52 protein-coding genes (1 of these 52 running past the window's edge) are annotated in these 57,671 nt (G+C 62.1%); 23 read left to right on the forward strand and 29 right to left on the reverse strand.

Annotation, left to right across the window (positions count from 1 at the left end):
- From C84B14_RS15285 to C84B14_RS15400, 24 genes are all read right to left on the reverse strand, one after another.
- Positions 1 to 274 (reverse strand): ketopantoate reductase family protein (locus C84B14_RS15285; protein WP_353225373.1); only part of this gene is annotated, 274 nt, incomplete at its 3' end.
- Positions 275 to 421: 147 nt separating this feature from the next.
- Positions 422 to 1,573 carry an acyl-CoA dehydrogenase family protein gene (locus tag C84B14_RS15290; RefSeq protein WP_353225375.1) on the reverse strand — a complete coding sequence of 384 codons (1,152 nt, stop codon included), beginning with the start codon at positions 1,571 to 1,573 and terminating at the stop codon, positions 422 to 424.
- 27 nt (positions 1,574 to 1,600) lie between these two features.
- Positions 1,601 to 2,788 carry an acyl-CoA dehydrogenase family protein gene (locus tag C84B14_RS15295; protein WP_348765208.1) on the reverse strand — a complete coding sequence of 396 codons (1,188 nt, stop codon included), beginning with the start codon at positions 2,786 to 2,788 and terminating at the stop codon, positions 1,601 to 1,603.
- Positions 2,789 to 2,811: 23 nt separating this feature from the next.
- Positions 2,812 to 4,899: a 3-hydroxyacyl-CoA dehydrogenase NAD-binding domain-containing protein gene (locus tag C84B14_RS15300; protein WP_353225377.1), complete on the reverse strand. Its 2,088-nt coding sequence runs from the start codon at positions 4,897 to 4,899 to the stop codon at positions 2,812 to 2,814.
- Positions 4,900 to 4,977: 78 nt separating this feature from the next.
- Positions 4,978 to 6,639, reverse strand: a complete 1,662-nt coding sequence (locus C84B14_RS15305) for a long-chain fatty acid--CoA ligase (RefSeq protein ID WP_353225379.1) — start codon at positions 6,637 to 6,639, stop codon at positions 4,978 to 4,980.
- Positions 6,640 to 6,821: 182 nt separating this feature from the next.
- Positions 6,822 to 7,646 (reverse strand): 5'/3'-nucleotidase SurE, encoded by an 825-nt coding sequence (gene surE / locus C84B14_RS15310; protein ID WP_353225381.1) that lies wholly within the window; start codon positions 7,644 to 7,646, stop codon positions 6,822 to 6,824.
- Between the two features lie 39 nt (positions 7,647 to 7,685).
- Positions 7,686 to 8,768: a phosphotransferase gene (locus C84B14_RS15315; RefSeq protein WP_353225383.1), complete on the reverse strand. Its 1,083-nt coding sequence runs from the start codon at positions 8,766 to 8,768 to the stop codon at positions 7,686 to 7,688.
- 2 nt (positions 8,769 to 8,770) lie between these two features.
- Positions 8,771 to 9,535 carry an SDR family NAD(P)-dependent oxidoreductase gene (locus C84B14_RS15320; RefSeq protein ID WP_353225384.1) on the reverse strand — a complete coding sequence of 255 codons (765 nt, stop codon included), beginning with the start codon at positions 9,533 to 9,535 and terminating at the stop codon, positions 8,771 to 8,773.
- A gap of 67 nt (positions 9,536 to 9,602) precedes the next feature.
- Positions 9,603 to 10,817 (reverse strand): acyl-CoA dehydrogenase family protein, encoded by a 1,215-nt coding sequence (locus C84B14_RS15325; protein ID WP_353225386.1) that lies wholly within the window; start codon positions 10,815 to 10,817, stop codon positions 9,603 to 9,605.
- Between the two features lie 574 nt (positions 10,818 to 11,391).
- Positions 11,392 to 11,856 carry a PaaI family thioesterase gene (locus C84B14_RS15330; protein ID WP_353225388.1) on the reverse strand — a complete coding sequence of 155 codons (465 nt, stop codon included), beginning with the start codon at positions 11,854 to 11,856 and terminating at the stop codon, positions 11,392 to 11,394.
- Between the two features lie 3 nt (positions 11,857 to 11,859).
- Positions 11,860 to 12,660, reverse strand: coding sequence for an IclR family transcriptional regulator (locus tag C84B14_RS15335; RefSeq protein ID WP_348765216.1), 801 nt, complete (start codon positions 12,658 to 12,660; stop codon positions 11,860 to 11,862).
- Positions 12,661 to 12,723: 63 nt separating this feature from the next.
- Positions 12,724 to 12,951, reverse strand: a complete 228-nt coding sequence (locus tag C84B14_RS15340; protein WP_353225390.1) for a hypothetical protein — start codon at positions 12,949 to 12,951, stop codon at positions 12,724 to 12,726.
- 116 nt (positions 12,952 to 13,067) lie between these two features.
- Positions 13,068 to 14,513, reverse strand: coding sequence for a DHA2 family efflux MFS transporter permease subunit (locus tag C84B14_RS15345; protein ID WP_353225392.1), 1,446 nt, complete (start codon positions 14,511 to 14,513; stop codon positions 13,068 to 13,070).
- Positions 14,513 to 15,541, reverse strand: a complete 1,029-nt coding sequence (gene curA / locus C84B14_RS15350; RefSeq protein WP_353225394.1) for an NADPH-dependent curcumin/dihydrocurcumin reductase — start codon at positions 15,539 to 15,541, stop codon at positions 14,513 to 14,515. Before curA ends, C84B14_RS15345 begins: the two co-directional genes overlap by 1 nt.
- Before the next feature lie 104 nt (positions 15,542 to 15,645).
- Positions 15,646 to 16,815, reverse strand: coding sequence for an ABC transporter substrate-binding protein (locus C84B14_RS15355; RefSeq protein WP_353225396.1), 1,170 nt, complete (start codon positions 16,813 to 16,815; stop codon positions 15,646 to 15,648).
- Between the two features lie 67 nt (positions 16,816 to 16,882).
- The gene (locus C84B14_RS15360) at positions 16,883 to 17,590 is read right to left on the reverse strand and encodes an ABC transporter ATP-binding protein (RefSeq protein WP_353225397.1); all 708 of its coding nucleotides are present in this window, start codon (positions 17,588 to 17,590) and stop codon (positions 16,883 to 16,885) included.
- Positions 17,577 to 18,341 (reverse strand): ABC transporter ATP-binding protein, encoded by a 765-nt coding sequence (locus C84B14_RS15365; protein WP_353225399.1) that lies wholly within the window; start codon positions 18,339 to 18,341, stop codon positions 17,577 to 17,579. The genes C84B14_RS15360 and C84B14_RS15365 overlap by 14 nt, the downstream gene beginning before the upstream one ends.
- Positions 18,334 to 19,377 (reverse strand): branched-chain amino acid ABC transporter permease, encoded by a 1,044-nt coding sequence (locus C84B14_RS15370; protein WP_348765221.1) that lies wholly within the window; start codon positions 19,375 to 19,377, stop codon positions 18,334 to 18,336. Before C84B14_RS15370 ends, C84B14_RS15365 begins: the two co-directional genes overlap by 8 nt.
- Positions 19,377 to 20,240, reverse strand: coding sequence for a branched-chain amino acid ABC transporter permease (locus C84B14_RS15375; protein ID WP_348765222.1), 864 nt, complete (start codon positions 20,238 to 20,240; stop codon positions 19,377 to 19,379). The genes C84B14_RS15370 and C84B14_RS15375 overlap by 1 nt, the downstream gene beginning before the upstream one ends.
- Before the next feature lie 680 nt (positions 20,241 to 20,920).
- The gene (locus C84B14_RS15380; RefSeq protein WP_353225464.1) at positions 20,921 to 21,616 is read right to left on the reverse strand and encodes an ABC transporter ATP-binding protein; all 696 of its coding nucleotides are present in this window, start codon (positions 21,614 to 21,616) and stop codon (positions 20,921 to 20,923) included.
- Positions 21,617 to 21,630: 14 nt separating this feature from the next.
- Positions 21,631 to 22,377, reverse strand: coding sequence for an ABC transporter ATP-binding protein (locus C84B14_RS15385; protein WP_353225401.1), 747 nt, complete (start codon positions 22,375 to 22,377; stop codon positions 21,631 to 21,633).
- Complete coding sequence (locus C84B14_RS15390; RefSeq protein ID WP_353225403.1) at positions 22,374 to 23,654, reverse strand: branched-chain amino acid ABC transporter permease; 1,281 nt, start codon at positions 23,652 to 23,654, stop codon at positions 22,374 to 22,376. The genes C84B14_RS15385 and C84B14_RS15390 overlap by 4 nt, the downstream gene beginning before the upstream one ends.
- The gene (locus C84B14_RS15395; protein WP_353225405.1) at positions 23,651 to 24,601 is read right to left on the reverse strand and encodes a branched-chain amino acid ABC transporter permease; all 951 of its coding nucleotides are present in this window, start codon (positions 24,599 to 24,601) and stop codon (positions 23,651 to 23,653) included. The genes C84B14_RS15390 and C84B14_RS15395 overlap by 4 nt, the downstream gene beginning before the upstream one ends.
- A gap of 136 nt (positions 24,602 to 24,737) precedes the next feature.
- Complete coding sequence (locus C84B14_RS15400) at positions 24,738 to 26,006, reverse strand: branched-chain amino acid ABC transporter substrate-binding protein (RefSeq protein WP_348765226.1); 1,269 nt, start codon at positions 26,004 to 26,006, stop codon at positions 24,738 to 24,740.
- Between the two features lie 266 nt (positions 26,007 to 26,272).
- Between C84B14_RS15400 and C84B14_RS15405 the strand changes: the two genes are divergently transcribed.
- From C84B14_RS15405 to C84B14_RS15460, 12 genes are all read left to right on the forward strand, one after another.
- Positions 26,273 to 27,058, forward strand: coding sequence for an SDR family NAD(P)-dependent oxidoreductase (locus C84B14_RS15405; RefSeq protein ID WP_491731165.1), 786 nt, complete (start codon positions 26,273 to 26,275; stop codon positions 27,056 to 27,058).
- A 188-nt stretch (positions 27,059 to 27,246) separates the two neighbouring features.
- A complete protein-coding gene (locus C84B14_RS15410; RefSeq protein WP_353225408.1) occupies positions 27,247 to 28,896 on the forward strand; it encodes an electron transfer flavoprotein-ubiquinone oxidoreductase in 1,650 nt (549 codons plus the stop codon).
- 82 nt (positions 28,897 to 28,978) lie between these two features.
- Positions 28,979 to 29,725, forward strand: a complete 747-nt coding sequence (locus C84B14_RS15415) for an electron transfer flavoprotein subunit beta/FixA family protein (RefSeq protein WP_293628002.1) — start codon at positions 28,979 to 28,981, stop codon at positions 29,723 to 29,725.
- Positions 29,722 to 30,672, forward strand: coding sequence for an electron transfer flavoprotein subunit alpha/FixB family protein (locus C84B14_RS15420; protein ID WP_348765229.1), 951 nt, complete (start codon positions 29,722 to 29,724; stop codon positions 30,670 to 30,672). Before C84B14_RS15415 ends, C84B14_RS15420 begins: the two co-directional genes overlap by 4 nt.
- 105 nt (positions 30,673 to 30,777) lie before the next feature.
- The gene (locus C84B14_RS15425; RefSeq protein WP_353225409.1) at positions 30,778 to 31,236 is read left to right on the forward strand and encodes a MaoC family dehydratase; all 459 of its coding nucleotides are present in this window, start codon (positions 30,778 to 30,780) and stop codon (positions 31,234 to 31,236) included.
- Between the two features lie 18 nt (positions 31,237 to 31,254).
- Positions 31,255 to 32,037: an enoyl-CoA hydratase-related protein gene (locus C84B14_RS15430; RefSeq protein WP_348765231.1), complete on the forward strand. Its 783-nt coding sequence runs from the start codon at positions 31,255 to 31,257 to the stop codon at positions 32,035 to 32,037.
- Between the two features lie 177 nt (positions 32,038 to 32,214).
- Positions 32,215 to 35,076 (forward strand): type VI secretion system Vgr family protein, encoded by a 2,862-nt coding sequence (locus C84B14_RS15435; protein WP_353225411.1) that lies wholly within the window; start codon positions 32,215 to 32,217, stop codon positions 35,074 to 35,076.
- Positions 35,073 to 35,876, forward strand: a complete 804-nt coding sequence (locus C84B14_RS15440) for a DUF4123 domain-containing protein (RefSeq protein WP_353225413.1) — start codon at positions 35,073 to 35,075, stop codon at positions 35,874 to 35,876. The genes C84B14_RS15435 and C84B14_RS15440 overlap by 4 nt, the downstream gene beginning before the upstream one ends.
- A gap of 123 nt (positions 35,877 to 35,999) precedes the next feature.
- Positions 36,000 to 36,527, forward strand: coding sequence for a DUF3304 domain-containing protein (locus C84B14_RS15445; protein WP_353225415.1), 528 nt, complete (start codon positions 36,000 to 36,002; stop codon positions 36,525 to 36,527).
- Between the two features lie 22 nt (positions 36,528 to 36,549).
- Complete coding sequence (locus C84B14_RS15450; protein ID WP_353225417.1) at positions 36,550 to 38,310, forward strand: T6SS phospholipase effector Tle1-like catalytic domain-containing protein; 1,761 nt, start codon at positions 36,550 to 36,552, stop codon at positions 38,308 to 38,310.
- Between the two features lie 33 nt (positions 38,311 to 38,343).
- Positions 38,344 to 38,655, forward strand: a complete 312-nt coding sequence (locus C84B14_RS15455) for a hypothetical protein (RefSeq protein ID WP_353225419.1) — start codon at positions 38,344 to 38,346, stop codon at positions 38,653 to 38,655.
- A 136-nt stretch (positions 38,656 to 38,791) separates the two neighbouring features.
- Complete coding sequence (locus C84B14_RS15460; RefSeq protein ID WP_353225421.1) at positions 38,792 to 39,439, forward strand: DUF3304 domain-containing protein; 648 nt, start codon at positions 38,792 to 38,794, stop codon at positions 39,437 to 39,439.
- A 366-nt stretch (positions 39,440 to 39,805) separates the two neighbouring features.
- On the opposite strand, the gene C84B14_RS15465 is transcribed toward C84B14_RS15460, so the two are convergent.
- Both C84B14_RS15465 and C84B14_RS15470 read right to left on the reverse strand, forming a co-directional pair.
- A complete protein-coding gene (locus C84B14_RS15465; RefSeq protein ID WP_348765237.1) occupies positions 39,806 to 40,207 on the reverse strand; it encodes a four-helix bundle copper-binding protein in 402 nt (133 codons plus the stop codon).
- A 311-nt stretch (positions 40,208 to 40,518) separates the two neighbouring features.
- A complete protein-coding gene (locus tag C84B14_RS15470; protein WP_348765238.1) occupies positions 40,519 to 41,475 on the reverse strand; it encodes an NAD(P)H-dependent flavin oxidoreductase in 957 nt (318 codons plus the stop codon).
- Positions 41,476 to 42,145: 670 nt separating this feature from the next.
- On the opposite strand from C84B14_RS15470, the gene C84B14_RS15475 reads away from it, so the two are divergent.
- From C84B14_RS15475 to C84B14_RS15500, 6 genes are all read left to right on the forward strand, one after another.
- Complete coding sequence (locus C84B14_RS15475) at positions 42,146 to 42,874, forward strand: LuxR C-terminal-related transcriptional regulator (protein WP_353225423.1); 729 nt, start codon at positions 42,146 to 42,148, stop codon at positions 42,872 to 42,874.
- 423 nt (positions 42,875 to 43,297) lie between these two features.
- Complete coding sequence (locus tag C84B14_RS15480) at positions 43,298 to 43,822, forward strand: CsgE family curli-type amyloid fiber assembly protein (protein WP_348765240.1); 525 nt, start codon at positions 43,298 to 43,300, stop codon at positions 43,820 to 43,822.
- A gap of 11 nt (positions 43,823 to 43,833) precedes the next feature.
- A complete protein-coding gene (locus C84B14_RS15485; protein WP_348765241.1) occupies positions 43,834 to 44,238 on the forward strand; it encodes a curli assembly protein CsgF in 405 nt (134 codons plus the stop codon).
- 40 nt (positions 44,239 to 44,278) lie between these two features.
- The gene (locus tag C84B14_RS15490; RefSeq protein WP_353225425.1) at positions 44,279 to 45,109 is read left to right on the forward strand and encodes a CsgG/HfaB family protein; all 831 of its coding nucleotides are present in this window, start codon (positions 44,279 to 44,281) and stop codon (positions 45,107 to 45,109) included.
- A gap of 948 nt (positions 45,110 to 46,057) precedes the next feature.
- Entirely contained in the window at positions 46,058 to 46,630 is a 573-nt protein-coding gene (locus C84B14_RS15495; protein WP_353225427.1) for a hypothetical protein, read from the forward strand.
- Positions 46,631 to 46,691: 61 nt separating this feature from the next.
- Entirely contained in the window at positions 46,692 to 47,735 is a 1,044-nt protein-coding gene (locus C84B14_RS15500) for a hypothetical protein (protein ID WP_353225429.1), read from the forward strand.
- A gap of 350 nt (positions 47,736 to 48,085) precedes the next feature.
- On the opposite strand, the gene C84B14_RS15505 is transcribed toward C84B14_RS15500, so the two are convergent.
- Positions 48,086 to 48,463: a hypothetical protein gene (locus C84B14_RS15505; RefSeq protein ID WP_353225431.1), complete on the reverse strand. Its 378-nt coding sequence runs from the start codon at positions 48,461 to 48,463 to the stop codon at positions 48,086 to 48,088.
- 509 nt (positions 48,464 to 48,972) lie between these two features.
- Between C84B14_RS15505 and C84B14_RS15510 the strand changes: the two genes are divergently transcribed.
- Complete coding sequence (locus tag C84B14_RS15510; RefSeq protein ID WP_353225433.1) at positions 48,973 to 50,175, forward strand: acetyl-CoA C-acyltransferase; 1,203 nt, start codon at positions 48,973 to 48,975, stop codon at positions 50,173 to 50,175.
- Between the two features lie 297 nt (positions 50,176 to 50,472).
- Entirely contained in the window at positions 50,473 to 51,612 is a 1,140-nt protein-coding gene (locus tag C84B14_RS15515) for a glycosyltransferase (protein WP_353225435.1), read from the forward strand.
- Here C84B14_RS15515 and C84B14_RS15520 read toward each other — a convergent pair.
- The gene (locus C84B14_RS15520) at positions 51,609 to 52,484 is read right to left on the reverse strand and encodes a glycosyltransferase family 2 protein (RefSeq protein ID WP_353225437.1); all 876 of its coding nucleotides are present in this window, start codon (positions 52,482 to 52,484) and stop codon (positions 51,609 to 51,611) included. The two genes, C84B14_RS15515 and C84B14_RS15520, sit on opposite strands and share 4 nt — an antisense overlap.
- Positions 52,481 to 54,568, reverse strand: coding sequence for an HAD-IIB family hydrolase (locus C84B14_RS15525; protein ID WP_353225439.1), 2,088 nt, complete (start codon positions 54,566 to 54,568; stop codon positions 52,481 to 52,483). Before C84B14_RS15525 ends, C84B14_RS15520 begins: the two co-directional genes overlap by 4 nt.
- A 45-nt stretch (positions 54,569 to 54,613) precedes the next feature.
- Here C84B14_RS15525 and C84B14_RS15530 point away from each other — a divergent pair, with 45 nt between their 5' ends.
- From C84B14_RS15530 to C84B14_RS15540, 3 genes are all read left to right on the forward strand, one after another.
- Positions 54,614 to 55,678, forward strand: a complete 1,065-nt coding sequence (locus C84B14_RS15530) for a glycosyltransferase family 4 protein (RefSeq protein WP_353225441.1) — start codon at positions 54,614 to 54,616, stop codon at positions 55,676 to 55,678.
- Between the two features lie 172 nt (positions 55,679 to 55,850).
- A complete protein-coding gene (locus tag C84B14_RS15535; RefSeq protein WP_353225443.1) occupies positions 55,851 to 56,900 on the forward strand; it encodes a glycosyltransferase family 2 protein in 1,050 nt (349 codons plus the stop codon).
- Positions 56,885 to 57,671, forward strand: partial view of an acyl-CoA dehydrogenase family protein gene (locus C84B14_RS15540; protein ID WP_353225445.1) — the 5' portion only. Its footprint extends 257 nt past the window's final position; 787 of the gene's 1,044 nt are visible here — the first part of the coding sequence; its start codon is at positions 56,885 to 56,887; its stop codon lies off the right edge, out of view. The genes C84B14_RS15535 and C84B14_RS15540 overlap by 16 nt, the downstream gene beginning before the upstream one ends.

Raw genomic sequence — 57,671 nt, forward strand, 5'->3', positions numbered from 1 at the left:
GCAGCGCACCGCGATCGATCGATGGCAGCACCTTCACACAGCAGATCACGTAGTCGGCTTCCCCCTCGGGCGTATCGCCGTCGCGATAGACCGCGTCGGGGCGATACGACAGCTCGCCCAGCGGGCTGTCGATCTGAAAGCCGTCGGCCTTGACCGCCTCGTATTCCGAACGCAGGACCACGCTCACATGACAGCCGGCGCGCTTGAGAATCGCGCCATAGAAACTGCCGATCGCCCCGGCCCCGACCACCACCACCCGTGTGCTCTGACTCATAGCAAATTCCTTGTTCAATAACGCCCGGCCAGATACCGGGCATCGGCCCTGACCGTCGGCTTACCCGTTCGACCCGGCCGAAAATCTAAAAAAAACGGGCTGCCAGCGCCAGCCGACAGCCCGTATTGAGCTAACCCGGCATCCGGATCACGCGGCCGCGTTCTCCTCGACCAGCAGGTCGATGAGACGGTCGGTGTGATAGTTGCCGTCGCCCAGGTAGTGGTCGATGAGCACGATCCGCTTGGCGTAATGGGAGATGGAGGATTCGTCCATCATGCCCATGCCGCCGAACAGCTGAATCGCCTCTTCGGCCACGTGGCGGCCGGCCTTGCTGACCATGGCCTTGGCCGCGGCCAGACGCTGGCGACGCTCGGCGTCGGGCGCATCCAGCGAGCAGGCCGCCCACAGGGCCAGCGAACGTACCTTCTCGAGCGAGATACGCATATCGACCATGCGGTGCTGCAGGGCCTGGAAGCTGCCGATCGGCACGCCGAACTGCTTGCGTTCCTTGATGTAGTCCAGGGTCAGATCGCAGGCCACTTCCATAGCGCCGGCGGCTTCCGCGCACAGGGCGATGATGCCGCGATCCAGCGCATACTGCAGCGGTACGGCCGCGCCGCCCTCTTCGCCCACCAGGGCATCGGCGCCGACCTTGACGTTATCGAGCACGATTTCGGCGGCGCGATGGCCGTCGAAGGTGGTGTAACCGTCGCGCGACACGCCGTCGGCGTTGCCGTCGACCAGGAACGCGCTCAGGCCGTTCTTGCCCGGGTTGTCGCCGCTGCTGCGGGCGATCACAAGCAGGCGATCGGCGCTGTCGCCGCCGAGCACCACGGCCTTCTTGCCGGACAGCACGTAGCTGTCGCCGTCCTTCTGGGCCGTGGTTTCGATCCAGAACGGATCGTAGCGGCCGTTCGGCTCGTAGCAGGCCAGCGCATACTTCTGCTCGCCAGAGATGATCGGCTCCAGGGCCTCGGCCTTGGCATCGTCACCGAGGGCGGCGTCCAGGAAGGTGCCAGCAAGTACTACCGTGGACAGATAAGGCTCGACCACCAGACCGCGGCCAAAGCCTTCGGCCACCACCATCAGCTCCGCGCCACCGCCGTTGAAGCCGCCCGCGGCTTCCGAGAACGGCACCGCCAGCAGGCCCAGTTCGGCGAACTGCGACCACACCTCGGGGGAGTAGCCGGTGTCGGATTTGATGATCTTTTCGCGCTGCTCGAAGCTGTACTGATCGGCCACCACGCGGTCGACCATGTCCTTGAGCATGCGCTGCTCGTCGCTATAGGAAAAATCCATTGTCTATTCCTTTTCCTGCGTACCGGACTACAGTCCGAGGATCGCCTTGGAAATGATGTTCTTCTGAATCTCGTTGGAGCCGCCGAAGATCGACAGCTTGCGCAGATTGAAGTACGTGGAGGAAGCCGAGGCCGAGAACTCGGGGCCGAAGGCGTCTTCGCCCACGTCGAGATCGGGGAACGGCAGCGCATAGGGGCCGGCCAGCTCGCGATAGAGATCCGAGATCTTCTGGCGCACTTCCGTGCCCATGACCTTCAGAAACGAGCTTTCCGCACCCGGCACGCCGCCGGCTTCGGCGGCCGACACCACGCGCAGGTTGGTCATTTCGACCGCCATCAGTTCGAGCTCGAGCTCGACCAGACGCTCGGCCACGCGCGGATGCTCGATCAGCGGCTTGCCTTCGGCCTGCTCGTTGCGTGCAATCTGCTTGAGGTGTTCGAGCGCAGCCTTGGAAATACCCACGCCGGCAATGCCGGTACGTTCGAAGGTGAGCAGGTACTTGGCACAGGTCCAGCCCTTGTTCTCTTCACCGACGAGGTTCTCGACCGGCACCTTGACGTTGTCGAAGAACACTTCGTTGACTTCGTGCGCGCCGTCGAGGGTGATCAGCGGGCGCACGGTCACGCCGGGCGTGTTTTCCATGTCCACCAGCAAAAAGGAAATACCTTCCTGCTTCTTGACCGTGGTGTCGGTACGTACCAGCACGAAAATCATGTTCGCGTGCTGGCCGAGCGTGGTCCAGGTCTTCTGGCCGTTGACGATGTAGTGATCGCCATCCCGCTCGGCACGGCATTTCAGGCTGGCCAGGTCGGAGCCGGCGCCCGGCTCGGAGTAACCCTGGGCCCACCAGTCCTCGCTTTTGAGGATACGCGGCAGGTAGTAGTCCTTTTGTTCCTGGGTGCCGAACTTGATGATCACCGGCGCGACCATGTTCAGACCGAACGGCAGGATCCGCGGCGCACCGGCTTCGGCGGTTTCTTCCTCGAAGATGTGCTTCTGGATCGGGCTCCAGCCCGGGCCGCCATGCTCTTCGGGCCAGTTGATCGCCAGCCAGCCCTTTTCATACAGCGCGCGCTGCCAGGTGATCATGTCCTCGGGCGAGACGTGCTCGGAGGACTTCACCTTGTCGGAAATTTCCTTCGGCAGCTTCTCTGCCACGAAGGCCCGGACCTCGTCGCGGAATGCGAGTTCGGCTTCGTTATATTGAATATCCATTATTTACTCCGTAATACCCAGCGTTACAGGTCGCCGAACTTGCGGCCTTCGCTGGCCAGCTTTTCCAGCAGGGCCGACGGCTGCCAGACCGGGTCGCCCGATTCGTCGTAGAACTGTTTTACCTTGGCATGGATGGTGTCCAGACCTACCTGATCGGCCCAGAACATCAGACCGCCCCGATAGACCGGGAAACCGTAGCCATAAATCCATACGATATCCACGTCCAGCGGACGCATGGCGATGCCTTCCTCGAGAATCTTGGCACCCTCGTTGACCATCACGTACAGGCAGCGCTCCAGGATTTCCTGATCGCTGACTTCGCGGGTCTCGATGCCCTTCTCGGCGCGGTACTTCTCGATTTCGGCCATCGCCGTTTCGGACGGACGCGGGGTACGATCGCCTTCGGCATAATCGAACACGCCGCCGCCGGTCTTCTGGCCCCAGCGTTCCTGCTCGGCCAGCGCGTCCATCCAGTCGCGCTCGGGCGCGTTTTCCGGATCGTCCTCACGCAGGCCTTCACGGATACGCCAGCCCACGTCCAGGCCGGCCAGATCGGCCATGGCGAACGGGCCCATCGGCAGACCGAAATCGAACAGCACCTTGTCGACCTGCGACGGCGTTGCGCCTTCATTGACCAGCTTGACGGCCTGGGCCTGGCGCTTGTGCAGGATGCGGTTGCCCACAAAGCCGTTGCACACACCGACCAGCACGCCGACCTTGCCGATACGCTTGGACAGGTCCATCACCGTGGCGATGACTTCATCCGACGTGGCTTCGCCGCGCACGTTCTCGAGCAGCTTCATGACGTTGGCCGGCGAGAAGAAATGCATGCCGATGACGTCTTCGGGGCGCTTGGTCGACTGCGCGATTTCGTCGACGTCGAGCGTGGAGGTGTTGGTGGCCAGAATCGCGCCGTCCTTGCAGACCCGATCCAGCTCGCCGAACACCTGCTTTTTGACCTTCATGTTTTCGAACACGGCCTCGATGACCAGGTCCACGTCGGACAGGTCGTCATAGGACAGCGAGGTGCTGATCAGCGACATGCATTTTTCGACCTGCTCTTCGGTCATGCGGCCTTTCTTGGCGGTCGCTTCGTAGTTCTTGCGAATCAGGGCCACGCCCTTGTCGAGCGCTTCCTGCTTCATTTCGAGCATCTTCACGGGGATGCCGGCGGACAGGAAGTTCATGGCGATGCCGCCGCCCATGGTGCCGGCACCGATGATGCCGACCTGCTTGATGTCACGCTTGGGCGTTTCCTTCGAAATGCCGGGCACCTTGCCCACTTCGCGCTCGGCAAAGAACACGTGGCGCTGGGCCGCGGATTCCGGCGAATTCAGCAGTTCGGTGAACAGCTCGCGCTCGCGCTTCATGCCGGCTGCGAAATCCAGCTCGGTCGCGGCCTGAACGGCCTTGATGCAGTGGAAAGGCGCCAGGAAGCCGCGCTTCTTGCGCGCAATCGACTGTTCGAATTCAGAGAAGACGTTGTCGCTTTCCTTTTCGACCGACAGCTCGCTGACCTTGCGCCGCGGGGCGCCGTCTGCCACCAGCTTCTCGGCATAGGCAATGGCTTCGGCCTTGAGATCGCCGGAAACGACTTCGTCGACCACGCCCATGTCCTTGAGCTTGGCCGCCTTCATCGGCTTGCCTTCGACAATCGCCTGCATGGCGGCCTTGGCGCCGATCAGGCGCGGCAGGCGCTGGGTACCGCCCGCGCCCGGCAGCAGGCCCAGGTTGACCTCCGGCAGGCCCATCTTGGCCGAATCCAAGGCCACGCGATAATCGCAGCCGAGGGTGATTTCCATACCGCCGCCGAGTGCGGTGCCATGCACGGCCGCGATCAGCAGCTTGTCGCTGTTTTCCAGCGTCTGCACCACGTCGGGCAGGCTCGGTTCCTGCGGCGGCTTGCCGAATTCACGGATGTCTGCACCGGCCGGGAAGGTCCGGCCACCACCGATGATCATCAGCGCCTTGGCACCGTCATCGGCCAGGCCCTTGTCCAACGCATCGACGATGCCCTGGCGCACGGCATGCCCGAGGGCATTGACCGGCGGGTTGTCGACGGTGATCACGCCGATGTCGCCATCGCGTTCGTAGGAAACCACTTCACTCATAACTACTCCTTGTCCAATTCGTGGGCCGCGCGCTCGGGCGCGGCGTGTTTATTCGTTGTCGAACTCGCCGGCCTTGACCTAGCCGGTGGCCTGCGGCCACTCCTGTTCCTGTAGCGCGCGCCACATCAGCTTGCCGGTGGGCGAGCGCGGCAGGGTTTCGCAGATTTCGATCACACGCGGCACTTTATAGGCCGCCATGTTTTCCCGACACCATTCCCGAATGTCCTCGGCGCTGGCCGCGTCGGCACTGTTGAGTACCACGCAGGCCTTCACGCTTTCACCGCGGCGCGGATCGGGCGTGGAGATCACGCAGGCCTCGCGAATCGCCGGATGACGATACATCAGGCTTTCCACCTCCGCGGGCCATACCTTGTAGCCCGAGGCGTTGATCATGCGCTTGACCCGGTCGACGATGAAGAAATAGCCCTCGTCGTCGTAATAGCCGATATCGCCGGTACGAAAGAACGATTTGCCATCGAGGTCGATGAACGCGGCCTTGGTTTCCTCGGGCCGGCGCCAGTAGCCCGAAAACACCTGGGGCCCGTTGCTCACAATCTCGCCGACCTCGTTGGGCCCGAGTTCGGTCAGCGTTTCGGTATCGATGATGCGCGAATCCACATCGAACACCGGGATGCCCAGGCACTGGGCCTTGGGCGCGTCGAAGGGGTTGATATGGGTCGCCGCGATCGTCTCGGACAGCCCGTACCCTTCGATGTAGTGCAGGCCGGTAAGCTTGAACAGCTTGTCGGACACCGCCGCCGGCATCGCCGCACCGCCGCCGCCGATGTTCTCCAGGCTCGAAAGATCGTATTTCTCGATCTCGGGGTCGGAGAGCATGTCGATCGCCATGGTGACGATATTGGTCCAGCGGGTGATCTTGTACTGCTCGATGAGCTTCGCCGCCGTGCGCCGTTCCCAGCGCGTCATCAATACGACCGTGCTACCGATGAAGATAGGCGCGTTCATGCCGTTCTGCATGCCCGTGACATGAAAATACGGCAGCGTGGCCAGGGATTTGCCTTCCGAGGTGCTACGGCTCCAGTAGACGCTGTGTACCGCCGAGGCCATGACCGTGCGATGGGTATGCACACAGCCCTTGGGCGCGCCGGTGGTACCCGAACTATAGGGCAGCACGCACAGATCGTCGGGCCCGGCCTCGTGGGCGCTCGGCGTGTGGCCGGCGTTCAGGGCGTCGGCCCAGAGCACGGCGTTGTCGCGACCGGTAGCCTGGGTTTCGGCCTTCACTTCGGCCGGCAGATCGAGATCGGTGGGCGCGCTCGCATATTCGCCGTAGTTGGCCACAATCGCGTGGCCAAGCTTGCCGCTATCCAGCAGCGGCGCCACCGCTTCGTAGCGCTCCTGACCACAGATGCATACGGTAGCCTCGGTGTCCTCGACATAGTGTTCGAGTTCGACGCTGCGGTTCATGGGGTTGACCGGCACCACCGCCGCATCGGCACGCAGAATGGCGTAGTAGCCGATCACGAACTGCGGCGCGTTCTGCATGAACAAAATCACGCGATCGCCGCGCTTGACGCCCTGGGCCTGCAGATAGCCGGCCAGCGCACAGACCTGTTCATCGAGTTCGCGATAGCTCAGCGGCGTGTCGTAATAAACGATGGCCGGTCGCTCGGGATAGCGCCGCGCCGAGATTTCGAGGTTGGTGTAGAGGCTGGTCTGTGGCAGCCCCAGCGAATGGGGCAGGTTGGCAGGCCAGGCGGCATAATGCCGATCGAACATAGCAGTGGTCTCCTCGCTTTCCAGCGTTTGGCGCTGCCCCACTCTTGATCGGTGTTCGACAGGCCACGGTTTGCATTGCCGGTGCCGCAACGCCGCCTGCGTCACGAATGATCGGTCGCAGGCGAGGCAGCAGCGTGGCGTCTTTAACTTGAAATACTATTTCGTTTTTTGAAGCCGCTTTTTTACTCCGCGCGTTGACTGATGTCCAGTCGCCAAGCGTCGGTCAGCGCTTGCTGTTCAAGCAGGGCTTCGTCGCAGCGGCTGCCGTGCAACGGCGTGGCCGAGACATAGCCGTCACGCAGCGCCACCACATCCGACGCTGGATCAGCGACGGTGGTGATATCGCGTTCGAAACTCAGCCAGTGATAAGCCAGTCCGCGACCGTCCGCTCCCGCGATCAGTCGCGGGCCGACGATCGTGCCCGTGGACTGGCGGGTAAAGCGTAGCCCTTGGATCGACTCCGCGGCCTGCATGGGGAAATTCAGGTTCCAACAACAGCGGCCGACTTCATCGCGCGCGCTCCACAGGCGTCGTATCGTCTCCGCTGCATAGGCTTCGGTGGCCGAAAAGTCGAGCGCGCCGCGATCGTGAAAGACCTGGCTCAGGGCGATCGCCGGCAAGCCCAGATGATCAGCCGCCAATACCGCGCCCACCGTGCCGGAATACATGACCGAGTCGGACAGATTCGCGCCCCAGTTGACCCCGGACAGCACCAGGTCCGGCGGATCGTCGCGCAGCCAGTCGGCCATGGCGACCATCACGCAATCAGCGGGCGTGCCGGTCAAGGCGTAACGCTGGCTGCCGTATTCGGTCACCCGTAGTGGGTGGTGCATGGATATGCTCTGCCCCACGCCGCTCTGGTCGGCCATGGGGGCGACCACCCAGACGTCCTCGGCGACCGCGGCAGCGATGCGTTCGGCCACGGCCAGCCCCGGCGCCTCGACGCCGTCGTCGTTGGTCAGGAGAACTCGGCGGATCGGCTTCATGGCGTCGGGTCGTTGTGGCATATCAGACCCACCAGTCTCGCACGCGCCTGTAACGTTCGTTCAATCATGGGCACGCGCGACCGCCCAGCCACGTTCGGCGATCAGCCCGGCACGGCGGCCAACGTTCAAGGCATCGCTGTTGCTCGCATTACCCTGCAACGCCCGCGCATACACACCCTGCAGAATCGCCGCGGTACGAAACAGCGAGAACGCCACGAATACCGGCCAATCGTCGATCGGCGCGAGCCCGCGAGCCTGGCGGTAGCGCTCGAGCTGTTCGGCTTCGGTGGGAATACCGTGGGCGGCCAGATCGAGACCTTCGACCCCGCGCACACCGGCCACACCGTGCGGCAGGTGGTAGGGCATGCAGGCATAGGCCAGATCCGCGAGCGGATGACCGATGGTGGCCAGCTCCCAGTCGAGCACGGCGGCCACGTCGGTCGAGTCCGGCGCAATCAGCAGATTGCCGATACGGAAGTCGCCATGGGCTATCGCCGGGGTGGTGTCCGCGGGAATATGGTCGGTCAGCCACTGGCCGAGCGCATCCATATTCGGGTCGGTCTCGGTCGCCGAGGCCTCGTACTGGCCGCGCCAGCGCTTGATCTGGCGTTCGACATAGCCGTTCGGCCGTCCGAACTCGGACAATCCCACGGCATCGACGTCCACGTCGTGCAGTGCGGCCAGCGCATCGATGAGCCCGCGATAGATATCGCCGCGCTCTTGCGCCGCCAGTTCGGGCATGGCGGGATCACCGAACACCCGGCCCGGCACATAGTCCATGACGTAGAACGGCGTGCCGATAACGTCGGCATCCTCACAGTGCACATGCATACGCGGCACGGGCACGCCGGGCGCGTCGACCAAAGCCGACATCACCTTGTACTCGCGATCGATGCGATGCGCCGACGGCAGAATCTTGCCCGGCGGCTGCTTGCGCAACACGTAGTGGCGCGGCGCGTCGGCGCTGCCCGTGGTGAGGAAATAGGTCGGGTTCGACTGACCGCCCTGGAACTGGCGAACCTCGAGTCCGCCGTCGACCAGGCCATGGTCACGAAGATACTGTTCGAGCGCACCCTCATCGAAGCGGTGCGCCTCGCGCACCGCGACGATTTCCGGCGCGCCGGCCTGACTCTGATCCACCATGTTCAGCTGATCGTCTCGCCGCCGTCGGCGACGAGCGTCTGCCCGGTGACATAAGCACTGGCATCGGTGGCCAGGAACATCGCCACGCCGGCGATATCCACCGGCTCGCCGATACGGCGTACCGGCGTACGTTTTTCGGCCTGTTCGAGCCGTTTCGGATCTTCCACCAGCGCCTTGGCGAAATCGGTACGCACCAGCCCCGGGGCGATGGCATTGACGCGAATATTCTGCGGGCCCCACTCCACCGCCAGATTACGCACCAGCGCGGCTTCGGCCGCCTTGGATACGCCATAGGCGCCGATCACGGTGTTGCCGCGCAAACCGGCGATCGACGACAGCACGACGACGTTGCCGCCGCCTTGCTCGGCCATGCCGGGCAGCACCATGTTGCAAAGCCAGAACGTGCCGCGCACGTTGGTTTCCATGATCTTGTCCCAGGCCTCGTCGGACAGTTCCGCCGTGGTGCCATAGACCGGGTTGGTGGCGGCATTGCACACCAGCACGTCGATCTGGCCATAGGTTTGTTTCGTCTTGTCGACGAGATTCTGCAGATCTTCTTTCTTGCCCACGTGGCAGGCAATCGCGACGGCGTCGTGGCCGGCGTTGCGCAGTTCTTCGGCGACCGGCTCGCAGGCTTCGCTCTTGCGGCTGGAAATCACGACCTTGGCGCCGTGCTCGGCCATCTGCCAGGCAATCGCCTTGCCGATACCCCGGCTCGAGCCGGTGATCACGGCAACCTTGCCGCTCAAGTCAAACAGATTGGACATCAAATTCTCCTGACGTTAACGAACGCGTGCCGGCAGCCTGCGGGCCACCGGCACGGCGTGCATGAAGCTAGCCGCGGGCCGCGCGCTGACGGCGCAGCTCGAGCTTGGCGATGCTGTCCAAATGCACTTCGTCCGGACCGTCGGCCATGCGCAGCGTGCGCACGTTCGCCCAGGCCGAGGCCAGGAAGGTGTCCTGGCAGACGCCCATGGCACCGTGCGCCTGGATGGCGCGGTCGATGACGTTGAGGGCCATCTCGGGGGCAATCACCTTGATCATGGCGATTTCCTGACGGGCTTCCTTGTTGCCCACCTCATCCATCATCTTGGCGGCCTTGAGCGTAAGCAGACGCGCCTGCTCGATTTCGATACGCGAACGCGCGATATTCTTGCGGATGGAATCGAACTCGGAAATCTTGCGGCCGAAGGCCTCGCGATTTTCGACCCGCTCGCACATGGCTTCCAGCGCGCGCTCGGCGATGCCGATGGTGCGCATGCAGTGATGGATACGGCCCGGCCCAAGGCGGCCCTGGGCGATCTCGAAGCCACGGCCTTCGCCCAGAATCAGGTTCTCGGCCGGTACGCGCACGTTGTCGTAATGAATTTCGGCATGGCCCTTGGGGGCATGGTCGTAGCCGAACACATGCAGCGGCCGTTCGATGGTCACGCCCGGGGTGTCCAGGGGCACCAGAATCATCGACTGCTGACGATGCTTTTCTGCGTTGGGGTCGTTCTTGCCCATGACGATGGCGATCTTGCAGTTGCGCGCCATCGCACCGGAGGACCACCACTTGCGGCCGTTGACGATGTACTCGTCGCCGTCGCGCTTGATTTCGGTGGCGATGTTGGTGGCATCCGAAGAGGCCACGGCCGGCTCGGTCATGGAGAAGCAGGACTTGATCTTGCCTTCCAGAAGCGGCTCCAGCCACTCCTTCTTCTGCGCTTCGCTGCCGTAGCGTTCAAGCACTTCCATGTTGCCGGTATCCGGCGCGCTGCAGTTGAACACGATCGGCGCGATCGGCGAGCGGCCCATGATCTCGCACAGATGCGCATAGTCGTAGTTGGACAGCCCGGCGCCGTAATCGCTTTCCGGCAGAAACAGGTTCCACAGCCCTTCGGCCTTGGCCTTGGCCTTGAGCTCTTCCATGATCGGCGGCCAGGCCCAGCGATCCTCGGCCTCTTGATGCTGCTGTTCATAGACCGATTCGGACGGGTAGACGTGTGCGTCCATGAACGCGAGCAGCCGGGCGTGCAGATCCTCGGCCTGCTTGGATAGTGCAAGCATGATCTCTCCTCAATGTGGCGAATGTTGTGCTCGCACCCGCTTACCCCACGGCAAGCGAGCCCAAGCCTGTTCTTTTACCGAAGCGAAACTGACACAGCCGCAACCGACCGTCAATTTAATGAAACGCAGTTTCATACTCGGCATGAACGATCGTTCGTTTTTTACGCAAAGGTCGGCATGAGCGAGCCCTTTCCAGACCTTCCGCAATTGACCGAACGATCGTTCACCGAATTCGACCATACGCGCAGTCGCCACAAAAATCGACTCTTTATTGCGCACAAATAAGTGCGTGCACGCCTGCCTGCCGGCTCGTGCGTCGATCCCGGCGCGCCGCGCTTAAATCCTGCGCAACCGCGACGCGCAGCAGCGCGCACTGCCCGCGCCCGTTTCGTTATCAGCCCCGCCCCGAAAAACTGTTCAATAGAGGATTTTCGGGTTGCTAACGCACAGGTGCGAAAGCATGCGCGCCACGGCCAACGGCGGTGAAGCCATTGCAGGAAACGACGGACACCTGCCGGCGTTGCGCTCGATGGCGTTGAAAACAGCTGATGGGGCCGGCTGTTTTCGTGCCCGATCAATAATCGATGGGAACGCCTTCCGGGCCTTCACAGCCGCTGCGCAGCCGGTAGGTACCTTCGCCGATCGCGAGCAGGCGTTCGTCGGCATCGACGATATCGACCGTCGAATTGAAGATACGACGCCCGCCCGCGCGGCGCCGACCGATCGCGCGTACGACGCCCTGGCTGGCCTGACCGGTAAAGGTGGTGGTCATCGACAGGGTGATCGCCTTGCGGATACGCCCTGGGTAGGGGCAATAACTGCCGGCCGCCGCACCCGCGATATCGAGCAGCGTGGCGAGAATGCCGCCATGCAGCACGCCGGCGAGGTTGAGATGCCAATCCTGAATTTCGAGTTCGAGCGTGGCCCGATCCGGCACCCATTCGACGAACTCGAAGCCCAGATGCGCGGCGAAGCCGCGATCGTAGCGCGCGTTGGCGTCGGCCAGCGACAACCGATCGGCCTGGTTGCTATCGACCATCGATCAGTCGCCACCCACGACAAGCTGTCTGACCTGTTCCACTACCTGTTTGAGCCGCGGGCCGAGGTTTTCGACCAGCACATCGCGGGTCAGACGCTGTGCCGCGCCGCCGCAGTTGAACGACACCACCCGCTGACCGTTTTCCAGGATCAACGGCACCCCCACCCCGCTGATGTCGCGGCTCCAGGTCCGATCGGTCATACAGAAGCCGTAATTGGCATAGTCTTCGTAGGCGCGTTCAAGCAACGGCTCGATGTCGGACCACGGCATGGCGCTTTCAGCACGAATGCGCTCGTAATAGGGCTCTCGAGCGGCCGGCTCGTGGGCGGCGAGAAACGCCAGTCCCATCGACGACAACCCCATCGGCACCCGCGAGCCCACCTGCAGGCGCAGGATCAGCGGCCCCTTGCCCTGGCAGGCATGGGTATAGGTCAGGTGGGCGCCTTCGGGCACACCGAGTGCGACCATGCAGTCGGTGGCATCGGCGAGCTCCTGCATGAACGGCTGGGCGATATTGCCCACCCCCTCGCTGGCCAGATAGCGATAGCCCAGGTCGAGCACGCGCGGCCCGAGCCGGTACTTTTCCAGATGCGGCATGTAGAGCAGATAACCCAGCTGCGTGAGCGTGGCCGTCAGTCGCGACACGGTCGGCCGGGGAATGTCGGTTCGTTTGGCCAACTCGGCATTACCCAGATATTCGGCCGCATCGCCGAAGCAGCGCAGCAGCTCCAGCCCCCGCGCAAGCGCGGTGACATAGTTATGACCCTTGGTGTCCGGACTGTCCGGCGCCATCGTCTTTCGCATGATCTCAATTCCCAAGCCACAAATGTCTAGCGCCGCGTCGGCTGTGCAACGCAGCTATGTCCGTTATGTATTTTTCTGTTCACGCCGCCGCACCGCGCCGACGCCAAATAAAACGCGGGCTCGATCGACCGATAGAGCCGTTTTTAGAGAACACCCGCCCCCTGACTGGAACACAAGATAGTCATAACCGTAAGCAATCGCCATACCGAAAAAGTCGCATGGCAACAGCGTCATGACGCTGTCCTGCGCTCGGTCCGCCGAGATGGCGGCCCCGATATCCTGAATGGTCATTTTGAAAACGAACGAACGTTCGACAAATATTGCCTACCGCTGGTACAGAATCGTGAAATTAATCTTTTTTGATTTGGTCGGCAACGTCTATCGGTTGTCACCCTTCGCCTGCCGGTTCAATCGCTAGCGCGTGACATGGCGCGAGAAAGTCGATGCAAGGGCCAGAATGCAATGACGAACAATAGCGCCAGCGCCACGAAGGCATAATCGAAACCGGCTTCGAAGACCCGCTGGGCAGGCTCGGCCGGATGGCGCAGCCGGTAGAAGTCACTCGCATACTGCGCAAGTACCGCCGACAGGTTCACCCCCAGGGCACCGCCGATCTGGCGCCCGAAATTGATGATGCCGGAGCCCCGATCGAGTTGTTCTTCGGGCAACAACCCCAGGCTCGCGGTGGTGATCGGCGGCATCATCAGACCCACGCCGAGTCGGCCGAATACGGCCCAGATCACCAGCCATGCGGCCGTGGTAGGAATTTCGGCCGCCGCCAGCAGCACCATGCTGGCAACGAAGAAAAGCAGGCCCCAAGACACGATCCGGCCAATCGGCACGCGGTCGGTCAGATGACCCGCTACGGGAAAGACAAACGCCATGGCCAGGCCCGCCGGCACCAGCATCAAGCCGGAGGCCGAGGCGCTCATCCCCGCCGACTGCTGAAAATAAAGCGGCGCGAGATAGGTGCTGGCGAAAAGCCCCGCCCCCATGACCATCGACAGCACGAAACCGCTGGCAAAGCCGGGCCTGGCCAGCACGCTCAGTTCAAGCAGGGGTTCGCGCACGCGCCGCTCCCAGGCTACGAAGACGACGGCGAGCAACAGGCCGCCGATCAGGGCCAGATCCACCAGCGGATCGAACACGCCGCGCCGATGCAACGAGGCGATCGACCACAGCAGCGCCACCAGCGAAATGCTCAACAAGGCCATGCCCACCCAGTCGAGCGAGGCGCGGCGCGTGCCCCGACCCGGCAGAAAACGCCAAGCCAGCGCGGCCGCCAGCGCACAGGCCGGCAGGACCACGATAAAGGTGGCCCGCCACGAAAACCCGTCGACCAGCACACCGCCCAGCGCCGGCGCGATCGCCGGGCCCAAGATCACTCCCATGCCGTAAATGCCCATGGCCTGACCGCGCCGATGGACGGGAAAGACCTGAAAGATGGCCACCAGCGCATGCGGCTGGATCATGCCCGCGGTCAGACCCTGACCGACACGGGCTGCGACCAGGGTAGGAAAATCGCCGCTCACGCCCCCAACCACGGAAGCGACGATGAACCCGCCCATGGCGAGCACGAACGCGCCGCGCGAACCGAAACGCGCCGCAGCCCAGGCGTTGAGCAGCATGCCCACGGTCATCGCAGCGAGAAACCCGGTCGCCAGCCAGTGGACCTGATCCTGAGCGACGTTGAAGCGGGTCATGATCGCCGGCACCGCGACGTTGATGATGGTGGCCGCGAGCACCACCGAAAACGTGCCGAGCATGACCGTGGCCGAGACATACCACTTGTAGCGCGCGCCGAAGCGCTCGCCGAGTACGGCGTAGGTTCTTGGTGTCGGCGCGTCCTGCATCAACGCGTGGGGTCGGCTGCGACCTGTACCAGCAGTTTGCCGCGATTGCGCCCCTGCAACAGTCCCTGGAAGGCGTCGACCGCGTTGTCGAGCCCGGCAACGATGTCTTCCTGATACTTGACCTCGCCGCTACGCACCCAGGCACTCATATCGCGCTGGAAGTCGCCGTAGCGATGGCGATAGTCGAACTGGATGAAGCCTTGCACACGCAGGCGCTTGACCAGCACCTGACCCATGAACGCGACCAGACGATCGGGGCCGTCCGGCGCCTCGCTGTCGTTGTAATGGGCAATACGACCGCAGACCGGCATACGTGCAAAGTCGTTGAGCAGGCCCCGCACGGCGTCGAACACCTTGCCGCCCACGTTCTCGAAATAGACGTCGATACCATCCGGACAGGCCGCGGCGAGCTGCGCCTCGAAGTCGTCCTCTTTGTAATTCACGCAGGCATCGAAACCGTAGTGGTCGACAACGTGCGCGCATTTGTCGGCCGCGCCCGCAACGCCCACCACGCGACAGCCCTTGATCTTGGCAATCTGGCCGACGACCTGGCCCACCGCGCCGGCGGCGGCCGATACCACCACCGTTTCGCCTGGCTGGGGCTGGCCTATCTCGTCGAGCCCGACATAGGCGGTAAAGCCCGGCATACCGAGCACCCCCACCGCCGTGCTGATCGGCGCCTGTGCAGGGTCGAGCTTGCGCACGGTCTTGGCCGCCTGCACGGCATATTCCTGCCAGCCACCGTGCGCGAGCACGTAGTCGCCGACGGCGACGCTATCGTCGTTGGATTCGACCACCTCGCCGATGGTCGCACCTTCCATGACCGCACCTTCGGCCACGCTTGCCGCATAGGACTTGGCCGCGCTCATGCGACCGCGCATGTACGGGTCGAGCGACATGTATATCGTCTTGACGAGGACCTCGCCCTGGCCCGGTCGCGGTATGTCGCCCTGCTGCATCTGCAGATGCGTTTCGTCGGGCATGCCCTGCGGGCGTTGGGCAAGAATGATCTGGCGGTTGACGGTCATGGAGACACTCCTGGATTGCGCCAATTGTTTGCAAAAAGCTGCGACACAAATAAAACAGGGGCACCAAAGTGCCCCTGTTGCATGCGCGTTTTGTCGTCTGAAACTTACTCGGTATCGATATCGGACACGCGACGCAGTTCGACCTTGCCGTCGACCACTTCCGCGATCTCCACATCCACGGCCAGATTACCGCTATCGGTGATGCTCTGAACCTCATACGGGTTGTGGTTGGTCTCGACTTCTTTCAGCGCCTCGGGGATCGCCGCACGGATGGCCTTGGCATCCTCGACGGTGCCGGCCTTTTCCATGGCACGGGCGACCAGGAACATGGCGAAGTAGTTGTACGCCGTTTCCGAGGTGGGAACGCCTTCGTGGTCCTTCTTGTAGAGTTTCACGAATTCGGCGGCGCCGGGGTTGTCGGAATACACCAGCGGGGTCACACCCACCGCGCCTTCAACCGCTTCCAGACCGCCGGCCACGTTGGCCACTTCATCGATCTTGGCCTGATCCATGATCACGAAGCCGCCCTTGAAGCCCAGCTCACGCGCCTGACGCACCACCAGACCGGTCGGCTCCGATGCGCCGCCCACGAACAGCACGTCCGGGTTGGCTGCCAGCACCTTGCTTACGCCCGTATAGAAATCGGCGGACTTGTTGTAGTCCATCGGGTTACTGGCCACGACTTCACCGCCGGCAGCTTCCCAGGCCGGCACGAACGCCTTGGTCCAGTACTTGGCGTAGTCGTGGGTGGCGTTGGCCACGGCGAGCTTCTTGCCGTAGCGATCCATCGTGAGCTTGGTAAAGGGTTTCACGTAGTCGGTGAAGTTCGGCGGAATCTTCACCGTGAGTTCGTTACCCTTTTCGGTGACCGACGGAATCGAGGTGTAGGACATCACCAGAAAGCCGTCGCGCTCGTTGAACGCCTGCAGCGCGAACGTGCCGCCGGAATGCGGCGTGAACACCACGGGCGTGCTCGACTGCTGGACCAGACGCTTGCCGTTCACCGCCGCGCGGCTGGGCGAGTACATATCGTCCAGGCTGACGATATTGATTTCGTAGTTGGTGCCGTCGACGTCGATGCCGCCGTTGCCGTTGATCTCCTTGGCGGCCATGCGCAGGCCTTCCAGGGTGTTTTCACCGTAGAGCGCGGCGCCGCCCGACAGCGGCCCGGTGAAGCCGATATTGACCTTCTCTGCCGCATGCGCCGCGCCGGCCACGCCCATGGCCAGAGCTGTCGCCACGGCGACCCGGCGAACCGTTTTCTTGAATGTCATTCTCTATCTCCCCTCTTTTATTCGGGTTGGTTGCTAGCACTCGTGGAATCACGAGATTTTGGAATTCCTAGGCGCCGATATAGGCCTTGCGCACCGCTTCGTTGCCGAGCATTTCTTCGCGGTCGCCCTGCATGACGAGCTTGCCGTTCTCGATTACGTACGCACGGTTGGCGATCTTGAGCGCCGCATAGGCATTCTGCTCGGCCAGCAGCACGGTCGTGCCTTCGCCATTGATCGACTTCACGGTCTCGAAGACCTGCTTGACCACCAGCGGCGCAAGGCCCAGCGACGGCTCGTCGAGCATGAGCAGCTTGGGCCGCCCCATCAGCGCACGCCCGACCGCGACCATCTGCTGCTGGCCGCCGGACAGCGAACCCGCCGGCTGGTCCTTCTTTTCTTCAAGAATCGGGAACATCGCCAGAATATGCTCGAGCGTACGGTTCATGCCGGCACGATCGCGGCGATGCACATAGCCGCCAAGGCGCAGATTCTTGAGTACCGACATGCCGGGAAACAGCTTGCGTCCTTCCGGACACTGCACCACACCCGCCTGAACCAGCGCCGAGGGCTTGCGTCCGGTGACGTCCTTGCCGTCGATGGTGATCCGGCCGGCCGCCGGCTTCATCAGCCCGCTGATGGTGTTGAACAGCGTCGTCTTGCCGGCGCCGTTGGCGCCCAGCAATACGACCAGCTCGCCGGCGTCGATTTCCAGCGACACCCCGTCTAGGGCCTTGAAACTGTCGTACTTGGCGTCGACGCCCTCAAGCTTCAGCATCTTCTTTCCCCAGATACGCTTCGATAACGACCGGATCGTTCTTGACCTGTTCCGGCGTGCCTTCGGAAATCTTCTCGCCGTGATCGAGCACGATGATCTTGTCGGCGATACGCATGATCATGTCCATCTTGTGTTCGATCAGACAGACCGTGATGCCGTGATCGACCATCTTGTGAATGAGATCGACCAGCCCGTCGGTTTCTTCAGGATTGACGCCGCCGGCCGGCTCGTCGAGCAGCACCAGCTCCGGATCGGTCGCCAGCGCCAGGGCGAAGGCGATACGTTTGCGCTCTTCCTGACTGGTATCGGCGATATAGCGATGACCGATATGCGACAGCCCTACGAATTCCAGCGTTTCGGCGGCCTTGTCGCGGCAGCGTTTCTCGTCCGCCTTGAGGCGTTTGGAATTGACGATCACGTCCCATAGCCGCGATTCGGTGCGCAGCCGATGGCCGATGATGAGGTTGTCGAGCACGGTCGACTCTTCGAACAGCATGGTCGTCTGGAAGGTGCGTGCCACGCCCAATCGTGCGATCGAGTCCGGCGACTTGCCGGCCAGATCCTGCCCCTTGTACTCGATCACCCCTTCCGTGGGCGGCATCGCGCCCGCGATGAGGTTGAAGAAGGTGGTCTTGCCGGCGCCGTTGGGGCCGATGATGGCGTTGATCTGGTTGGCGCCGAATTCGACGCTTACGTCGTTGACCGCGGCCAGCCCGCCAAAGCGCTTGGTGAGATTGCGGATATTAAGCATTGTTGCGCGCCTCCGTAGCGTCGGCACTGTTCGGGTCGGACGTATCCACGCGGGATTCGCGCGTCTTGCGTGGTGCCTGACGCGCCATGCGCCGACCGCGCCAGCCCAGGAAGCTGCCGACGATGCCGCGCGGGAAGAAGATCACCAGCAGCACCAGCATCGGCCCGAACACGATCATTCGATACTCTTCGAGCGACTGCACCGCCTGGGTCAGCCAGGTCACCAGCAGCGTGCCCAGCAGCGGCCCCATGAGCGTGCCGATACCGCCGACCAGCAGGTAGGCGATCATGTCGAAGGTATGGATGAAGTTCGCTTCTTCCGGGCCGATGAAGCGCACCACGCCGGCGTACAGCCCACCGGCCGCCGCGGCATAGACGGTGGAAATCACGAAGGCCAGAATCTTGTTGCGCATCAGGTTGATGCCCAGCGACTGGGCCAGATCGTCACTGATACGAATAGCGCGAAAGGTTCGGCCGAGCAGCGATTCGGAAATACGGCGCGTCAGCCAGATCGCCAGCGCCAGGAAGGCCAGCACCAGATAGTAGAACGGGATCGTCTGGGTGAAATCGACCAGGCCGAAACCTTCCGGCGGGGCGATATTGATGATGCCCAGCGAGCCGTGGGTGAGTGCCTCCCACTTGTCGATCATCAGATAGATGATGTAGCCGACACACAGCGTGAAGATGGCGAAATAGTGCTCCTTGAGCCGCAGCGACACGATACCCACCACGAACCCGAACACCGCGCCGAACAGCCCGGCCGCGGCGAACGCCGGCCAGAACGGCCAGCCGTGATCGACGGTCAGAATGGCCACGACATAGGCGCCAATCGCAAAGAAGCCGCCGTGGGCCAGATTGAGCTGGCCGCAGTAGCCGGTGATGATGTTCATGCCGTAGACGGCGATCGCCCAGATGAAGGCCAGCGCCATCACATAGATGTGGTACTCGTTATCGGTGACCAGCGGAAAGACGACCGCCAAGGCCAGCAGCAGCCAGCGCATGGTCGAGCCGAGCAGAAAATCGATTGCACGGTTCATTAGCGCACCCCCTTGGTGAACAGGCCGGTCGGCTTGATCGACAGGATCACGACCAGAAGCACGAAGGCGATGACGTCCTTGTAGGTGCTCGACAGATAGAAGCCGCCAAGCGCTTCGGAAAAGCCGATGATCAGACCGCCGATGATCGCGCCCGGAATACTGCCCATGCCGCCCAGAATGATGATCACGAAGGCCTTGAGCAGCACCAGATGGCCCATGGCCGGATAGACCAGATTGATGGGCGCGAACAGCCCGGCGGCGACCGCGGCCAGCGCGCCGGCGATGGCGAAGGTCATCATCGCAACGCGGTTGGCATCGATACCCACCAGGAATGCGCCTTCACGATTCTGGGCCATGGCGACGATGGTCGCGCCGGTCATGGTCTTTTTGAGATACAGATGCAGCGCACCCATGAGCGAAAACGCACCGACGATGATCAGCAGCCGCTGCGCAGGCAGCGTCAGGCCGCCGATCTGCAGAATCTGGTTATAGGGCGATGCAATACGGCGGAAGTCCGCACCCCAGTACATCTGCACCACTGCCTCGAGAAACAGCAGGATGCCGATCGCCGCAATCTTGTCGTGGATCGGCGGCGCGTTGCGAAGCGGATGAAACACCAGCCTTTCGCAGATCACCGACATGGCGGCCACCACCACTGCGGCGGCGGCGATTGCGACCCAGTAGTTCAGGCCCAGGTCGGCCATGGTGAAATAACAGACGTAGGCGCCAACCATGTACAGCGCGCCGTGGGCGAAGTTGGGCACGTGCAGGATGCCGTAAACCAGCGTCAGCCCCAGGGCGACGAGCCCGTAGATGCTGCCGAGCGTCAGGCCGTTTAGAACCTGCTGAAGGAACAAATCCAAGACGGTCTCTCCCTATTGAGCGAACGAAGGGCAAAAGCCGTACACGGCGAACACGCCGGGCACGAAGAACAGAATCAAACCGGCGCTACGCACGACGGCCAGACCAAACCGGCAACAACAAAGGGAGGGTATACAGCGCAGCCTTGCCCCGGCACGAAGTTCGGCTGGGCTGGGCCATGCATTGCTGACCGACACAGGCGTATCGGCAACCGCGCATCGATCCGACGATCGCTCATGCGGTGATCTCCTCCGGTTGTATTTGCCGAATGTCCGGTAGCGTTTTTTTGTTTGCGATCTGGGTCGCGTGCCCCGGCGGCATTTTTCTTTTCTACGGCTCAAAGCTGCCACGCCCGCACAGCCCCGTCAACAGCTTAGTGAAACCCCGTTTCACTTGACTGATACAGCAATCGAATACGCCCAAACGTATGAAAGTGGCGATAAAAACCGCAAACGCTTTACGCGTGTGGCCTTGACGATCGAACGTTCGTCCGATGGCTGTTCGTACCGATCTTCAGGGTTAGGACGAAAGCAGCACAATCCCGACCACCGCATCGCTCGCCACAGCGCCTGCCGGGCCGATACCGCGCAATCGGCGCGCAACGAAGTCGATTGGCTGGCCCAGCGGGCATGCACTCACGGCCGCACGCACAGCGCAAGACGATACCCGTTACGCCCGGCGATCAAACCTCCAACCACTCCCGCCGCACGCTGTCGTCGGCCTCCAGGTCGGCCGGCGTGCCTTCGAACACGATCCGGCCGTGGCCCATCACATAGACCCGATGCGACACCCGCATGGCGATACTCAAACGCTGTTCGACCAGCAGCACGGAAATGCCCTTGTCGGCGATCGCGAGCAGAAAGTCGCCCACCTGGGAGACAATCTGCGGTGCCAGCCCCTCGGTGGGCTCGTCGATCATGATCAGCTTGGGGTCGCCCATCAGCGTGCGACACATGGTCAGCATCTGTTGCTCGCCGCCGGAGAGCAGATCCGCCTTCACATCGGCGCGCTCGGACAGGCGCGGGAACAGTTCGTAGGCATCCTGTAGCGACCAGCCGGTTTTCGCGCCCACCTTCTTGACCCCCATTTCGAGGTTTTCCTTGGTGGTGAGCCCGGAAAAGATCAGCCGATCTTCCGGCACGTAGCCGATACCGCGGCGCGCCACCTGGTGCGACTTGAGCCCGGCTACCGATTCACCATCGAACTCGATCGTGCCGTGCGGCGCGACCAGGCCCATGATTGCCTTGCAGGTGGTTGAGCGGCCCACGCCGTTCCGCCCGAGCAGGCTCACGATCTCGCCGCGGCCCACCTTGAAATCCACCCCCTGGAGGACGTGGCTCTTGCCGTAATAGGCATGCAAATCCTTGACTTCCAGCATATTCGCACTCATCACTAATGCGCCTCGCCCAGATAGGCTTCCTGAACCGCCGCGTTGGCGCGGATGGCTTCTGGCGTATCGCTGGCGATAATCTGCCCGTAAACGAGCACGCTGATGCGATCAGCCAGTTCGAATACCACCCCCATATCGTGCTCGACCATGAGCAGCGTCTTGTCCTGGGTGACTTCGCTGATCATCGCCATCGTATGGTCGCGCTCGGCCAGGCCCATGCCCGCCGTGGGTTCGTCCAGCAGAATCACGTCCGCGCCGCCGGCAATGGTGGTCCCGATTTCCAGGGTGCGTTGCTCGGCATAGGTCAGCAGCGAGGCCGGCACATCGCGGCGCGCCGACAGACCCAGCCGTTCCAGCCATTGTTCGGCGGCCTCGTTGAGTGCAGCCTGGCGGCCAACCAGATGCCAGAACGAGTACTTGTAGCCCTGGGCCCAGAGCAGCGAGCAGCGCAGGTTTTCGAACACGGTCATGTTCTGGAACAGGTTGGTGATCTGAAAACTGCGGCTGAGCCCGCGCCGGTTGATCTGATGCGGCGCCAACCCGCTGATGCGCTTGCCGTGCAGCGCGATCTCGCCTTCGCTCGGGGTATAGCGACCGCTGATCAGGTTGAACAAGGTGGACTTGCCGGCCCCGTTCGGTCCGATGATGGCATGCCGCTCCCCCGGGGCCACGGCCAGATCCACGCCGCGAATGATCGGCGTTTCGCCAAAACGCTTGTGCACGTTCGCCAGTTTGAGTGCATCGCTCATGTTTTCGCTCCCGTGGCCTGCATCGATCGGTTCACCCCGGCCCAGCGGGCACGCACTACGCGGGCCGTCGCGAGCACGCCGGCGATGCCCACCGCCAGGCCCAGCAGTGCCACCAGCCACGACCACAGGCTCGTGGCGTTGATCTGCATATAGAACAGCTCGATCGGGCTGGACGGGTCATAGGCCAGCGATAGCTGGTAGCCCATCTCGACCACCGCAACCAAACCGGCGATCGCCAGCAGTGCCGGCAGCAGAACCAGCAGATAGGACGGCAAGAGCCGCCAGAGCAAGCCCGCACGCCAGGGCGCGGCATGGGCATAGATCACGCCGGCAATCCCGCCCGGCGCATACATCACCATGAACACGAACATGAGCCCGAAATAAAGGATCCAGCCTTCCGAGAAACCACTCAGCGCGGTATGCATATAGGTCACCAGCACCGCGCCGATGATCGGCCCGAAGAACAGACCCACCCCGCCGATGAACGTCATCAGCAGCACAGCCCCCGACTGCACCAGCCCCACGTTGGGCGCGGTCATGATCTCGAACATGATCGCGAACAGACCGCCCGCGATACCGGCAAAGAAGCCCGACAGCGAGAACTGGATGAAGCGAGCGATAGTGGTGTTGTAACCCACGAACTGGGCACGCTCGGGGTTGTCGCGTACCGCGTTGGAGATACGGCCCAGCGGCGTCTTGGTCAACAGATACATCGCCACCGCAGCAATCACCGTCCATGCCCCGATCAGGTAATAGACCTCGATCGACGGCCCGTAGCTGAAGCCGAACAGGGTGACGTCGGTCACGCGATTGCCGGAGATGCCGCTTTCACCGCCAAAGAAGTCGGTGAACATGTTGGCGCTGGACTCGACCATGGAGCCGATGCCCAGCGTGATCATGGCGAACGTCACGCCGGCCCGGCGGGTCGAGATCGAGCCAAAGATGATGCCGAAGGCCAGCCCGCCAACGCCGCCAACCAGCGGCATCAGCTCCAGCGGAAACTGCCAGACCTCGTCATTGACCGCCCGGATCGCATGCAGGGTGAAGAACCCGCCCAGGCCGAAATACACCGCATGCCCGAAGGAGAGCATGCCCGCCTGGCCCAGGAGCATGTTGTAGGACAGCGCGAAGATGATGAACACGCCCATCTGGCTCATCATCGAAATCGAGCTGCTCGAGGTGAAGATATAGGGCAGTACGACGATGACCAGCGCAAACAGCGCCCAGACGCCGATATGCCATAAAAGCGCCGTGCGCGAAGATTGGGAATGACTCATGACTCGCGCGCCCCCATCAGCCCACGCGGGCGAAAGATCAGAATCAGCACCATCATCAGATAGGGCAGCATCTGGCCGATACGCGACAGATCGATATGGGCCAGCCCACCGGCGATGTTTGCACCGTCAAGCCCCAGCCCGACCGCAGCCAGCAGATCGGCAATGGAATAGTTCAGGCTTACGGCAAAGGTCGTCACCAGGCCGATGATCAGCGAGGCCGCAAGCGCGCCGCCGAGCGATCCCAGACCGCCGAATACGACCACCACGAACACGATCGGCCCCATGGAAAACGCCATGCCCGGTTCGGTGATGTAGTAGTTGCCGGCCATCACCCCGGCCAGCCCCGCCAGGCCGGTACCGAAGGCGAATACCAGCGTAAAGATACGCGGCACGTCGTGCCCGAGCGCGCCCACCATTTCGGGATGCGATAGCGCTGCACGAATGATCATGCCCACACGCGTACGCACCAGCAGCAGATAAATGGCCGCGAACATGGCGATGGCAACGAACAGGATGAACGCGCGATAAGCCGGGAAGCTGGTACCGAACAGCGTGAACAGGGTGAAATCGAGCGACGGCGGAATGGCGTAGTTGACCGGGATCTGGCCCCAGATCAGCACCACCAGCTCATCGATGACGTAGACCAGGCCAAAGGTCAGCAGCAGTTCAGCCACATGCCCATGCTTGTGCACGTTGCGCAGGCCGAAGCGCTCGGTAAGCGCGCCGAGAAACCCCACGAACAGGGGCGCGAGAATCAGCGCCACCCAGAAATTGGTATACGAGCTGATCGTATAGGCGCAGTAGGCGCCAAGCATGTAAAAGCTGGCATGGGCGAAGTTGAGCACGCCCATCATGCCGAAGATCAGCGTCAGGCCGCTGGCCAGCATGAACAGCAACATGCCGTAGAGCAGGCCGTTCAAGACCGAAAAAACAATGGATTCGAGCATCACCGGGGACCCCGCGACGGCGAAATGGGAGAGCGTCGGGCGCACGAGGCACCCGGCGCTTGCGCCGGGGCCCCGCCACCGTCATGCCGGCCGGCTGCAACCGCACCGGCCGGCGATCAAGCGTGATCGCAGTTGATCAGCTCGAGGGACGCTTCATTTCGCAGACGCTGTCGACCGCGGTACTGGCCGCATCGAGCTTGGCGTCCATGACCCAGCCCAGGCCGGTGCCTTCCGAGTCGTACTTGGGATAGTCTTCGGAGAAGGTCGAGATGAACAGCGGCTGGAGCAGCTGATGGTCCTGTTCGCGCATGGTCACCGTGCCGAACGGCGTTTCCATGGTCATGCCTTCCAGCGCACGGGCCACGGCCAGCGGCTCGGTACTGCCGGCCTTTTCCATGGCTTTTTGCAGCATGTCCATCTGCGTCTTGATACGCAGGTAGTAGAACTCGATACCGTCGTAGCGCTGCTCGAATTCCTCGAGAATTTCACGCAGTTCCGGCGCTTCGTAATCCTCGACCAGATTCTCCTGCCATTCGGTGAGCATCTTCACGTGCTCGGCACCCGCCTTGCCCAGGGCCGTGGGCGTGCCCAGACCGCCGGCATAGTAGGTGAACCAGTCCACATCCAGACCTGCCTGTGCACCGGCCTTGACCAGCAGCGACAGGTCGTTACCCCAGTTGCCGCTGATTACCGTATCCGCGCCGGAAGACTGAATCTGCGAGATATACGGCGAAAAGTCCTTCACCTTGCCGACCGGATGCAGCACATCGCCGACGATTTCGATATCCGGACGCTTCTCCTTGAGCATTTCCTTGGCGATACGCGAGATCGCCTGGCCATGCGAATAGTCCATGTTGATCAGGAAGACTTTCTTGATGTCGTCCTGCTCGGCCATGTAGTCGGTGATCGCCTGCAGCTTCATGGCGCTGTTGGCATCGAAACGAAAATGCCAGAACGAGCATTTCTCGCCGGTCAGGGCCGGGTCCACGGCCGCATAGTTCAAAAAGACCATGCGGTTGTCCGGGTTGCGGCGGTTATGCTTTTCCACGCCGTCCACCAGGGCCCCGCCCACGTGCGAGCCGTTGCCCTGGGTGATGTAGTGCACGCCTTCGTCCGCCGCCTCGCGCAGAATCTGCAGCGATTCCTGCGCGCTCGACTTGTTGTCGTAGCCGATGATCTCGACATCCTTGCCGAGAATGCCGCCGTCGGCGTTGATGCGCTCGGCCAGATACTTGAAGTGCTTTAGGCCGGCATCGCCCACGTTGGCGAACGGACCCGAGAGCGGATCGATATAGCCGATCTTGATGGTGTCGTCAGCTGCGCTGCCAAGCGTTGGCACAGCCAGCGCCGCTGCAACCCCTACTGCCGCCACGGCCCGTCGCACGAGCCCCTTGTAGTGCTTCATTGCGTCTCCTCCGGTTTGTTTTAGCGTGGCTTTTGCCACTTGTTATCGATGCCTGGCACATCGTGGAATTGAAACTAGCACCCTCTGATCGGCAACGCCAACAGTATGTGCTGCATACCGCTATCTGCCCGACAACCCAATGCTCGCAACTGCTTGAACGATCGTTCGCAATTTGCTGAAACACAGTTTCATCAACATTGACGCCCCCCGGGCCTTGTGTAGAATTCCACGCGCGATCAAAGGAGATAAAAATGACAACGGCCGCGATTAAACGATTCGACAACCGCACGGTGATCGTCACCGGTGCGGCCAGCGGCATCGGCCGCGCCAGCGCTATTCGCTTTGCCCAGGAGGGCGCCCGCGTGGTGCTTGTGGACCGCGAAGAAACCGCCCTGCAGGCGGTCATGAGCGAGCTTGCCGGTAGCGGTCACGAAATCGCTGCGCTGGATGTTCGCGACGAAGCTGCGGTCACCGCGCTGGCGGATCGGATCGCGGCCGAGCACGGCGCCATCCACGTCCTTTGCAACAATGCCGGCATCGCCGGCGGCGACTATGCCCCGGTGACCGATAACGATCTGGACACCTGGCGCGACGTGGTCGACGTGAATCTATTCGGAACCATGCATTTTACCCGCGCGGTCGGACGGCATATGCGTGATGCCGGCGCAGGCGCGATCGTGAACACCGCTTCGGTGGCCGGGGTGCGCTCGGGCGCGGGCGGCAATGCCTACAGCGCCTCGAAAGCCGCCGTGATCAACCTCACCCAGACCAGCGCCTGCGACCTAGGCCAGTACAACGTCCGTGTGAACGCGGTCTGCCCGGGGCTGGTCAAGACCGGCATGACCAAGTCGGTATTCGACTATGCCGAAGCCAACGACAAGGCCCACAAACTCGGCGCGCGCTGCGAACTGCGTCGCTATGGCCGGCCGGAAGAGCTGGCCGCGGCGATCACGTTTCTTGCCAGCGACGACGCCAGCTTCATTACCGGCCAGGCGCTGCCGGTCGACGGCGGCAATACCGCCTCGCTGAACATGCCGGGCATGAAGGTCTGATCGTGTTTCCCGTCATGTCGCATCGCCTGCAGTTGGCGCCACCGCGGTGGCTCCATACGGGATGGCGATGCGTAAACATCGGTGCCATCATGGCGCCCTTCGCTCGTCGCCGAGTGCGAGTTGCCGTTTCCACCGACGGCGTACGCGCTCACTAGTGGTGCGGCGAGCCAGCCGAGAGCAATAACGATATGAGTGAAGAAACAGAACGCGACGTCATGGAGTACGACGTACTCATCGTGGGCGCGGGCCCCGCGGGCCTGTCGGCCGCCTGCCGTCTCAAGCAGAAAAGCCCGGAACTGGAAGTCTGTATCGTCGAAAAAGGCTCCGAGGTCGGGGCCCATCTGCTGTCTGGCGCGGTCTTCGAGCCGCGCGCGCTTGACGAACTCTTCCCCGACTGGAAGGAAAAAGGCGCGCCGTTGAACGTGCCGGTCACGCGTGACGAAATCTATTTCTTCACCAGTGAAAGCAAGGCCACGAAGATGCCCAACGCCTTCGTGCCGGCACCGATGCACAACGAAGGCAACTATGTCATCTCGCTGGGCCAGCTCGGCCGCTGGCTGGGCGAACAGGCCGAAGCTCTGGGCGTGGAAATCTACCCCGGCTTCGCCGCGCAGACGCCTATCATCGAAGACGGCGTGGTCAAGGGCATCGTTACCGGCGAAATGGGCGTCGGCAAGAACGGCGAACCCAAGGACAGCCATGTCCCCGGCATGGAGCTGCGCGCCAAGTACACCTTCTTCAGCGAGGGCTGCCGTGGCCATATCGGCAAGCAGCTGATTCGCGAATTCGAGCTCGACAAGGACGTCGACCCGCAGCACTACGGCATCGGCCTCAAGGAAATCTGGGAAATCGACCCGGAGAAGCACGAGCCCGGCCTTGTGATTCACGGTGCCGGCTGGCCGATCCATCTGTCCGGCAGCGGCGGTTCCTTCCTGTATCACCTGGAAGACAACCGCGTGGCCGTCGGCCTGATCGTGGATCTGAACTACGAAAACCCCTATCTGTCGCCGTTCAAGGAATTCCAGCGCTTCAAGCACCACCCGAAGATCGCCCAGTATCTGGAAGGCGGCAAGCGCGTATCCTACGGCTCCCGTGCCATCACCAAGGGCGGACTCAATTCGCTGCCGAAGATGACCGTGCCCGGCGCGGTGCTGCTCGGCTGCGATGCCGGCACGCTGAACTTTGCCAAGATCAAAGGCAATCATACGGCCATGAAGTCCGGCATGCTCGCCGCCGAAGCCGCGGCCGAGGCACTGGCGGGCGGCGGCGAAGGCCATGACGAGCTCACCGGCTACACCGACGCCTTCAAGGCCAGCTGGGTTTACGAAGAGCTCTATGCCAGCCGCAACTTCGGCGCCTCGCTGCACAAGTTCGGTACCTTCAAGGGCGGCGCGCTCAACTATATCGAGCAGAACTGGTTCAAGGGCAAGGCACCGTGGAACTTCCACGACACCACGCCCGACTATGCGGCCACCAAGCCGGCCGATCAGTGCACCGAGATCGAGTATCCCAAACCCGACGGCAAGCTATCGTTCGATATCCTGTCGTCGGTGCATCTGTCGAACACCGGCCACGAGGAAGACCAGCCCTGTCACCTCAAGCTGACCGACCCGTCGATCCCGATCGAGCACAATCTGCCCAAGTACGCAGAACCGGCCCAGCGCTATTGCCCGGCGGGCGTATACGAAGTGGTCAACGGCGACGACGGCAAGCCGCGCTTCCAGATCAACTTCGCCAACTGCGTACACTGCAAGACCTGCGATATCAAGGATCCGTCCCAGAACATCACCTGGGTGCCGCCGGAAGGCGGCGGCGGGCCGAAGTATTCGGCGATGTAGGCACGGGCGCTACGGTTTGTTCGTCGAACGATGCCGTGGCGACCGATTGTTTTTAAAGACATAGCGACAAGAGAACCGACACATGAAAGTACTGGTGAGCGTCAAGCGCGCGATCGACTACAACGTGCGCATCCAGATCAAGCCGGACGGCTCCGGCGTCGTCGAGAACGGCGTCAAGCACAGCATGAACCCGTTCGACGAAATCGCCGTCGAACAGGCCATGCGCTGGAAGGAAGCCGGCAGCGCGGATGAAGTCGTGGCCGTGACCATCGGCCCGGAAGCCGCCAAGGAACAGCTGCGCAGCGCGCTGGCCTTCGGCTGCGACCGCGCGATCCACGTCAAGACCGACGAGCCGGTACAGCCGCTCACCGCCGCACGCGTGTTCGAAGCGCTGGCCAAGAAGGAAGAGCCCAAGGTCTTTCTCATGGGCAAACAGGCCATCGACGACGATTCCAACCAGACCGGCCAGATGACCGCCGCCCTGCTGGAATGGCCGCAGGCGACGTTCGCCTCCGAAATCGAACTCGACGGCGAAACCGCCAAGGTCACCCGCGAGATCGATGCCGGCCTGGAAACGCTGGATATCGACCTGCCCGGCGTGATCACCGCCGACCTGCGTCTGAACGAGCCGCGCTATCTCAAGCTGCCGGACATCATGAAGGCGAAGAAGAAACCGATCGAAGACACCAGCCTCGACGACCTCGGCGTGGAACGCGCCGCGATGCTCGAAACCGTCAAGACCGTGGCCCCGCCGGAGCGTGGCGGCGGCATCAAGGTTGAATCGGTCGACGAACTGGTCAGCAAACTCAAGGAAAAGGGCCTGCTATGAGCAACAAGATTCTGATCATCGCCGACTACCTCAACGGCGAACTCAACCAATCCACCGCGCGCGCGGTCACCTGCGCCCAGCAGATGAGCCCCACCGCGATCGACGTGCTCGTACTCTGCGACGACGGCGCCAATATCGCCGCCTCCGCGGCCAACATCGAAGGCGTGACCAAGGTGCTGCAGGCCGATAACGATGCCAACAAGCATCCCACGGCCGCCGCCCTGGCCCCGCAGATCGCCGCCGCCGCACAAAGCGGTGAATACAGCCACGTGCTGGGCCCGAACACCACCTTCGGCAAGGACCTGATGCCGCGCGTGGCTGCCAAGCTGGGTGTGGCCATGATCACCGACATCATGGCCGTGCATTCCGCGCATGAGTTCGACCGCCCGATCTATGCCGGCAACGCGATCATCACGGTGAAGGCGCCGGAAGATCAGGTGCTGGTGGCCTCGGTGCGCTGTGCCTCCTACCCGGCCGCGGCCGAGGGCGGCAACGCCGAAATCGAAACCCTGAGCCTGGACGCCGAGATTCCGTCGCATACCCGCTTCGTGAACCTCGAACAGGCCAAGAGCGATCGTCCCGATCTGCAGACCGCGCCCAAGGTCATCTCCGGCGGTCGCGGCGTCGGCAGCGAAGAGAACTTCAAGATCATCTACGACTTCGCCGACAAGATCGGCGCGGCCGTGGGTGCTTCGCGTGCCGCCGTCGACGCGGGCTTCGTGCCCAACGACATGCAGGTCGGCCAGACCGGCAAGATCATCTCGCCCGAGCTGTACATGTGCTTCGGCATCTCGGGTGCCATCCAGCATCTGGCCGGCATCAAGGACGCGGGCACGATCGTGGCCATCAACAAGGATGAAGAAGCCCCGATCTTCGAAGTGGCCGATATCGGCCTCGTCGGCGATCTGTTCGAAATCATCCCGGAACTCGACAACGCCGTCAGCTGACCCAAGCGTCCAGCATGGTTTGTCGACCGGTATCCACGGCGCTCATTTGCGGGCGTCGTGGGTACCGGTTTTTTATTGCGAGAGAGAGTGAGTGAGGAGAATGTCGTGCAAATCATAGAAAACATCGACGCCCTGCAGGCGCTGGTGGGCGAGGAAGTGGGCGTCAGCGACTGGCTGCTGATCGACCAGGCCCGTATCAACCAGTTTGCCGATGCCACCGAAGATCATCAGTGGATTCATGTCGACGTCGAGCGCGCCGAGCGCGAATCGCCGTTCGGCGCGCCGATCGCGCACGGCTTTCTCACCCTGTCGCTGCTGCCGCAGCTGACCAGCCAGATCCGGCGTATCGAAGGCGTGACCACCACGGTCAACTACGGCCTGGACAAGGTACGTTTCATCGCCCCCGTGCCGGTGGATTCGAAAGTGCGCGCCCGTCAGAAGCTCGAAACCGTGGAGCCGCGCGGCGACAACCGCTATATGCTGCACAACACGGTCACCATCGAAATCGAAGGCAGCGACAAGCCGGCCTGTATCGCCCAGTCGCTGTCGCTCATCATTTTCTAATCACGAAGGGATTGCCCCATGGCCCAACCGGAACTCGACAGCGGTCACATCCGCGTCGCCCTCACCGACGGCGTGCTGCGCATGACGATCGACCGCGCCGACAAGCGCAACGCCCTCACCGGCGCGATGTATGCCGACATGCAGCGCGTAGTCGATCACGCCCGCAGCAACGACGAGGTACGCACGCTGCTCATCGATAGCGCCGGCGACATGTTCTGTGCCGGCAACGATATCGGCGATTTCGCCAACGCCACGCCCGAAAGCCGTGCCGAAAGCGGCGGCGGGCCGGCGATGAAGTTCATCAAGGCGCTGATTGCGCTGGACAAGCCGATCCTTATCGCCGTCCAGGGGCAGGCCACCGGTATCGGCACCACCATGCTGCTGCATGCCGACCTTGTCATCGCCAACGAAAGCGCGCGTTTCTATACCGCCTTCATCGATCTCGCCCTGGTCCCGGAAGCCGGCTCCAGCCTGCTGCTGCCGGCGCTGGTCGGACGCCAGAACGCGGCCCGTCTGCTGCTGGCCGGCGATACCGTCGACTCTGAAGAAGCCCTGCGCATGGGCCTGATTGCCTATCGCGTGCCCGACGCCGAACTCGCCGATCGCGCCACCGCGATTGCCGAAAAGCTCGCCGCCAAACCGCCGGAGGCCGTACGGCTGAGCAAACAACTGCTGCGCCAGGGCATGGGCAGCGACGACCTGGGCGGCCAGATCGAGCGCGAAATCACCCACTTCAGCGAGCGCCTGTTCTCGGACGAAGTGCGCGGCATCATGAACAAATTCCTGCAGCGCAGGAAATAGGGTTTTCGCCCACCTGAGCCACCAAAGCCGCTCCCTTAACGGAGCGGCTTTTTTATAGCGGGAACCAGCTGTGGCAAACTCGGCCGGGTGGATGCGATCCAATCAGATCGCCCACGACTGGAAATTGTCATCCAGTTACGAGAAGCTTGTAAACGCCATCTTTTTCGAATAAGCGCCATGTCTTTCGCCGCCCGAGACGCCCTGGCCTCCGAGCTCACAGCCCTGTTCACGGCCGAGAGCCGGCTGTACCGTCTCGCCGGCAACGCCGGGTTGTCGGCGCTCATGGTCGAACGCTGGCAGGGACAGGAAGCGCTGTCTTCGGTACATCCCACACGGATCGTGGTGCTCTCGCCCGATGCCCAGCTTTCGCTCACCGATTTCCTCGGCGAACCGCTGACCCTGATCACCACGCTCGCCGACGGCAGTGACTGTGCGCGCACCGGGCTTGTACGCGACGCCGAGCTGTTGTCCTGCGACGGCGGGCTTGCCCGCTACCGACTGACCACCGTGCCCTGGCTGTGGTATCTCACCATCGGCCGCCACAACCGCGTATTCCAGGACAAGACCGTCATCGAGATCGTCGAACAGGTGTTTGCCGACTACGCCGCGATCGCCCACTGGCAGCTCGCCGACGATGTCAGCGAATTCCTGGCCGACACCCGGGCCCGCAGCTATTGCGTCCAGTATCGCGAATCCGATTACGACTTTATCGCTCGACTGCTCGCTGAAGAAGGCCTGGGCTTTCATTTCGTCACCGACGACGAAGCGCCCGCCGGCCACAGCCTCGTGCTGTTCGCCCAGTCTGCCCATCGCCCCGAAGATGCCACCTCCGCCAGCGGACTCGGCGACGAGGGCATTCGTTTTCATCGCGCCGCCAGCCAGGAACCCCAGGACGCCATCCAGCAGTTCGGCGCCACCCGGACGCTGCCGTATGCGCGGCTGTCGTCCACCAGCTTCGACTACAAGCGCAAGGCCAATGCCAGCGCCGGGCTGGCCACCCAGGCCCGCTACGGCGCCGACGACGCCCCCATGCTCGAAGCCTACGACTATGCCGGTCCCTATGCCTGGGCCAGCGACGGCGAGGCCGAGCGCTATACCCGCCTGGCCCTGGAAGCCGCCGAAGCCCGCACCAAGACCTGGCACGGCGAGTCCAGCGTACGCACGCTCGCCTGTGGGCATGTCTTCACCCTCACCGAATCCAATCTCGATGCCCTGTCGAGCGCCACCGGCGATGCCGACGAACGCAAACGCCAGTTCCTGGTGCTGAATGTGTCCCATGTCGGCATCAACAACCTGCCCAATGATCTGGCCAAGCGCATCGAAGCACGGCTGGGCCGGATACCGGCGGCCCACGGCGAACAGGCCGATGCCGAGCTGCTCGCCCAGGCCAAGAAGACCGGCTATGCCAACCGCTTCGACGCCATCCGTCGCGACGTGCCCTGGCGGCCGGTGCTGGCCGACGACACCGGCCTGCGCTTCAATCCGCGCCCGACCGCCCCGGGGGCCCAGACCGCCACCGTGGTCGGCCCCGACGGCGCGACCGCCCCGGCCGGCGCGGACGCGCTGCATACCGATGCGCTGGGACGGATCAAGGTACGTTTTCACTGGCAACGCGGCGACACCCCCGACGACCGGCTGAGCTGCTGGATCCGCTGTGCCCAGCGCGATGCCGGGTCCGGCCATGGCCAGCAGTTCATCCCGCGTATCGGCCAGGAAGTGCTGGTACGTTTTCTCGGCGGCGATATCGACCGCCCCGTGATCACCGGCAGCCTCTATAACGGCCAGGGCGAAGCCGGAACCCCGACCACCCCGGGCGGTACCCAGCGTGAAAACGATACCTCCGCCTATCAGCAAGCCAGCGATCACGCCCCCTCCGCCCAGGGCAACCTGGCCGGTGGCCAGGCCCCGGCCTGGCACGGGGCAGCATCCGCTGATGCCGATCATCGCAATGCCGCAGCCCTGTCCGGCACCAAGACCCAAGAGTTCGGCGGCACCGGGCATAACCAGCTCGTCTTCGACGATACCGATGGCCAACAGCGTATCCAGCTGGCCACCACCCAGGCCCATAGCCAGCTCAACCTCGGCCATCTGATCCACCAGGCCGACAACTTCCGCGGCAGTTTTCGGGGCACCGGCTTCGAGCTACGCACCGATGCCTATGGCGCCGTGCGCGGCGAACGCGGCGTATTGCTATCGACCTACGGCATCCAGCCCAACGAACCCGCCGGCGACTTCACCGCCGGCCAGGCCCTGCTCAAACAGGCCAACCAGCTCGGTGCCAGCTATAGCCAGATTGCCAGTACGCATACCACCACGGCGCTTGCGGCCCATCTGGGCGCCGCGAAGGCGAATCAGTCGACAATAGACGAGCAGGCCAGCCCGCTCGCAGCTTTACTGAAAACCGCGCAAGGGCAAGTGGACGCCGCCGACTGGACAAAAGCCACCGCCGACGCCGACAACAAGAACACCGCCCTCGCCGACACCCAACGCCCCCACCCGGCCGATCCGATCCTGGCGATCGCCGCCAAGGCCGGCCTGGGCGTGGTCGCCGGCCAGGACGTGCACTGGCACGCGGAGGAAACGCTCACCGTCGCCAGCGGCGCCGACAGCAACTGGGCCATCGGCGAACGCCTGCATGTCCACAGCGGCCAATCGATCGGCGTGTTGGCCGGTGTGCAGGGCTCCGGCGAGGGCTTGAAGCTCATCGCCGGCCAGGGCGATCTGGACCTGCAGGCCCAGGCCGATCAGATGAAGGTACAAAGCAAGGACAGCCTCAAGATCGCCAGTGCCAACGCCGAAGGCGAGTTCGCAGGCAAAAAGGCCGTCAAGCTGGCTACGGCCGGCGGTGCATCCGTCACCCTCGAAGGCGGCAAGATTACTGTGGCGTGTCCCGGGACCTTAACCGTCCATGCGGGGAACAAGGTGTTTACGGGCGGGGCATTCCTTGACAGGCGTCCGATGTCTTTCCCGAAAAACGATTTCTGTCTTTCCTGCTTTTTGAAAGCCGCCAAGTCCGGTAGTCCGCTCGTCCCGGCATGAGCTCGATGACTCAATATGCGCTTTTTGATGGCGGCGTGATCGCCGGGACATCGGCCAGCTCTACGCTAAGTGACCACCCAAGCGCGCACCCGCTGTACGCGGACCTCGGTGCTGAAGCCGCTGCGGTCGGGCCTTGGCTGGCTGAAGCCGACGCAGCAATCCGTGAGCTGGTAACTACCCTACGGGCTGATGAAACACGCAGTGTGGGTGTGAGCGTTCTTGAGATTTCGGCCGTGTCTTTTTCGCGGCTGGTCGATCACTTTAAGTCGCTACGCTTCATTCAAACACGCTCAGGCGCGCGCAAGTACTTCCTTCGCTATGCAGACGGACGTGCGATCGCTTCTCTTTGGAACGTCTTACTCGAACCACAACGTTTAGCGTTACTTGGACCGATCGCCGCTTGGGAATTCACTACCCCGCATGGGCAGAGGAAAAAAATCGCCGCAACGCAGCTTGCCAACGATACGCCTCCGGCCATGCTCCCGATCCGCCTAAACCCTAAGCAATTCAATAATTTGCTCGACGAATCCCGCACCGGCGAGCTATTGGCGACGACTATAGATATGTTCCCGGAACTCCGAACAGTGCCTGCCAACGAGCGTTACGGCCTCGCCCAGCAAGCCCGGACATGGCTATCTACGCGACACATCGAACACGATACGCTGCGACTAGCGGTGACCGCGACTTGCCTGCGCACACGCGGGGCAGCCCTGGATGATCAATCCTTTGAGCAAGTTGTGAGCCAGGCAAAAGAGACAGCGCAACTCGACGCCGTACTGGCGTGGTATGGAAAAGTCTAAGGACGAAGTACGGCTGACAGCTCGTGAACGAAGTAAGTGAGACACGTTGACGTTTAAGACGTAGATATCCGCAGGCAAGCGAAACCTAGGGGCGCTTCAATCGTGAAACGGAGAATTAAGAGAATGTTGAACGCAACCAAGCGCTTTTTTTTTACATTAATTGTACTGCTTATCACGATCAGCAGTACTGCATGCCAAGGCCAGGCAGCGAAATCGACGGAAAAGAGTGGCGTGGCTGTGGGGGTTACCGGTGTTGATTACCTTGCGGATCATCTGAGTGTGCAACGATTCAACGTGAACGGTATCGTCGGCGGACGCGCAGGTAAGGGGGGAAGCACTTCCTGTTGCGGGACGCTACCGAAAAAATGGCAGCCTGGCATGACGGTCGAAATTAAATGGAACGTCACAAATTGGCGTGATTGCAGCGGAAAGGATTACTCAGCGATCGTGCCAGTAGAAGAATATGACTCACCAGAGCATTTATACGTCAACTTCTTGCCTGACAATAAAGTACGTGTTGTATCCACACCTTATTACCCGGAAAAAGCTAATCAACCTGGGTCGGAATATCCAATAAAAATTTCGATACCACAAAAACAACCATGGAAGAAATATCCACCACGCCAACACTGCCCTGATAGTTTTAAATAGTATCTAGCCTAGGACGTTCATGATGGAAACCAGCGTCGAGAGCCACCCGATTTCGCTGACGCCTGGCATTAGTCCGGTGCTCCCTCTTCGAATTCCACAAAGTGATCGGTGCGAAACATCAGTACAAATCGGCGTTTTTTTTGACGGGACCGGAAACAATAAAGATTGGGACGGGGCCAGCGATTGTAATGCGGGCGATGGGTCCCAAGCTTCTCGCAAGAAAGATAGCAACGTCGCAAGACTGTTCTACGCATATCCCGCCGACCCTAACGAAAGTTATTACCCGCTTTATATTGCAGGTGTCGGGACGCCCTTCCCGCCAATCGGCGAGGTAGATCCTGCTACCTTCGGCCTTGCTTTCGGCGAGGGCGGCGAAGGCCGCATCAATTTTGCTTTACTTCACGTCTTAGACTCGTTACAGAGAACGTTGTCGAATGCCACTCGCTCGACATATAGCCACGAAGACACCTTAAAATACTGCAGAGATAACGGGCGCAGCGAGAATAAGTACTTTTTTAGCCGAGAAGCCCAGCGTATAGCGACACTTTCTCGTGAAGTCGAAAAGCCTAGAATTACCGAAATCTTCATTGATGTGTTCGGCTTTTCTCGTGGCGCTGCCGAAGCGCGCGTATTCTGCACGTGGCTCAACGAGTTATTCCAGGGCAACACGCTTTGCGGCATCCCGGCTAAGGTCCGAATGCTGGGAATCTTCGATACCGTAGCGTCAGTGGGCATTCCTACCAGCACTCAGGGGATAGGCACCTATACGAGTGGCCATATGGCCTGGGCGACGCCGGATAACCTGCAGATCGCGCCGTGCGTTGAGAACTGCGTGCACTATATTTCAATGCACGAGAATCGGCCTTCTTTCCCACTGGATCGAATAACACGGCCCGATGGATCGCTACCGCCAAACGGTCATGAATATGCCTTTCCAGGCATGCATTCAGACGTGGGCGGCGGATACGCACCTGGCGAGCAGGGACGCGGCAGGCTCGAAGGGCTAGATGCACAAGACAGCGAGAAACTATCGCAGATCCCTTTGAATTACATGTTGAAAGCGGCCCAAGACGCGAAGGTACCCCTCGATGTCGATCTTGCGTTCGCACAGTCGGAAAGTGGTGGCGATCCGTTCAGGGTGGACGCGGGCCTTCAGCAAGCGTACGAGGCTTTCTCTGAGGCGATGGGCTCAGAAGCACGCGTACCGAGGGATTGGTTAATGCCTTACTTGAAATGGCGTGTCGCTCGCACGTCAAGCTATCCGAACCTGCCTTGGCGCCAGCGGGCATCGCAAGACGATATTAATGATCTCATCGGTGCGAATGAGATTCTGAAATCAGACATCGAAGCACTTGACGAGGCCGGCGGTTTCTGGAAAACGACTAGCGATGTCGCCTTGAATTTGCTATTTCGCTGGCACGAGACAGACACCGAACATGTGCGCCGTCTCGCGCCAGAAGCCAGGGACGTGCTTGGGCGGGCAAGAGAAAACCCGACGATCAGTGGCGAGGAAGCGACGATGTTCGGTATCTATGCTCACGATTCTTTTGCCGGATTCAGGCCATTTGACACCGAAATCAACACCTATCTGTTTGGCTGTCGGGATTTAATGCCGGGCTCTTGGGAGCCTGAAGGCTATTTACGCTATCGTCGCTTTTACAGGGGTACCAACGAGGAGCTAACGTTCAACATGCGTAACGACCCCAGCAAACCCTGGGAGCGCGAGATACGTTATGCCAGTACTGAATCACCCGACTCACGAAGAACCACTGAGCTCAGCTAAAGCCGAGAAAAGCTGCACGGGCCTGTCCGTAACATGACCGGCGTGAATGATGGGCGTTTACACGGTCACCTGTGGTGGAGCGTGATGGCAGTGCTGTATACCGGCTTCAGCGGTGCGGCAGCCGTCTATTCGACCGCATGTTTTGTCGGCTCGGGCTGTGGTTATGCCGCGGTGGCGGTATTGCCCATCGGATTCGTGCTCACCGCTATTACGTTGGGCATTGGGGTTGTGGTAATTCGCGCGGCTACGCGTCGCTACCATGCTGGTTTACGCGTATCCGGAATGCTCATCATCGCGATTACGCTGCTCTTGCCTCTCTCTATGGTCGCCTGGATCATGCGGTGAGATATCGATCCAGGCTGACGGTGCAGCGACAAAGCGTCATTCTTAACGACGTACCGCTCGTATACCGCCGTCATATAGCTAGTTCAGATATGGACACGCCCGCCGACCCGACTACGCCCGCGCCGGAGCTAAAGCGATGAATAGACAAAACTCCCGTGCACAGCGTTTTTTCGCAGCCCATAGCGGCCGCTATACGAACTTTGGTAATTATAGCTGTAGGTTGATCGTTATTGTCGCGCTCTCCCTAACAACTTTGGCTTGCCAAGCACAGGACCAAAGTTCATCCGGGAAAGAAAAACCACCCCAAGAAGGCGAGGAGGTTTATCTGACTTTGCTTGGGTACAACTATACCGATCACGGCATCAGCGACTACGAGGTTAACGGCGCCTGGGGAGGAGATGTACGATTGAGCACGGCTACAGCAGGCGGTAGCAAAGGTACGTGCTGTGTACGCTGGCGCGTGGGTCAGGAACTACCGGTCACGGTTAATGTCCGCTGGGTGTCCGATGTATGCCTGTGGACGAAGCGAGTTTCAGGCCAGAACTTCACTAACACCAAGATCAAATGGAGCGAGAAAGAGGTTCAGGTCACCGAACCACCCCAAGGCATACCGCATTATTTTCAGACACATTTTTATCCCGACGGCCGTATCGAAGTGGCCGTCGCCGATGACTACACCCCACCCCGCCTGAAATTGCCCGTGACCGAAAAGAACCAACGTCCCGGCGCTGATCCTTGGCCTCGCTGCACGGAGACACAGCTCAAAGAGTGGCAAGACGGATAGGCACAGCGGCTAACGAATGTGGCGACAATGTCGGCGTGGCAGCACTGAGCCGCCACGCTTTGTCAGCCTCGCTCACGCCACCACGATCATCCGAGGCTGGCATCGCGAATACAACGAAGAGCTGACCCTCTCCCCAATAACCGAGCATTCAGACTTGGAAAAATCAGGCCTGTTCGCCGATGGCCGGCACGTCGGCGATTTCGACGGCTGGCCCGTTACCTGGAGAAGGAACTCCGAGATCTAACGCGCGGCCGCTGCTCGCCTGTAGGCAATCGCCATGAAAAAAAGCGCGACTCGCCATGGACGAGCCGCGCTCTTGTGAGCCGGCATGCGTTTGCATGCATGCCGAACTTCAGCCTTCATGCCTTACGAGTCGATCTCGCCCAGCAGGTCGTCGCAGGCTTTTACGCAGCGGTTGCAGGCTTCGGCACACAGCGCGCAGTGCTGGTTCTGGTCGCCGTGGCCTTCACAATGCGCGGCGCACTTCTGGCAGGCGTCTCGGCAGGCCTTGACCTGCGTGGCGGCCGGCGACTCGCCGAAGGCCGTCTGGCGCGACAGCACGCGGGCCGTGGCGTTACAGATGTCGGCACAGTCGAGATCGGTACGGATGCAGCCGCGCAGGTCGGCCACATTGTCTTCGGCGAGACAGGCATCCGCACAGGCGGTGCAGTGGTGTGCGCAGTCGAAGCAGGCTTCGACACAGGCGACGAGCTGTTTCTGCACCGACAGCGGGTTTGGGTGCGTCTTGAGCATGGCTTCTGCTTGCATGGTTTCGCTCCTTGGTTCGTCGGCGCATCGCGGCGCCGACGTTCGAATTCGTAGCGGCCGCCCCAAACGAGCGGCCGCCGTTGAATCCGCATGGAAACGAAACCCGTGCTGCGGGTATATCAGCAGTCCTACGGACGGCGCGACGACGGCTGTCATGAGCGCGATACGTGTTCACACTCAACCCGCAGACCCGCTTATAACGCTTACAAGCGCGGTTGTTGGCGCCCGAGCAATCCGCTGCTCCGCCGGCAAGCGCCCTTGAAGCGATACGGCACCGACCCCTCGGCCGGCACCGCGACGACCCGGCCGGCTTAAGCGAACCGCTTGCGCGCGGCGGCGTATTCCGTGGCCAGACGATCAACGATTTCGCTGGCCGGAAGCACGCTGTCGATACTCCCCACGCCCTGCCCCGCGCCCCAGATATCCTTCCAGGCCTTCTTCTTCTCGCGGTCGCTGCCGAAGGTCATGGCTTCCTTGCCGGATTCGGGCAGCGCGTTCGGGTCCAGCCCGGCGTTTTCGATCGAACCGCGCAGGTAGTTACCGTGTACGCCTGTAAACAGGTTGGAGTAGATCACGTCCTTGGCCGTGGATTCGGTCACCATCGCTTTGTACTCGTCGACGGCATTGGCCTCGGCGCTGGCGATAAAGCGCGTGCCCATATACGCAAAGTCCGCGCCCATGGCCTGGGCGGCCAGAATATGTTCGCCGCGGGTGATCGAGCCGGACAGAATCAGCGGACCGTCCCAGAACTGGCGAATCTCGGAGACCAGCGCGAACGGGCTGAGGGTGCCGGCATGGCCGCCCGCCCCCGCACAGACCACGATCAATCCGTCTACCCCGGCCTCAATCGCCTTTTCGGCATGGCGCACGCTGATCACGTCGTGAAACACGTGGCCGCCGTAGTCGTGGGCCACTTCCACCGCGGCATGCGGCGCGCGCAGGCTGGTGATCATCAGCGGCACCTTGAAGTCGGCACAGGCTTTTAGATCATGCTCGAGCCGATCGTTGGAAGCGTGCACGATCTGGTTGACCGCGAACGGCGCGATCTTCGCCTGCGGGTCGGCCGCGCGGGCCTCGTCCAGCGTCGTGGTAATCCGCTCGAGCCACACCGGCAGCTCCTCGGCCGGACGCGCGTTCAAAGCCGGAAAAGAACCAACGATGCCGCTCATGCACTGGGCGATCACAAGATCCGGATTGGACAGAATGAACATCGGCGAACCGATGACCGGCAGACGCATCTGCGCATTGAGTTGATCGACCAGCGACATGAAGACTCCTTTTTGTTCTCGCAATGGATGAGGAACGATACCGAACGATCGTTCGCCGTGTAAAAGATACCGGAGATACACCGCGAGGGGCAGCTGATATGCGCTGACGCCGCCGCAATCATGAAGCGCGCGCCCCGAATCGCAGGCAAGGAGCGATGAACGAACTCCGAGAGCGCCCGCTCTACCGCGCCATGCGCGGTTAAATGCGCGGTAATCAGACGCCAGCCGCACGTTGACGACAAACACACAACGCGCGACTTGGTTGGGCGAGCGGCGAGCATCAGCTGACTTCGGCGCCTTATGCTTCGAGTTAACCGCGAACCCAGGCCGCCATTTCTGCGGCGCCCACGTTCGCACCCCAACCCCAATATTTGCGCCACCCACAGCCACCCGGCGCGGGGTCGATCAAACGCCTGTAACAAAGCCGACGAGCGGTCAAAGGCGACCAGCACTCGTACGACTCTCATACACCGGTCCGAGACTCTTCAGATATTGCTCGCGGAATCAATCCGGTAAAACGCTTAGATATATTTTGAAACTGCGGCCAAGCGGCCGACTCACAAGACACCGCGCCCTACCCGAACCGATGCAACTGACAATCAGATTTTATTTAACGGGCGGCGCGTGAAAGTATTTTGAGGGGGTGGGGGATTGCGGGGAGACTTACGCTATGAAGTGCAGCAACGCAAAAATCATTTTTGTCACCGACAGTAATTCGCAAAGTCGGCTATTCATAGAACATATCGAAGCACGCCTAAAGTGTGAAATATCCTTGCTATCGCCTGTCGATTCGATCGAAGCGATTAAGAACAATAACGCTTTGATTTTGCTCGATGCTGCAGAGATGGATGACAGCCGCATGCAGAATTGGTGCGTGTCGGCCGCAGGCAAACAAGGCCTCGTACTTGCGGCAATCAACTTGCGTGACGAAAACCACGCCACTCAGGTGTTAGCGTCTGTGTACTTGAAAGGCGTATTTTACCGTCGCGACAGCGTCGACCTCATCTGCAAAGGCATCAGCAAACTGCTGGACGACCATCTTTGGATGTCGCGCTCGCTGATGACACAGCTAATCGAGCGCTACCGTAATCAGCAACTCAATGCCTATCGCCCGGTGGGTGGACTGACGCAGCGCGAGCTCGAGATCATTTGCCTGCTGGGCTCGGGCGCCTCCAATAACGCGATTGCGCGCCAGCTTTTTGTGAGCGAACACACGGTCAAGTCGCATCTGTACAACATTTTTCGCAAGCTCGACGTTCGCAACCGAATACAAGCCACGAACTGGGCCCGACAGAACCTTGGCGTACTACCGAATATTTCAGCGTCAGCCGCTCGAAAGCCGGCGGAAACGCGCTCGGCCAAAAATGGTTTAGCCGGGACGGACGCCCCGGGGCTATAGCGCCGTACTCGCCTGAACCACTGGCGCGCTGGCACTCGCGCAGGGCGCAAGCGCTTCGTTGGCTTCATATTCGCTACGAGCTTACCCACGCTCTTTCTTTCGGCGCTCTGCGGGCGACAGCCGCGAGCGCCGTTGCGTGCGTCCGGCACAAAGCACGCCCTCCCCTCGGCGAATGCACGAAGCATGAGAAAACTCATACCCACGGCGCCGCAAAGGTTTAAAAAAACAACCCGTGGGATGGTTCTTTAGCCCGATGGGATTTGGTCGCGGGCGCTAGCACACTGGCCGAACGAAAATTCAGGGCGCTGCTTAAAAATTACTGGACGCGGCGCCACAAGGATCTGCCAATCGTCACGCGTTTTATTGCCCGAATACATTGTTTATGTGTTTGGCAAGACGACTTACGGATGTCGAATACCAATAATGAACACACAAAATCGACGTTCAACCTATGCATACCGCCTGGCAGCTATTGCCCTGTTCATTCTTGCCGAACTTGGACAGGCCCAGACAGAAGTCGACCCCGCGGAGCCAAGCCCAAAGTCCGTGAACGACACGTCGTCCATTAATCGACTCGAGAGCGAGGATGGCCCTCGTCTCGAATCGGCCTACAACGGTAGCAGCGAGCTCACCGGCGTGTTGGTCGATCGAACCCTAACCGTCATCGGCCAGAACTTCTATCGCGCATTCAGCCAGATCGGGATGGGCCACCCCATCATCCGCGGGGCCACACTCACGATCCACGAACGCCCCGATGCCCGCTGGGGCATCCAGCTCTGGATAACCGACGGGCCCCGCGTGTACTTCGAAACACGACTATCACCGCGGCTCAGCGACGCCGACGATGTCGCACGGCAGGCCATCGACCTGGTCGAGAAAGCCATTCTCAAACGGCAGCTTTCGGCGGCACTCAATCCCAGTGCCGATCTCGGAAAAGAAGAACTTTAAACGGGGGCCTCATGAAACGCGCCAACATTATCGCCATCGCCGTGCTGGGTATGTCGCCTGTGGCTGGTGCCGGCGAGCTCGTTTATCAGCCCATCAACCCCTCGTTCGGGGGTGATCCATTCAACGGCAGCTACTTGCTCAACAAGGCCCAGGCCCAGGATACCCACGAACCACCAGGGCGCTCGCGCTACGAGCCGCTCTCGGCAACCGAGCGGCTGGTTCAGAACCTGCAAAGCCGGCTGATCTCGCAACTTATCTCGGATGTAGGGGCCGGCGAAATCAGCGAGGGCGTGTTCGACAGCGACGAGTTCGGCGTCGTAATCCGTGACGAGAACGGCCAGCTGAGCATAACGGTCACCGACAAGGCCACCGGCGATGTCACCACCATCAACGTAGGCGGCCTATCGGGCTTCTAATAAGCACAGCAGATAGAACAAAGGGCAGAGGGGGCAAGCCATGCGGTTTATTGTTGTATTTCTGATGATTACAAGCCTGACCGGCTGCGCCGCGGTCGTCGCCAACTCGCGCGGGCTCGAAGGCCAGCCTGCGACGCTCACGCCCCGGAGCGGAACGTACCAGGATCTGCTTGCGCTACCCCCACCGGCCGGGCAGATTTACGCGTCGATTTATGATTTTCGAGATCTGACCGGGCAGTACAAACCCGCCCCGGCCAGCACGTTCTCGACCGCCGTCACTCAAGGTGCCGCGTCAATGCTGACTGGTGCCCTCGCAGACTCCGGCTGGTTCATCCCCCTTGAGCGCGTGGGACTGCAGAACCTGCTAACGGAGCGCCGTATCATCCGCGCAGAGTTCGAACGCTTTGGCCAGCCGGATACGCTGCCCTCGTTGAGGGCGGCCTCCGTGATGCTGGAGGGCGGCATCATCGCCTATGAATCGAACATCCGTACCGGTGGCGCGGGCGTTGAATATTTCGGCATTGGGACGTCCGGCCAGTATCAGGTCGATCAGGTGACCGTGAACCTACGCGCAATCGAGATTTCGACGGGCAAAATCCTTGCAAACGTAACAACCACCAAAACCATTTATTCCAGAGAGCTACGCGCCGGTTTTTACCGCTTTATCGATTTCAGCAGACTGCTGGAAGCCGAGGCCGGATACACCAATAACGAACCCGTACAGCTGGCAGTCATGGCTGCGATCGAGGCGTCGGTAATTCACCTGGTCGCGAAGGGCGTAACCGCCGGACTCTGGAAACTGCGCGAGGGCGTACAACTCGAGGGCACCATTCTGGACGTTTACCTTAACGCGCCCACCCCACTCCTCTAAGCACTCTCTAAATTACTAGGTCGCGAATAAACGCTCTTGCGGCGCTTGAAGGGCACGCGTACGAGAAACTCCCCTCTACTCTAAAAACTATTAAAAATGACCTGCCTTCGCTCGTTTTCGGCTATCCGGACACCCGGTGACTGATTAAGCCTTTTTTTGGCCGAATCAAGCGTGTCTCATATCGCGGCGCCTTTTCAGCCTGCTCGCATGAAGCCAACAGCCCGGGACTGAATAGCCAGCAATTCGTCTGTGTTCAGTCCTCCGCTTGCGCTGTCGCAACAAGCACGCCGCTTAACCACCTGAATTGAGCCGAGCCAGCCCATTCCAGGCCCTCGACATAAGGGCCCCGAAACCCGGTCGAGCCAATTAAAAAAATGGCCACCCCATGCCTTTGCCCGTGTATTCGCCGCGACGCAGACCGCTTACCACGACGCGTGATTTCTCGCTATTGCTTCCAGGCTTTTTTGCCATGCTATCAAGCACGTACCCAAAGTCGCCCGATCGGAAACGAGTGACCACACAGGAAACGGTGCCTCTGAACCTACCGACGCCGCGTTCTCGGCTCTGAGCACCCGCCTGGTCAATCGATAATCGGCCCCGTGGCGAGAGCGCTCGCCCGCCCAGGCGCCAGCCCACGCTTCCCATTGACGAGGTGCGACCCGGCCGCGTGGTACGACATCCGCAGACTCGGCTTCCCTCTTTTTGCCCCACCAAGCACTCGGCACAGGGGCGGCCGAGGGCATGTGCTTGAGCCCACGAGCACCGAGAAAATCCGAGTATCAGGAACCTAATACTTCATCCCGTGAACGAGTTCAGAAATTTCAGACTCAAGTTGGTTCTTTAGCCCTATACCGCCAAATCGAACAATCCTGCAGAGTTATTCAAACGCCAATCGGCATGGGATTTACGCACTCACCGAGTGCCTATTCAACATAGCGATGCGATGCCATGTTCAGCACAGCGCAACATAAGACAGAAACGGCATTCATTAACAGGGCGTTATATACGCTCGTGCTTTGCACCCTGTTGGTGTTCGCCATGCATGCACGAGCAGCCGCCAGCGAATCGATAGCCGATGGTGTTGCAAGCCAAAGTGTAATCCAGGCGTCAGCAGCCGGCGCCGTCGTGCCGAAGAATCCTAACGTTTCTTCAAATCACGGACACGAAAGCGTGAGCGTCATTGCCCAGGTGGGCAGCAATAACGCCGCACATGTCGTGCAGTCGCGCAACAAGGCGGTATTTAGCTCGGGCAACTATGCCGCGATCTACCAGAACGGCAACTGGAACGAAGCCAATATCATCCAGTCCGGCGGCAACAACGCCGGCTTGATCGGCCAGATCGGCAATCACCACCAGGCAACGATCGAGCAGCGCGGCAATAGCTTCGACGCTCGAATCAACCAGACCGGCTACCACAGCGATATCGCAATTTCGCAATCGGGCAGCGGCTTGCGCAGTCTATCCGTGGGACAGGCCTCTGTCTCCGGCCGGGCGGCGCCAGTCGTTATTCGTATGTACTGAGCAGGCCTTAGCTCAGTCATTCAGGCATGACCAAGGCACCATCAAACCCAGGGGAACCCAAATGAAACTCCAACGCACCACTATCGCGACCGCGACCGCGGTCGCTCTTGCTCTCGGCGCCAGCTCTGCGATGGCAAGCAACAGCTATTCGGATGTCCAACAGTCGGGGGACTACAACGACGCGACCGTCAGTCAGAACTCCTACGATACCTCCTACATCGACCAGTCCGGCGACGACAACGACGCAGTCGTCACCCAGGCCGGTTATCGTTCGAACATGTCCACCGTTGATCAGATGGGCGACGACAATACCGCCACGGTCGATCAGGGCGGCTGGGGCTACAACGACTCGTATATCGAACAGGCCGGCAACTCCAATACCGCCACCGTCGACCAGGGCGGCGGCACGCTGCTGGGTGTTGCGCTCGCTTCCGAGAATAACGAGTCGACCATCTATCAGTCCGGGGATAACAACGACGCCTCGGTCGCTCAGGGTGGCCTGGGCTTCAACGACTCGTATATCGATCAGTCCGGCTACGACAACACGGCCAGCGTTACGCAGACCGGTGGCGGCTTCAACGGCTCCAACATCTTCCAGTCGGGCGACGACAACGAGGCCACCGTCACGCAAGGCGGTTTCGGCTTTAACGACTCGTACATCCATCAATCCGGCTCTGACAACACTGCCACGGTCGATCAGAGCGGCGCAGGCTTCAACGAGTCGATGATCGATCAGAGCGGCAACAACAACATCGCCAGCGTCGACCAGGACGCACTGCTGGTGGGTGACAGCTACTCCTTCATCGATCAGTCCGGTGACGGTAACGAAGCCGACGTGGAACAGCGCCGCTTCGACAACGAATCGGAAATCATCCAGTCCGGCAACGGCAACTTCGCCGACGTCGACCAGAGCGGCAACGGCGGGTTCTTCGGCCTGGGCGGCGGCGACAATGACTCGTACATCACGCAGAGCGGCAACTATAACGAGGCGTACGTGATGCAGTCGGGCAACGACAACCTGGCTCGTGTCACTCAGGCGAGCAACAGCAACTATTCGATGGTCGCACAGACCGGAAACAGCAATACCGCGACCGTCACGCAGTAAAAGCCCATCGCTTGCTGTTCTGTTCGGAGCCCCACTACGGTGGGGCTCTTCTGTTTGCGTGCTTTTCTTTCACCGATGCGCGGCGGCAGCCGAGCGCAGAACGCGGCAAGCACCACGCTACACGGCTAATTCGTATTAACCATCAAAACGTCGCTTTTTTTGCGCGATATCCGCGATCGATAGCGAATTAAAACGTTATGACCTCAAGCCGTCGCCGCTGCCTGGGTTAACACGGGCTCGAGGACGCTTGGCCAATGCAGGGGCGCCGCCGAACTCTCGCTCGCGAGAGAATCCTCGCCAACCTTGGTTCCAGAAGAAAAACCCGGTCGCGGCTACCATTGATCAGCGAATCACCGCACCGTCATACGCACAACGCTACCGCCGCCTTGGGTCGAAGAACGGGAGCGGTTGCCATTCTTTAGAATTTCGACTTCTAGCCGCCCGGTGGGGGTCAACACCGTAACGGTGCCCGATATTGCAACGCCCCGATACATATGAACGGCTGGCGCCTCGCCTGACGTCTCGAACTGTTCCTGCTCACCATTCTCGGCCGTGACCGTCCACGCAGCCGCGTAGCGGATGTCGTCCGATCCGTTGATCGACACTTGAATAGCGGCCGCGCTGTGTTTTTCCGGATCGGGCGCCATATCTTTTCCCCAAGCCAGGCTCGCCGGACCGGTGCAAATCGCGGCGACTACGCAAGCGGCGAGCAACGACTCTTTCGGCATGGCTGTTCCCCAGTATTGTTGTCATCAATACTATCTACGCAAACATCGTCCAGCCAATATCAAAAGGAAATATATTTTGTATTTTCAGCTTTTATTCTATCTATATTACTTTTATTGCCCTAACCGAATAATTTACGCGTATTCGAGAGGCGTCTTGGCAACGGGCAAACGCGAGCGCCGTGCTACGTATTTGGCAGGTATACCGGCAATAACTTCCGCCGGCGATCCGGCACATCAGTATCCTGCAGGGGCGTGCTGTTTGCGGCTATGTGCCCTGACGGCGGCCGCTTGTTCAAGGCGGCGCTGAACCAACTAGTACAGCTTGACGGGTCTGGCATCGCTTAACATACTGCACCGACCTTTTTGAAAGAGCATTTCAAAAAAGGCACTAGAAATAATCGTTACAGAGGGTCGCCGGCCGCGCCCCCTTATCAAAGCCATACCGCCGCGCCAGCCTCGCAGCCGCGACGTGTGGCGACTGACGACCACGAAAAATCATGAGGAGTCCCATGCGACAAGCAGTCATCGTTTCAACCGCCCGCACGCCGATCGGCAAGGCCTATCGCGGCGCCTTCAACAACACCCAGGCACAGGCGCTCGGCGGTCATGCCATCGAGCATGCCCTCAAGCGCGCCAAGCTGCAGGGCGAGAACATCGACGACGTGATCATGGGTGCGGCACTCCAGCAGGGCTCCACCGGTCAGAACGTGGCCCGCCAGTGTGCGATCCGTGCCGGCCTGCCGACTTCGGTGCCGGGCATGACCATCGACCGCCAGTGCGCCTCGGGCCTGATGGGCATCGCCACCGCGGCCAAGCAGATCGTCAACGACCGTATGAACATCGTCGTCGGCGGCGGCCTCGAGTCCGTGTCGCTGGTCCAGAACGAGCACCAGAACACCTTCCGTGCCCGTGACCCGTGGCTGGTCGAGCATCGCCCCGACATCTATATGTCCATGCTCGAAACCGCCGAAGTGGTGGCCGATCGCTACAATGTCTCGCGCGACGCCCAGGACGAATACGCCTACCAGTCGCAGATGCGGACCGCCGCTGCCCAGGAAGCCGGCAAGTTCGACGACGAAATCGTGCCGCTGACCACCATCAAGAAGCAGCAGGACAAGCAGACCGGGGAAGTCAGCGAAGTCGAAGTCACCCTCGATAAGGACGAAGGCAACCGTCCGAGCACCACGCTGGAAGGCCTGCAGGGCCTTAACCCGGTGTTCAAGAACGGCCAGCAGATCAGCGAAGGCCGCTTCATTACCGCCGGCAACGCCTCGCAGCTGTCCGACGGCGCCTCGGCCAGCGTGCTCATGGAAGCCGCCGAAGCCGAACGCCGCGGCCTTGAGCCGCTGGGTGCCTATGTCGGCATGGCCGTGGCCGGTTGCGACCCCGACGAAATGGGCATCGGCCCGATCTATGCCGTGCCGAAACTGCTCGAGCGCTACGGCCTGAAAGTCGACGACATCGGCCTGTGGGAGCTCAACGAAGCCTTCGCCAGCCAGTGCCTGTACTGCCGCGACTATCTCGGCATCGACCCGGACAAGTACAACGTCAACGGCGGCTCTATCGCCATCGGCCATCCCTACGGCATGTCCGGTGCCCGCATGACCGGCCACGCCCTCATCGAAGGCAAGCGTCGCGGCGCCAAGTATGTGGTCGTGACCATGTGCGTCGGTGGCGGCATCGGTGCAGCCGGCCTGTTCGAAGTGTTCTAAACAGCACGGCCTTGCAGCATTCAGCCCGTGGCTGAATGCTGGCCGCCAACCGAGCCCTTGGCACCCGCAAGACAACGGGTGCCCGGGGCAGAAAAAGCCGCCTTCGGGCGGTTTTTTCGTTTCTACCTGTGTGCAGAGCCAATACGCGAATTCTCGGATAGCGCTTGTGCTACCCCGAGCGCGCACGGACGTTTCGTACACGACTACCGGAAACTACGGTTTCCGCGAACGCGCGCTGGGCCGATCATGACCGCATAGATTCCCTGCCCGGCCACCCCGGGCTTCGACGCGTTCGCCATGGCCAAGCCGATCAGTTTCTTCGTTCATCACCAGGGCCGCGGGCATGCCCAGCGCACCATGGCGATCGTACGCGAGCTGCCGGCGACACAACCGGTGAGCGTGCTCACGGCCGACCCGTCGTTGTTCGACGGTTTCGAGCGCGATATCGAAATCGTCGCCCTGCCGAACATGATCGGCGCGCCCGTACCCACGCCCGAGCTCTACGATCAGCCCACGCCATCGGTCATGCACTGCGTACCGCTGGGCCTGGCCGCCATGCGCCAAACCATGCGCCGTATTCTCGACCATCTGGACGATCGCGATACCGGGCTGTTCGTAATCGACGTATCGGCCGAACTGGCCCTGCTCGCACGTATCGCGAGCGTGCCGGCCATCAAGATTCGTATGCACGGTAATCGCGGCGATGCCGGGCACCTGGCTGCCTACGATGCCTGTGCCGGCATGCTCGCCCCCTTCGACGAACGTCTGGAACAGGCGGACTACCCCGACTGGGCACGCGCCAAGACGTTCTACAGCGGCGGGCTGTGCACCAGTCATGAACACAACAACGACCGAACCGCGGCACGCCGGGCGCTGGGCCTGCCGCTTGATCGTGAAATCGTGGTGGCCATCACCGGCGGCGGCGGCGCGGGTACGCCCTATGCGCCCTTGACCGTGGCCGCCCGGGCCGCGCCCGAAACGCTGTTCGTCACCGTCGGCCCGCTGCATCGCGAGGGGCACGAAACCGACTTCGCCAACCTGGTCAACCACGGCTGGGTATCGCATACCAGCGATTACATCGCTGCCGCCGATATCGTGCTCGCCTCGGCCGGCGACAATACGGTCCACGAGGTCATGCGGACGGGGCGTGCGTTCATCTGCGCGCCGGAGTGGCGCTATTTCGACGAACAGCAGCGCAAGGCCGAATCGTTGGCCGCCGTCGGTGCGGCGATCCACCTGCGCAACTGGCCGGGCGATCTCGACGGCTGGCGCACGTTGCTTGAACGGGCCCGAAAGCTCGATATCGAACACCAGCGCGGCCTGCATTCGCCCGAGGCGGCGGCCCGTGCGGCCGGCTGGCTGCAGTCGCGCATGGAAACGCTATGGCATGACGACGACAGACGCGCCCCGCAGCCGGTGGCAATGGCCGCCAACTAGCCGTAGCGGACCTCGCCGTCCAGGCGAGCAGCCCTTGTTTCCTCGGCGCTCGGCCGGCGACGCACCACGATATCGCCTGCCGTAGGCGACCAGTCGATCAGGCCGGCGTCGCGAAACATGGCCAGCCAGTAATCCATGCACCAGCGTCCCCAGCGCGCATGGAACCGGCGGGCGTTGGTGACGATCGCCTCGAAATGCGGATACGGCGGCCGGTACAGGGCATGGTGCTGATGCCAGGCACGCGCTCCCGCAAGCCAATAGAAGTCGATGCCCGCCATTGCCAGACGCCAGGCATAGTCGGTTTCTTCCCCGCCATAGCCTTCGTAAGCCTCGTCAAAGCCGCCGGCACGGGCATGGTCGGCGTGGTGCAACGCGAACGACAGCCCCCAGAGTTGGCCCGGGTCGCCTTCGGCTAGCGGCGCGTCGGTGGCGAGCCGTGGGCGCGCCGGATGAAGCTCACCCAGCCGATCCAGGCGTTCGAAATCCGGCCTGCCAGCGGCGTCCACGCGTACCGCATCCGCCGGCAGGTAGCGCACCTCGCCCATGAACAAACCCGCCCGCTCGACCAACGCCGCGCGATAGCGCTGCACCAGCTCAGGCGCCGGGATACAGTCCACGTCCAGAAAGATCAGCCCTTCGTGGGCGGCCCGCTCGGCGGCCAGATTGCGGGCCCGTGCCAGCGGTAGATGCGCGCCCGCGACCCGAACATGCCGCACGGCGAAATCCGTGGCCGGCAGATCGTCCTCGATTTCGGGCTGCATCCAGGCGATGACGAGTTCATCCGGCAAGCTCGACTGAGCATTGAGCCCGTGCATGAGGTTGACTAGATGCGCGCGCCGGTCGCGCACCAGGGTGAGTACGCTCGTCTTCACGAGGCGTGGCAACGCGCCTGAAAATGCGTCACGCCTTCGATGACGCCCCGCGCATGGCTGGCACCCGCCAGATAGGCATGCCCCAGCCCGGCCGCCTGGGCCAGCCCGTCGCGATAGTTGGCCACCACAATCGCACAGGGCAGCATCTGCAGCATGTCCAGATCGTTGGCCGAATCGCCGGCCACATAAACCCGCTCGTGGTGGGTGTCGGTGGCCTCGGCCAGATAGGCCACCGCCGCGCCTTTCGACGCGCGTATCGGCAGCACGTCCACGCAGCGATCGTTGCTGTGAATCACCTGTGCCTGCAGCCCGTTGTCGGCCAGCAGCGCCCGCAGGCGCGGGGCGATGTCCTGCCCCGGCTCGCACAGATAGCTTATCTTGTGCTCGCGCTGCTCCAGCGGCGACTGGGCGACGAGTTCGTCCACGCCGTCCAGCACTCGGGTAACCGCGGCTCGGTTCCAGCCCTGGTTGATGCGAGCGGCCCAGCGGGTATCGCAGACGTAGGTCACGCCGTCGGCCGCCAGCCGATACACCTCGGCGCCCACGCAGGCGATAAGAAAATCCGGCCAGGCAATGCCGGCCTGCTCGAGAATCAGCAGCGCGCTATGAAAGCTGCGCCCGGTCGCCACGCCGAAGCGCAGCCGCGGCTGGCCGGCATGCCAGGCATTGAAGTGCGTCACCCCCTGCGCACAGCCCACCAGCGTGCCGTCGATATCGCAGACCAGCATGGCATCGGCCGGCGCAGCGGCCCGGCGCCGACGTTCAGGCCCGCCATCGCATAAGCGGTGTAGCAGCCGATGGTAATAATCGACGTGGCGGGCCCAGTCGAACACGCTCGTGGCCTTGCGCCCACCGGCCTGGCAGGCCAGCCAGCGCTCGCGGTCGTCTAGCAGTTCGATGGCGGCCGTGGCGATGGCATCGGTGGAACAGGGGTTGACCAGCACGCCGTTGTGGCACTGCTCGATGATGTCGTTCGGCCCGCCGGAATCGGTGGCGACGACCGGCAGCCCCGCGGCCGCGGCTTCCAGCAGCGTCAGCCCGAAGGGTTCGTTGAACGCCACGTTGGCGAACAGCCCGCAGCGCTCGCGTGCCCAGGCATAGACTGACGGCACATCGGCGCCGTGGTGCTGTTTGGGGTAGGCGATGCGGCCATACAGATCGTAATGATCGATCAGCGCCAGCATTTCGCGCAGGTTGTCGGCGATCTCGGGTTCCAGCGCATCCAGGGATTGCCGCCCGCCGGCAAGAATCACCAGATTGGCGCGTTCCTGCAGCGCCGGGGACTCGCCATAGGCACGAATGAGGCTGGCCAGGTTCTTGCGCGTAACCGGGCGTGCAATGGCCAGCAACGCGGGTTTGTCCGGCTCGTTGAGAAAACGCGACATCAGCGCGTGTACCCGCGCGTTGGGCTGAGAACGCGCGAAGGCCTGCAGGTCGCTGGCCGGGCGGATTACGCGGATACGGCCGGGGTCGTATGCCGGGTACTGCGCATACTGAAGCTCGGCTTCGTCGCGTGAGCTGGCGATCACCAGACTCGCATCGCGCAGCGCCTGGTTTTCAACCTCGATACGACGATCGAGGGCCACGTTCGCCGGGGCGTTTGCCTGTCCGGCCGCCGCCGCATAATCGCGTTTTGGCTGGCCCAGCGAGTGGGCGGTGAACACGAAGGCAATACCGCGCCGGTTCTTGACCTGTGCCGCCACATGGGCGGCATCCGCGTAGTGGGCATGCAGCAGGTCCGGCGCCCGGTCGAGGCTATCGATATAGCCGACCAGCCGGTCGCTGAACGCCGGCAGCTGATCCCAGAGTTCTTCCTTGCTGCGATAGGCCGAATCCGGCGTGGGCAGGCGGATGATGCGCACCTTCGGGTTCACGTATTCGCAGCCGCTGCGATAGTCGCCCGCGGTGAATTCCGCATCGAAGGCGCGCGTGACGATATCGATCCGCTCGATATCCGGGTCGCGTGCCGAGGCCTGGGCCAGTTCCAGCAGGTAACGAATATGCCCGCCGGTATCGGCGGTGAGCCCGTATTCCACGTCGTGGGCTCGAAGACACCCTTGCAGAGCGATGTGCATGATAAACATGGGCGCGCTTTATCCTGTGTCGCCGTGAACCATCATCCCCGTGCCATGACCCTGAACCGGCCGCTGCGCATCGCGCAGATCTCACCGCTCATCCTGCCCCTGCCCGCAGCCGAAGCCGGCGGTACGGAGCGTATCGTGGTCGACCTGAGCTATGCGCTGAACGCGCTCGGCCACCAGGTCACCGTGTTCGCAAGCGCCGACAGTCAGCTCGACCTGCCCTGCGAGAGCGCGCTTGAAAGTCTCGCCTTCTTCGAAACCCGTGACGGCCACGTGCCGCCCGGGCTGCCCGGCGTACTCGAAGCCGCGCTCATGGAGCGGCTGCGTGAACGCCTGGCCGATTTCGATATCGTCCACTGCCACGGCGAATTCTTTCATGCCGCCCTGCTGGGCGAGCAACGCAAACACAGCCTTACGACCATCCACTGGCGCACCGACGAACTCGATCGCCAGCTTTTCTTCTCCGCCTTTCCGGACCTGCCGGTGGCCGCCATTTCGGCCAGCCAGGCACATACGATACCGGCGTCCAACTGCCGCGGCGTTGTTGCCCACGGCCTTGACCCGGCACGCTTTGCCCCACCGCCGCCGGTCGAGCCCGATCACAGCCTGCTGTTCATCGGCCGCATGACCGATCAGAAGCGTCCGGATCGCGCGATCGACATTGCCCGACGCTGCGAACATGCACTCAAACTAGCCGGAAGTCGCGACCCCGGAAATCCGTACTATTTCGAACACCACGTCCAACCGGCGCTGGGCGGCGCTATCGAGCACGTAGGCGCGATCGACGATGCACGCAAGCGCGAGCTGCTCCTGGCGGCCCGCGCGCTGATTTTCCCGATCGACTGGCCGGAGCCCTTCGGCCTGGTGATGATCGAGGCCATGGCCTGCGGCACGCCGGTGGTCGCGTGGAACAACGGCGCCGTGCCGGAAGTGGTGGAGCACGGCGTGACCGGCTTCATCGTCGACAGCATCGACGAGGCCGTAGCGGCCGTGGCTCGCCTGCCCGAACTCGACCACGGCGTCATCCGTGCACGCTTTCTCGAACGCTTCACCGCCGAGCGCATGGCGCGCGACTATGTCCGCCTCTATCGCCGGCTGCTCGCGGATGCGTGAGCACTTTGCAATGGCGCGCAACCCATTCACGACCGCATTACTACGCATTACCCGGTTTTCGCCCAGGGGCTACCATCCATGCCTATGCCGAGCCACTCGAGCACGCCCCATGGGTGAACCTGTTTGCCGCGGGGCCGTCCCGCCCGGCGCCCGCCTGGCGCGGCCAGCGGCCATGAACTGCCCCACACGTACGCGCGTGGCGATCTGTGTACCCGTACGCGACGAACGCGAGTGCCTGCCCGCCCTGCTCGATGCCTTCTCGCGCCAGCACCGGCCGCATGCTGATCTGGTGGTGTGCCTGTTGTTCGACGGCTGTGATGATGGTGGCCATGCCTATGTCCAGGCACGCAAAGCCGAGCTCGACTATCGGCTGGTCAGCGCGCGGATCGAGCGCCTCGCGGCAGCCCGTGCCGGGCGCGCACGACGCGCGGCCATGGCGCTGGGCGCAGAAACGCTTGCCCGCGATCGCCAGCCCGGCGACATCGAACTGCTGCTGAGTACCGATGCCGATTCCATTCCGGCCGCGGACTGGGTCGACGCCAGCATCCGCGCGCTCGAACACGCCGATGTCGTGGCCGGCTATATCGAACGCCCGGATGCGCCCCCCATGGATATGCACCGCCGCGTGGAACGCTACTGGGAACGCCTGCGCTGCCTGCAACGCACGGTCGACCCACTCGACCACGACCCGGCGCCGTCGCACCCGTCACAGGGCGGTGCGAGCCTGGGCTTTCGGGCCAACGTCTATGCGGCGCTGGGCGGTTTCGACGATATCGCCACCCACGAAGACGTCCGCCTGGTCACCGCGGCCCGGGCTGCCGGTTATCGCGTGCGCCACGATCGCGGCGTACGCGTGGCCACGTCGTCGCGCGTGCACGGGCGCGCCGTCGACGGCCTGGCCGATACCCTGCGCGCGCGCCAGTCTTGCCACAACATGCCCGCGGTGCAGAACCCCGACACAGCCCTGGCGCGTTATCGCCTCTGCGCCCAGACGCGCGCCGCCTTCGACGGCCTCGATGACGCCGCAACGGCCCGCGCGCTGGCCGAGCACAGCAACCGCTCGGTGGACGAACTGCGTGCGATCGCTGGCGAATGCGCCAGCGCCGAAAGCTTCGTCATGCGGCTCGTGCCCGACCCCAAAAACAGCGAAGAACTGGCGCTCGATACCGCCGAGCAGCGACTCGCCCAACTGGAAACCGCCCACGCATGTCCGACCGCATGACCGATACGCCCGATCTGGCCAGCCTCGACCGCGACGCCGGCGATAGCGCCTATATGGCCGCCGGCATCGCACGCCTGCAAACGGGCCTGGCATTCGACGATCCGGCCGACGCCGCGACCTATCGGATACTGCTGCGCCGGCTCTATGCCGCCGGGCGCTTCGACCTGCCCCTCGGTCGCCTGTTCGAAGGCCATATCGATGCCCTGCAGATCATCAACCGTTACGGCGATACCAACGCCGCGGCCGCCCTGCACGCAGCCGCGCGCCAGGGCGCCTGCTTTGGCGTATGGAACGCGCCGCTGGCCGGCGAAGCGCTCACGCTCGCCCACGACCGACTCGATGGCGGCAAGGCCTTCGCATCAGGCGCGGGGCTGCTCAGCCATGCACTGGTCAGCGCCGAAGTGCCAGACAGCGACGCCAAGCAGCTGCTGGTCGTCGATCTCGCGCGCACGCCGCCGACCCTCGATACCGACTGGTGGCAGGTGCTGGGTATGCAGCGCTCGCATACCCATCTCGTGCGCTGGCACGAGGCGCCACTAAGCGACCACGACATACGCATCGGCCAACCCGGCGACTATGAGCGCGAACCCTGGCTCAGCGCGGGCGCGCTGCGTTTCGTGGCCGTCCATGCCGGCGGCATCGCCGGGCTGTTCGACGGCGTGCGCCGACATCTCGTCACGCGCCAACGCGAAGGCGACCCGCACCAGGCCGCCCGGCTGGGGCGCCTGTTCGGCCTGGCCGATAGCGCGGCCGCCGTGGTCGATCGCACCG

Origin of the sequence: Salinisphaera sp. C84B14 (assembly GCF_040361435.1) — a bacterium.
Classification (GTDB): Bacteria; Pseudomonadota; Gammaproteobacteria; order Nevskiales; family Salinisphaeraceae; genus Salinisphaera.

What these genes read in the sequence shown, in the direction of transcription:
- C84B14_RS15430 (WP_348765231.1), top strand. Translation starts at nt 31,255, where the DNA reads ATGGCCCAACCGGAACTCGACAGCGGTCACATCCGCGTCGCCCTCACC.
- C84B14_RS15480 (WP_348765240.1), top strand. Translation starts at nt 43,298, where the DNA reads ATGAACACACAAAATCGACGTTCAACCTATGCATACCGCCTGGCAGCT.
- C84B14_RS15295 (WP_348765208.1), bottom strand. Translation starts at nt 2,788, where the DNA reads ATGGATATTCAATATAACGAAGCCGAACTCGCATTCCGCGACGAGGTC.
- C84B14_RS15345 (WP_353225392.1), bottom strand. Translation starts at nt 14,513, where the DNA reads ATGCAGGACGCGCCGACACCAAGAACCTACGCCGTACTCGGCGAGCGC.
- C84B14_RS15390 (WP_353225403.1), bottom strand. Translation starts at nt 23,654, where the DNA reads ATGAGTCATTCCCAATCTTCGCGCACGGCGCTTTTATGGCATATCGGC.
- C84B14_RS15380 (WP_353225464.1), bottom strand. Translation starts at nt 21,616, where the DNA reads ATGCTGGAAGTCAAGGATTTGCATGCCTATTACGGCAAGAGCCACGTC.
- C84B14_RS15445 (WP_353225415.1), top strand. Translation starts at nt 36,000, where the DNA reads ATGTTGAACGCAACCAAGCGCTTTTTTTTTACATTAATTGTACTGCTT.
- C84B14_RS15400 (WP_348765226.1), bottom strand. Translation starts at nt 26,006, where the DNA reads ATGAAGCACTACAAGGGGCTCGTGCGACGGGCCGTGGCGGCAGTAGGG.
- C84B14_RS15300 (WP_353225377.1), bottom strand. Translation starts at nt 4,899, where the DNA reads ATGAGTGAAGTGGTTTCCTACGAACGCGATGGCGACATCGGCGTGATC.
- C84B14_RS15535 (WP_353225443.1), top strand. Translation starts at nt 55,851, where the DNA reads ATGAACTGCCCCACACGTACGCGCGTGGCGATCTGTGTACCCGTACGC.
- C84B14_RS15505 (WP_353225431.1), bottom strand. Translation starts at nt 48,463, where the DNA reads ATGCCGAAAGAGTCGTTGCTCGCCGCTTGCGTAGTCGCCGCGATTTGC.
- C84B14_RS15370 (WP_348765221.1), bottom strand. Translation starts at nt 19,377, where the DNA reads ATGAACCGTGCAATCGATTTTCTGCTCGGCTCGACCATGCGCTGGCTG.
- C84B14_RS15410 (WP_353225408.1), top strand. Translation starts at nt 27,247, where the DNA reads ATGAGTGAAGAAACAGAACGCGACGTCATGGAGTACGACGTACTCATC.
- C84B14_RS15415 (WP_293628002.1), top strand. Translation starts at nt 28,979, where the DNA reads ATGAAAGTACTGGTGAGCGTCAAGCGCGCGATCGACTACAACGTGCGC.
- C84B14_RS15515 (WP_353225435.1), top strand. Translation starts at nt 50,473, where the DNA reads ATGGCCAAGCCGATCAGTTTCTTCGTTCATCACCAGGGCCGCGGGCAT.
- C84B14_RS15420 (WP_348765229.1), top strand. Translation starts at nt 29,722, where the DNA reads ATGAGCAACAAGATTCTGATCATCGCCGACTACCTCAACGGCGAACTC.
- C84B14_RS15465 (WP_348765237.1), bottom strand. Translation starts at nt 40,207, where the DNA reads ATGCAAGCAGAAGCCATGCTCAAGACGCACCCAAACCCGCTGTCGGTG.
- C84B14_RS15440 (WP_353225413.1), top strand. Translation starts at nt 35,073, where the DNA reads ATGAGCTCGATGACTCAATATGCGCTTTTTGATGGCGGCGTGATCGCC.
- C84B14_RS15475 (WP_353225423.1), top strand. Translation starts at nt 42,146, where the DNA reads ATGAAGTGCAGCAACGCAAAAATCATTTTTGTCACCGACAGTAATTCG.
- C84B14_RS15495 (WP_353225427.1), top strand. Translation starts at nt 46,058, where the DNA reads ATGTTCAGCACAGCGCAACATAAGACAGAAACGGCATTCATTAACAGG.
- C84B14_RS15320 (WP_353225384.1), bottom strand. Translation starts at nt 9,535, where the DNA reads ATGTCCAATCTGTTTGACTTGAGCGGCAAGGTTGCCGTGATCACCGGC.
- C84B14_RS15470 (WP_348765238.1), bottom strand. Translation starts at nt 41,475, where the DNA reads ATGTCGCTGGTCGATCAACTCAATGCGCAGATGCGTCTGCCGGTCATC.
- C84B14_RS15485 (WP_348765241.1), top strand. Translation starts at nt 43,834, where the DNA reads ATGAAACGCGCCAACATTATCGCCATCGCCGTGCTGGGTATGTCGCCT.
- C84B14_RS15510 (WP_353225433.1), top strand. Translation starts at nt 48,973, where the DNA reads ATGCGACAAGCAGTCATCGTTTCAACCGCCCGCACGCCGATCGGCAAG.
- C84B14_RS15325 (WP_353225386.1), bottom strand. Translation starts at nt 10,817, where the DNA reads ATGCTTGCACTATCCAAGCAGGCCGAGGATCTGCACGCCCGGCTGCTC.
- C84B14_RS15330 (WP_353225388.1), bottom strand. Translation starts at nt 11,856, where the DNA reads ATGGTCGATAGCAACCAGGCCGATCGGTTGTCGCTGGCCGACGCCAAC.
- C84B14_RS15395 (WP_353225405.1), bottom strand. Translation starts at nt 24,601, where the DNA reads ATGCTCGAATCCATTGTTTTTTCGGTCTTGAACGGCCTGCTCTACGGC.
- C84B14_RS15435 (WP_353225411.1), top strand. Translation starts at nt 32,215, where the DNA reads ATGTCTTTCGCCGCCCGAGACGCCCTGGCCTCCGAGCTCACAGCCCTG.
- C84B14_RS15335 (WP_348765216.1), bottom strand. Translation starts at nt 12,660, where the DNA reads ATGCGAAAGACGATGGCGCCGGACAGTCCGGACACCAAGGGTCATAAC.
- C84B14_RS15460 (WP_353225421.1), top strand. Translation starts at nt 38,792, where the DNA reads ATGAATAGACAAAACTCCCGTGCACAGCGTTTTTTCGCAGCCCATAGC.
- curA (WP_353225394.1), bottom strand. Translation starts at nt 15,541, where the DNA reads ATGACCGTCAACCGCCAGATCATTCTTGCCCAACGCCCGCAGGGCATG.
- C84B14_RS15305 (WP_353225379.1), bottom strand. Translation starts at nt 6,639, where the DNA reads ATGTTCGATCGGCATTATGCCGCCTGGCCTGCCAACCTGCCCCATTCG.
- C84B14_RS15340 (WP_353225390.1), bottom strand. Translation starts at nt 12,951, where the DNA reads ATGACCATTCAGGATATCGGGGCCGCCATCTCGGCGGACCGAGCGCAG.
- C84B14_RS15455 (WP_353225419.1), top strand. Translation starts at nt 38,344, where the DNA reads ATGACCGGCGTGAATGATGGGCGTTTACACGGTCACCTGTGGTGGAGC.
- C84B14_RS15525 (WP_353225439.1), bottom strand. Translation starts at nt 54,568, where the DNA reads ATGTTTATCATGCACATCGCTCTGCAAGGGTGTCTTCGAGCCCACGAC.
- C84B14_RS15490 (WP_353225425.1), top strand. Translation starts at nt 44,279, where the DNA reads ATGCGGTTTATTGTTGTATTTCTGATGATTACAAGCCTGACCGGCTGC.
- surE (WP_353225381.1), bottom strand. Translation starts at nt 7,646, where the DNA reads ATGCCACAACGACCCGACGCCATGAAGCCGATCCGCCGAGTTCTCCTG.
- C84B14_RS15315 (WP_353225383.1), bottom strand. Translation starts at nt 8,768, where the DNA reads ATGGTGGATCAGAGTCAGGCCGGCGCGCCGGAAATCGTCGCGGTGCGC.
- C84B14_RS15500 (WP_353225429.1), top strand. Translation starts at nt 46,692, where the DNA reads ATGAAACTCCAACGCACCACTATCGCGACCGCGACCGCGGTCGCTCTT.
- C84B14_RS15530 (WP_353225441.1), top strand. Translation starts at nt 54,614, where the DNA reads ATGACCCTGAACCGGCCGCTGCGCATCGCGCAGATCTCACCGCTCATC.
- C84B14_RS15355 (WP_353225396.1), bottom strand. Translation starts at nt 16,815, where the DNA reads ATGACATTCAAGAAAACGGTTCGCCGGGTCGCCGTGGCGACAGCTCTG.
- C84B14_RS15360 (WP_353225397.1), bottom strand. Translation starts at nt 17,590, where the DNA reads ATGCTGAAGCTTGAGGGCGTCGACGCCAAGTACGACAGTTTCAAGGCC.
- C84B14_RS15290 (WP_353225375.1), bottom strand. Translation starts at nt 1,573, where the DNA reads ATGGATTTTTCCTATAGCGACGAGCAGCGCATGCTCAAGGACATGGTC.
- C84B14_RS15385 (WP_353225401.1), bottom strand. Translation starts at nt 22,377, where the DNA reads ATGAGCGATGCACTCAAACTGGCGAACGTGCACAAGCGTTTTGGCGAA.
- C84B14_RS15450 (WP_353225417.1), top strand. Translation starts at nt 36,550, where the DNA reads ATGGAAACCAGCGTCGAGAGCCACCCGATTTCGCTGACGCCTGGCATT.
- C84B14_RS15365 (WP_353225399.1), bottom strand. Translation starts at nt 18,341, where the DNA reads ATGCTTAATATCCGCAATCTCACCAAGCGCTTTGGCGGGCTGGCCGCG.